Source organism: Pantoea sp. GL120224-02, assembly GCF_900215395.1.
GTDB lineage: Bacteria > Pseudomonadota > Gammaproteobacteria > Enterobacterales > Enterobacteriaceae > Pantoea > Pantoea communis.
In genome coordinates, this window is record NZ_OBEC01000001.1 from 402,177 (window position 1) to 458,004 (window position 55,828).

The window sequence follows — 55,828 nt, forward strand, 5'->3', positions numbered from 1 at the left end:
GCAGAAGGTACTGCCGAGCGGACGAAAGATTGGCAGCCGGTGGTTACCCCGCCACCGCAGGCGGCGATCCCAACACCTCAGGTAGCCACCCCGACACCGACTATCAGTTCACCGCCTGCGGACACCACGCCCTGGCAGCAATTCAGTCTGTTAGATGGCTGCCACTTCCGCACCTGGTGGCAGCAACCGGCTCAATTCAGCGCCATCTTTGTGCCGACAAAGCAGGGGCTGGTGTGTGGCAAGGATGGCTGGTTGAGCGGCAACAGCAATCTGACACAGATGGGTAACGGGGCCACAAAATCAGTCTCTGTGACTTATTTACAAGGTTTCCCGATTGCCGGGTTAAGCAGCGGGCAGTCGACCAGCGAACTGACCATCACCACCGTCAACCGTGAACGTATGGTGCTGGCTAATGAGAAATCCCCGGAAAGCTGGTTGGTGCTGCCGTTCAGTACCCAATTTAATGGCTGGCAGGCACCGCAGCAGGTGGTAGTGCAGATGCACGCCAGCGATGCAGCCGATGAAAGCGCACTGCGCGCCCGCTTGCAGGAAGTGCGCAAAGTCTGGTTGCCGTGGTTGAAAAGCGCCGCGCCGCTGAAAGTACAACTGGTGGAGCAACTGCATCCGGAATTGAAAGATCCGGCCGCAGCGGCTTACCGCACCCTTAACTAGCGCAAAAGGAGTTTGCATGGAGTCATTACAACAACGTCTGGCTGATGCATCACTGGCAGAGAATCTGGCCCGTACCACGGCGCAGATTCAGGCCAATCCTGCCGATGCCAACCTGCGAGCCACCTTTGTCCAACTGCTGTGTATGGCCGGTAACTGGACGCGTGCACAGACACAACTGCAATCCTGGCTGGCGCTTACCCCACAGGCACAACCCACCATCACTCTGTTGCAACAGGCGATTGCCGGGGAATTACAACGTGCGGCGGTGTTACGCGGTGAGTCGCAGCCCCAACTGCCAGGCAGTGCCTGGGCATGGAGTGAAACCCTGCTGGCGGCGTTGCAAGCCGAGGTCAAGGGGGATGAGGCACGCGGCGCAGATCTACGCCAGCAGGCGCTGGAGCAAGCCGACGCCAATCCCGGTACCTTAGAGCAGCAGGACCAGTCAGTGGCGTTCCCGTGGTTGATGGATGGCGACAGCCGTTTTGGTCCAGTATGTGAAGCCATCGTCAATGGTCGTTATTACTGGGTGCCGTTTGCCGCTATCCGGGAAATGCAGTTCCAGGCACCGGCCAGCGTAACGGATTTGGTGTGGCGTCATACGCTGATCCAACTGGTGGATGGCAGTGAACAGGTGTGCCAGATTCCGGTGCGCTATCCCTTACCGGCGCAAGCGGAGGAATCCTGGCTGCGCGCCAGCGTCACCGAATGGCAGCCGCTGGGCAACGTTGACAGCCAGTTTATCGGTCTGGGACAGAAAGTCTGGCTAAGCGACAGCGCGGAATTCTCACTGATGACACTTCAGCGCATCACTTTTAACGATATCGGGCCAGCTTATGAGTCGTGAAGACGGCTATGCACAGCTGCACGGCGGCTATCGTGCACGTAAAACCCGCGACACGCTGACCTCACGCGACAAGTTGCAGTCCTCGCTGCTCGATCGCCTGACAGATGATGCACCGGATAAACGGAGCGAGCCGAACAACAGCGTCCTGATTACCCATAACACGCTACGCCGCCATGTGCTGCGCGATTTACAGTGGCTGTTTAACACTATCAATAACGAAGCGCAGCAGGATCTCAGCCCGTTTGGTGAGGTACAGCGATCGGTATGGAATTTCGGTGTCGCGCCGCTGGCCGGACAAAACATGTCGGATATCGAATGGCCGGACATCCAGCGCAAAATGACCAATGCCATTTTGCATTTTGAACCACGCATATTGCCACAGGGTTTGCAGGTCCGTTGTGTCAGCGATCTGACGGCGCTAGACCTGCACAACGTGTTATCGATTGAGATCAAAGGTCGTCTATGGTGTGTGCCTTATCCGCTGGAATTTCTGTTTCGTACCCAGGTCGATCTTGAGAATGGCCATTTCGAACTACAGGATGCGGGGTAATCATGGACAGCAAACTGCTCGACTACTACAACCGTGAACTGGCCTATCTGCGTGAGATGGGCGCCGAGTTTGCCGAACGTTATCCCAAAGTGGCAGGTCGGCTGGGGATGGGCGGCATTGATATCGCCGATCCTTACGTAGAACGGTTAATGGAAGGCTTTGCATTTCTCACCTCACGTGTTCAGCTAAAAATGGATGCGGAATTTCCGCGCTTTTCTCAGCGAATGCTGGAGATGATTGCACCTGGCTATTTAGCGCCAACACCGTCAATGGCGATTGCCCAATTGACGCCGGATAGCCGCAAAGGGAATATCAGCAACGGTTTTCTGGTGCCGCGTGGCACCATGATGGAGAGCCAGAGCCTGAAGAAATCGGGCGTCACTTGTAGCTATACCACGGCGCATGACGTGATGTTGCATCCGTTACGCATCAGCGATGTGACGCTCGGCGGCGTACCCGGTGACATTCCGCTGGGTGAGCTGAAATTGAGCGGTCTGGGTGCAGCCAGCGCATTACGCATCAGAATTGAGTGTGAAGGCGTTTCCTCCCTAAGCCAACTGACAATCGATGAACTGATGCTTTACCTCAGCGGCCCGGATATTCAGGCGCTAAGGTTGCTGGAACTGTTGATGCAGCATCGTGTGGGCATCGTGCTGCAATCGGTGGAGCCACAGCCGCAGCGTCAGGTACTGGCCGATAACGCGCTGCAACAACAAGGTTTTGCGCCGGAGCAGGCATTGTTACCGGACGATTTGCGCAACTTCGATGGCTACCGTCTGTTGCAGGAATATTTTGCTTTTCCGGCAAGGTTTCAGTTTATCAGCCTGCATCAACTGGCGGCGCTATTGTGCCGTTGCGAACATGCCACAGCCTTCGACATCATTATTCTGCTGGATAAGGCCGATGCCGAACTCGAGAGTGTGGTGGATCGCAGCCATCTGGCGCTGCATTGTACGCCGGTGATTAACCTGTTCCCGAAAATGGCAGAGCGACTAAAAGTCAGCGATAGCCAACATGAATATCACCTGGTGGTGGATAATATACGCCCGCTGGATTACGAAGTGCATTCGGTGCAACGCTTGTTTGCCAGCGTACAAGGGCAGCGCGAGGAACAGGTATTCCGACCCTTCTGGAGCACCTTCAGCGCGGATAATGGTGACTACGGCGCCTATTTTTCCCTGCGTCGTGAACAGCGCACGCTGTCTGAGCATGCGCAACGCTATGGCACTCGCACCGGCTATATTGGCTCTGAAGTGTTTCTCTCGCTGGTGGATGAACACCACACACCGTGGCGCGATGATATGCGCCATCTCTCCGCTGAGGTCATGTGTACCAGCCGTGATTTACCGCTGATGCTGCTGCAACAGGAACACGGCCAGTTTGTGATGCCGGATTCAATCCCGGTGAGTCAGCTGACATTGTGCAAAGGGCCAACGCCACCGCGTCCGGCGCTGGCAGAAGGCTTATCCTCCTGGCGGCTGATAAGCCATCTGCAAATGAACTATCTGAGCCTGATGGACAGCGCTGACGGAGAAGGGGCAGCCGCCTTGCGCCAGTTGTTAAGTCTGTACGCCAATCTGGCGGAAGCGCCAGTGGCGCGCCAGATTGAGGGCATTCGCCATTGCCAACTGAGTGCGGTACATCGGCGAGTGCCGGAACCGGGGCCCGTCGTGTTTGCACGTGGGGTCAGTATTGCGCTGGAAGTGGATGAGCAGGTGTTCTCCGGAGCCAGTCCATGGCTGTTTGGCAGCGTGCTGGAACGGGTCTTCTCGCGATTGGTGGCGCTCAACAGTTTCACCGAACTGACGCTGAGCAGCCAGCAACGTGGCGAAGTGGGTTACTGGCCGCCGCGTATGGGCAAGAAGGCGCTGCTATGAGTGAGGTTGCACAGATTATCCATCTATCGCGCGCCAGCCGTCTGCCGGACGATTTCTGGCCAGCGGTGATGGCGACTCCCTGGCGCTATGACCTGTTCCAACTGTTGCGTCGGTTAAATGCGCAAAGTGGCCAGCGTTATGCGCTGGGGCGTGCACCCCTGCCAAAGTTCGAAAGCCTGCGCATCGGCCAGATGCCCTCCCTGACCTTCGCCCCGGCGACGCTCGCCTCGGTGCGCGAGCGCAAGGAAGAGGGGCGTCATGATGTCTCCATCTACAGCTTTGGCCTGTTTGGCCCTAACGGGCCGCTACCTACGCACTTGACTGAATATGTTCGCGAGCGTATCGACCATCATCAGGATCACAGTCTGGCGGCTTTTGCTGACCTGTTTCATCACCGGGCCACTTTACTGTTTTACCGCGCCTGGGCGGATGCGCAGCCGACCGCTTCTCTCGATCGCGGCGATGATAAACGTTTTCAGGATTATCTCGCCTGTCTGGCCGGGATTGGTTTTCCGGCTCAGCAACAGGCCAGCTCGCTCAGCCTGCATGCGCGCCTGATGTTGGTGGGGCATCTCAGTCGCCACGGACATGATGCGGAAGGTCTGGTGCGCATTTTGCGCCTTTATTTTGGTATCCCGGTGCGGCTTGAGCAAAACCAACCGCAGTGGCTGACGCTGGATAGCCGCGATCAGGCACGCCTGGCCGCCGGGCGGCACATGCCACGCCTCGGTGAGTCGGCTTTTCTCGGGGTGGCGGTGCGCGATGTGCAGCACCGTTTTCGCCTGCGTTTGGGACCACTCACCGCCGCGCAATATGCCCACTTCTTACCCGATGCGCCAGGGGCATGTGAAGTGCGCGACTGGGTGCAGCACTACATCGGTATTGAAATGCAGTGGTATCTTAGCCTGATCCTTGCCGCGAATGAGGTCGAGGGTACGGCCCTGGGCGGCAGCGCCCGACTCGGTTACACCAGTTGGCTGGGACAACCAGCACAGCCTGTCGATCGTGAAGATTTTGTTTTTGAAGTTGAGGCAGCCTCACGCTAGCCCATCGCCTTTTCCTGTCACATAGCCTGCTTCTTCTATTATAGAGATTCGATATGTCAGAAATCAGCCGCGCCGTGTTATTCGGCAAACTGGACACGCTGTTATTTACCTCGCTGGAAAGCGCCACCGCCTTTTGTAAGCTGCGTGGCAATCCCTATGTCGAGTTGGTGCACTGGTTGCATCAACTGATGCAGCAACAGGACGGGGACTTACAGCAGATAATCAGTCATTTTTCACTGGATGAAAACGCGCTGACGCGGGATATCGTGGCGGCGCTTGACCGTCTGCCACGTGGTGCGAGTGCCGTATCCGATCTTGCCGAGCACATCGACAGTGCCGTGGAGCGCGCCTGGGTCTATGCCTCGCTCAAATACGGAGCCAGCCGCATTCGTGGCGGTCATCTGTTGATCGGTCTGCTTAAAACCTACAGCCTCGCCAGTGTGCTGAAAGGTATTTCAGCGCAGTTTGCGCGTATTAACGTCGATGCTCTGCTGGATCAGTTCGATGCTTTACTGAGCCAGAGCAAAGAGGCGCAGCAGGCGCTGTCCCAACCGGATGTTGCTGCAGCCCCGGCAGCCGCCGGCAGCAGCACGCTGGCGCAGTACGCCCAGGATCTTACTGCGCGAGCACGTGAGGGCCGTATCGATCCGGTCTCCGGTCGCGATGAAGAGATTCGTCAGATGGTGGATATCCTGATGCGCCGTCGCCAGAACAACCCGCTGCTGACCGGCGAAGCCGGTGTCGGCAAGACGGCGGTGGTGGAAGGGCTGGCACTGCGCATTGCTGCGGGTGATGTGCCTGCGCCATTACGCGATGTACAACTCTGGCTGCTGGATATCGGCATGTTGCAGGCCGGTGCGGGGATGAAGGGGGAGTTTGAAGCGCGTCTGCAAGCGTTGATCAACGAAGTGCAGTCGAGCGCGACCCCGATTGTGCTGTTTGTGGATGAGATTCACACCCTGGTCGGCGCGGGTGGACAGCAAGGCACGGGTGATGCCGCTAATCTGCTTAAACCGGCACTGGCGCGCGGACAGCTGCGCACCATCGGCGCCACTACCTGGGCCGAATATAAAAAATATATCGAGAAGGACCCGGCACTGACGCGTCGCTTCCAGACCGTGCAGGTGCAGGAGCCGGATGAAGCCAAAGCCATCCAGATGCTACGCAGTACGGTTAGTGCGCTGGAGAAACATCATCAGGTGCTACTGCTGGATGAAGCGGTCAGTGCAGCGGTCAAGCTGTCGCACCGCTACATCCCGGCGCGGCAGTTACCGGATAAAGCAGTGGCGCTGCTGGATACTGCCTGCGCACGGGTCGCCGTCAGTCAGGGGGCACAGCCTCCGGAGCTGGAAGATTGTTTGCATCGTCTGGCGGCACTCGACATTGAAGCGGAAATCGCTGGGCGCGAGGCGAAAGTCGGGCTCGGTGCCCCTGAGCGCCAGCAGGAAATTGCCCGGCAGCAGGCATCACTCAGCGCTACGCGAGAGGCATTGACCGCGCGCTGGCAGCAGGAACGAACGCTAGTGGATCAACTTATTGCGTTGCGTGCACGTTGTGTCACTGAAGATGAAACTGCGCTGCGCAGTGAGCTGGATGCCACCCGGCAGCAGTTGCATGAATTGCAGGGTGAAGCACCGCTGCTGTTTGCCGCCGTGGATGCCAGCGTGGTGGCGGCCGTAGTGGCAGACTGGACCGGCATCCCCTTAGGACGCATGGTAAAAAACGAGATCGATGCGGTGCTGAACCTGGCGGAAACCCTGAACCAAAGAGTCATCGGCCAGCGCCATGGGCTGGATCTGATTGCGAAACGTGTGCGCACCTCACGCGCCCGTCTGGATAACCCCAACAAACCGGTCGGCGTGTTTATGTTGTGTGGCCCGTCTGGTGTGGGGAAAACCGAAACCGCGCTGGCGCTGGCCGAATCGCTGTATGGCGGCGAGCAGAACATCATCACCATCAATATGAGTGAATTCCAGGAAGCACACACCGTTTCCACCTTGAAAGGCGCGCCTCCGGGCTATGTCGGTTACGGCGAAGGGGGTGTGCTGACCGAGGCGGTTCGCCGTCGGCCTTATAGTGTGGTGCTGTTGGATGAAATCGAGAAAGCACATCCGGATGTGCATGAACTGTTCTTCCAGGTGTTCGACAAAGGCTGGATGGAAGATGGTGAAGGACGCCATATCGATTTTCGTAACACCATCATCATCCTGACCTCCAATGTGGGCACACAGCTGATTAGCGCATTGTGTGCCGATCCGGAACTGTTACCGGAACCTGACGCGCTCAGCAATGCACTGCGCAAGCCGCTGCTGGAGGTGTTCCCGCCCGCGCTGCTTGGACGCCTGCTGGTGGTGCCGTACTACCCGCTCAGCGATGCGATGCTGGCACAGATCGTCCGATTGCAACTGGCGCGCATTGTGCGCCGTCTGCAGGAGAACCACGGAATCTCAGCGGAAATTGAAGATAGCGTCGTCAGCCAGATCGTGCAGCGCTGCACCGAAGTGGAGTCCGGCGGACGGATGGTCGATGCCATTCTCACCAATACCCTGTTGCCGCAAATGAGCCAGATACTGCTCAGCGCCCACGCCCGCGATGAACGTTACCGTCGGGTGCTGGTGCGTTGTGAACAGGGTGAGTTTGTTTGCCAGTTTGATGTCTAAAGCCGTTCGTTATCAGAGAGTTTTCGTCTATGTCGGAACACGATAATCACCTCAATGTACCCAATGCCTTGCCGCTGGGTTATCGGTTTAATGAGTTTGAGATAAAAGAAGTCATCGGTGGTGGCGGCTTTGGCATCGTCTATCGCGCCTGGGATCATCAGCTGGAGCGCGATATCGCCATCAAAGAGTTTATGCCGGCCTCGTTGGCGGTGCGTAGCGATGGGTTGAATCTGGTGTTGCGCAGTGAGCGGTTCAGCAAAACCTTCCACGCCGGTCTGAACAGTTTTATCCAGGAAGCGCGCTTGTTGGCACGTTTTAATCATCCCAACCTGTTACACGTGCTGCGCTTCTGGGTACAGAATGACACCGCCTATATGGGGACGGCGTTTTACAGTGGTTCCACGTTGTCCAATCTGCGTGCGCGCAATCCACAGCAGATCGACGAAGCCTGGATTCGTCGTCTGTTGCCCCCCCTGCTCGGGGCGATAAAAACCATTCATGATGCTGGCTATCTGCACCGCGATATTTCGCTCGATAACATCCAGATCCTGAGCAATAGCGAACCCGTACTGCTCGATTTTGGTTCCGCACGTAAAACCATCGGTAACCTGTCTGATGAAAGCGAGACCATGTTGCGTCCTGGTTTTGCGCCGATCGAGCAGTATAGCGACAACGATGAAAGCGAGCAGGGTGCCTGGACTGATATCTATGCGCTAGGGGCAGTACTGCACATGTTAATCACCGGTGCGCCGCCGCCGGTTAGCGTGGTGCGCAGCATCGAAGATAATTACCAGCCACTGGTGCAAAGTCGCCCTGCTGGCTATTCCACGGCGCTGCTGAATGCGGTCGACCAGGCACTGGCGTTGAAAGCCGAGGATCGCCCACAAAACATCGATGCGTTTGCGGAACTGATGGCGCTGCCCGAGCACGAATCTGAACCCTTGCTCGCGGCGAAAATCAGTGGGCCTGGCACCATGCTGGTGCCGATCGAAGAGGTGGAAGCCGAGGCTCCGTTATCGCCAGCGAAACGTTTTCTGCAACACCGCTTTGCGCTGCCAGGTTTGGTGGCGGCGGGTGTGCTGGTCGGGCTGGGCGTGGGGGTATTGATGGCCGGAGGCGGTGATGACGTGCCCGTGCAGGCGCAAAACACCACGGTGGCTCAACCCGCTACACCGCCCCCGGTGGTGGCAGAGAAACCGGTGGCCAAGGCCGAAGTCCAGACCGCACAGGCTAAAGTGGAACCCGCGCCGCCCCCGGTACCAGTGGCACAGGTTTACATCCGTCTGCAACCGGGCGAACACGTGCAGGTCAACGGCAAGCAGCAGGCCGTGGTGCCTGCGGCGAATGGTTTTGGCGCGCTGCAACTGGCACCGGGCAACTACACCTTCTCTATCAGCAGCCATAACGGCGCTCGTGAACAGACACTCACCATCAGTGCGGAAGGTGTCTGGCTGCTCGATCCTCACAGTTAATTATTTTCCGGGATTTACTTATGTTCTCACGCATCACCGTCCAGCTACCCACGGAGGGCCTGCTGTTCTGGAAACTCAGCGGGCGTGAAGCCCTGTCGGAATCATTCACCCTCCAGGCGGAGTTGTTGGCGACCGATGCGCGCATCGATCGCCATGCTCTGCTGGGCAAGTCGGTGACTTTTACGCTGCCGACACAGAATCTACTCACGCCACGTTACTTCAACGGCAAAATCACCCGCGTGGCCGTGCGCAGTGAGGAGCTGAATGGATCGCGCTATGCAGTTCATGCCCTGACCGTTGAACCCGACGTGTGGCCAATGAAACGTGATCGTAACCTGCGTATTTTCCAGAGCCAGACCGTGCCGCAAATCGTGCAGACGTTGCTGAAAGAGTACAACGTCAACGTCGAATCAAAACTCGCCAGTAGCTACCGGGTATGGGAATACTGCGTGCAGTATCAGGAGAGCAGCTTCGATTTCATCAGCCGCCTGATGGAACTGGAGGGGATCTACTACTGGTTTCGCCACGAATCCGATAAGCATACGCTGGTTCTGTGCGATGCAGCCGACCAGCATCAGGCGTTCAGCGGCTATGCCACCATTCCCTACCACGTAGCCCCTTCCGGTGGCAGCATAACGGAAGAGGGGATCAGCCAGTGGTCACTGGCCGAGAGCGTGACGCCGGGAATGTACAGCACGGATGACTATGATTTCCGTAAACCCAATGCCTGGATGCTTCAGGCGCGGCAGAACCCGGTTGCGCCCACGCCGGGTTCGGTGGATGTCTATGACTGGCCGGGTCATTTTGTTGACCACAGCCACGGCGAGTTTTACACCCGCATCCGCCAGGAAGTGTGGGAAGTGGAGCATCACAGCGTCAGTGGCACAGGTACGGCGAGCGGCATTGCGCCTGGTTACACCTTTGGGCTGCTCGATGCACCGCATTTCAGCGATAACGGCACTTATCTCACCACCAGTGCCGAATATAAATTCGAAGAAAACAGCTATGCCAGCGGTGATATTACCTCCTCGCACAATATCACCTTTACCGTGCTGCCGACCGCGATCACTTTCCGTGCGCCGCCCCGCACGCCATGGCCAAAAACCCACGGTCCACAGACGGCGAAAGTAGTGGGCCCCAAGGGAGAGTCGATCTGGACCGACCGTTATGGCCGGGTCAAGGTGAAGTTTCACTGGGACCGGCTGGCAAAGGGCGATGATACCAGTTCGTGCTGGGTGCGTGTTTCCAGCGCCTGGGCGGGCCAGGGATTTGGCGGCGTGCAGATTCCGCGTGTCGGCGACGAAGTGGTGGTGGACTTTATCAATGGTGATCCGGACCGTCCGCTGATCATTGGTCGCGTGTACAACGAGGCAAGTATGCCACCCTGGGCGCTGCCTGCAGCGGCGACGCAGATGGGTTTTCTGAGCCGGTCGAAAGATGGCACGTCAGACACCGCCAATGCTCTGCGCTTCGAGGATAAGTCCGGGCAGGAGCAGTTGTGGATCCAGGCGCAGAAGAACATGGATACCAACGTTAAAAACGACGAAACCCACAGCGTGGGGGGGTCGCGTACCGTCAGTGTCACTCAGGACTACAACGGCACAGTGTCGGGCAGCCACACCGAGGCGACGCAACTGGCCCATTCCCAATTGGTGGGCGGTGGTTTTATTCAGCGTGTGCAGGGGGCGATTGTGCAGGCTTCCGACAGCGGCATTCGTCTGGTGGCGGGCCAGTCGGTGCTGGAATTAGGCGCTAACGGCCAGGTCACGTTGCAGTGCGTGAATTTTAATATCGATGCTTCCGGCACCGGGCAGATCAACACCGGCGGTACGCTGGATCTGAACCTGAAACAACCCGGAGCATTACCCGCAGTGGAACCAACTCCAGCGCAAATCCAGGACGCCGTTAAAGCGGCATTTGATCAAGGAAAAGATAAAGCATGAAAACCGTTCCTTTTGCCCTCTCAGAAGGCGTACTTAACCTGCCCGCCGCAGTCCAGGACCACAGCATCAATGTGCTGAAATTCGCCGATGCGACGTTGGTTATTACCCGTGCCTGGGATGTCCCGGCAGGAGATGAGGAGAAATACCTCAGCCAGCAACTGGGCAAAATTAAACGCAATATGAAAAAGGTGGTAATGGGTGAGATCGCCGACAGCGATATCGCCGGTATGCCTGCCCGCGAGGTGGCGCTGCGCTTCGAAAATCAACATGTGATGGTGTATGAAAAACTCGCCGTGGCACGGGTGGATGACCACTTGCTGGCGTTTACCCTTAGCCGCATGCAGCCGTTTGATGCAGATGGCGATGCCTTCTGGGCCGCGATCAAAGCGGGTTTGCAACCGGGAGGCTGAGGATGACAGATTATCTCGCGGCGCGCATTGGCGATCCGCTGGTACACAGTTCGGCGCTGGCGGATTTTGTCGGCGGCCTGGTGGAAGGAGCGATTGTCGCAGGCATCATGATCGCCGCCGGCACCGGCGTTGGGGCGCTGCTGGGTGGCGTGGCCATTGCTACGCTGGTGTTCAGTGGAGGGCTGGAGAAGATCGGCAACGCGGCGGCATCGCTGGTCGACAGCCTGATCGACCCCGGACCGCCGGATGCGTTTATTGTCAGCGGGTCCGGCAACGTCCATATCAAAGGGAAGCTGGCGGCGCGCGCGGCGGGCAGCGTGTCACGTGATTACCTCAACGCGCCCGCGGCGGCTGACAATGGCATCGACTGGGCGGCGGTTGGCATGCTGGCACTGACCGGTGTGGCGGCGGCGATGAAGACCGCGCTTAACCCTGGTGCCGCGCTGATGGCGGTAGCCGAGCGCGCCAGCCATCTCTCAGTAGATGATGTAAAGGAGTGGGGCAAGAACGTCTGGACCAGCCTGATGCAGCCGGTGGTGGAGAGCGCCAGTCCGTATGCAACGCCACTGCCGCTCGATACCGTGGCCTGTACTAAAGGTCATATGGTCACCAGCAGCAATTTTATTGCGCAGGGCTCGAAAAAGGTGCTGATCAACAATCAGCCTGCCGCACGTAACGGCCACAAAAGTACCTGTGAAGCGGAGATCAAACTGAGCGAAAACCCGCGCGTACGCATCGGTGGCGATACCATCACGGTGCGCGATATCCACAGCGGTAAAAACATCTGGGCATACATGGCCGGTAACCTGATTGGCGGGGCGCTGGTAGGTATTCTGCCGGAGCTCTACCGCTTCGGCTTCAGCCGCCTGATTTTACGCGGGCTGGCAAAAGATATCGTTTGCCCCATCGGCGGGAATATCGTGATGGAAGGCGCTGTCCAGACGCTACACCCGGTGAATATTGCCACCGGGGCGAAAATTCTGGCACGGGAAGAGGATCTCGATTTTGTGTTGCCGGACCGCATGCCGCTTTACTGGCAGCGCATCTACCACAGCCGCAATCTGGCGACCGGGATGCTCGGTACTGGCTGGATGCTGCCGTTCGAGGTGCGCCTCTGGCGCCTGCCGGACAATCAACTGATCTACCAGGACATGACTGGCCGTGAGCTGGGCATGGGGGAAGTGCATGCGGGCGATGTGATTGATTTCAAGGGCGAGGGGCTGAAGCTGTTTTGCAGCCCGAACGGCGCGATGGTGATGCAAACCAGTGAAGGTGAGCATCAGCTGTTTGAGCCGGATCCCACGCGACCGGGGGAATGGCGCATCCACCGTATTTATGACCGCCATGAAAACGTACAGCATTTCAGCTGGAACGATGAGGGCAGGCTGCTACGTATCTCCAGCGATAACGATGCGCTGGATGTGGAACTGGAATATGACACCCATTACGGGCGTCTGAGCGCGGTTTACCAGATAGCGGCAGGATCCCGGCATCTGCTGGTTACCTATGATTATAACGACCAGGGGCAACTCACGACGGTGACGGACGCCGACGCTGTCGTCACGCGTCGTTATGGCTGGGATCAGGCGAGCGATAAGCTGGCGTGGCACAGCTATTCCACTGGACTGAAGGTCCAGTATCAGTGGCGGCCCGCACTCAACTCACGGCACTGGCGTGTCGATGCTTATCAGGTCTGTGACGAACAGGGTGACGTGCTGGAGAGCTGGCGCATTGAAACGGATGAGCAGCAGCGGGTGGCGCGTGTCAGTAATGATGAAGGCGTCAGCAGCGAGCACCACTGGGATGCATTGAGCCGCATCACCGCCTGGACCGATGCACACGGCGGACACTGGACATATACCTGGAGCGGCGACAGCGAACAGTTGCTGGCGATGACGCAGCCGGGGGGCGCACGCTGGGAATACGCCTGGGATGAACGCGGCAATCAGACGATGGAGCGTGACCCGCTGGATCGCACCCGCATCACCACCTGGCATCCGCTGTACGCGTTGCCCCTCAAAGAGGTGCTGCCAGATGGCGCACAGTGGCAGTATGACTATAACCTGGCGGGTGATGTCGTCGCACTGACCGATCCCACGGGCGGCGTGACCCGTTTCGAATGGAATGAGCAGGGGGATCTGACGCGGCGTATCGATGCACTGGAAAACAGCCATCAATTCTGGTGGGACATGCGCGGACAGCTGATCCGTGAAGAGGACTGCTCCGGCTACCAAAGTCAGCGCCAGTACGACGCCTGCGGAAAACTGCTCAGCACCACTGATGCACTGGGTAACACCGACCGCTACCAGTGGAGTGCAGCGGGACGACTGCAGACCTGGGTGCGCGCCGACGGGCGGGAAACGCTGTTTAAGTACAACAAAGCCGGGTTGGTGTGCGGTCAGAACATCGACGGCATGCTGGAGCGCAGGGTGACGCTTAATGCACGCGGTCAGGTCACCGAGGCGATTGACCCTGCCGGACAGGTGACGCGCTATGACTTCAGCCGCGCCGGGCGGCTGGTGTCGCTCACCAACGGCAACCGGCAGCAGTGGCATTTTGCGTACACGCCAGCCGGGCTGCTGACGCAGCAGCAGGATTACGCCGGACGTCAAACCGAATACCAGTACAACGGCATGCAGCAGGTGGAGAGCGTGATCCGTCACCCGGTGCAGGACAGCCCGCTGGCACCGCAGGTGGTGAATTACGACTACGACGTGCTGGGCAGGATGACGGTGCGCGAAACGGCACAGCACCGGACCGAGTATCGCTACCACGCCATGAGTACGGAGATCCACCGCTTCCCCTACGCTGCATGGCGGCAGGCCATGATCAGCGAGTGTGAACCGGCAGAGGCGGAAGTGATCGTTTTTCAGCGTGATGAGCTGGGCAGGCTGGTCAGCGAGCAGAACCACTCGGGCACTTATCAGCATCAGTATGATGCGCTGGGCAACCTGAGTGCCTCCGTCTACCCTGACGGACGTGAAATGCAGTTCCTGCGCTACGGAACCGGCCATCTGCTGGAGATGCAGCTGACGCTCGGCGGGCGTACGCATGCGCTGGCGGGCTACCGGCGTGACCGTCTGCATCGCGAAACTCACCGTACGCAGGGCGAGCTGGAGCTGGAGACGCAGTACGACATTGCCGGGCGCATGACCCGGCGACGCAGCGTGGATAATTTGCGGCAGCGTCTGGTGTCTGAACGGCGCTACCAGTGGGACCGTGCCGATCAGATTATTCGCCAGATTGTCACAGATGGCGCCCCGTCCAGCCCGTCAGAAAAATACAGCCAGTCACTGTGGGGCTACGATGCGGCAGGCAGAATGACGCGCAGCATTCAGCCGGACGGCGAGGAACGTTTCTGGTATGACGCGGCGGATAACCGCACCGGCGAAGATCTGCACCCGGTGTGGAATAATCTGCTGAAGCGTCTCGAGGGTATCCGCTGGGAATACGACGGTTTTGGTCGTATGACGGAACGGCACGACACCCGGCGCGGTATTGTGCAGCGCTTTCATTACGACGATGAACACCGCATACGTGAGGTGCTTATAGAGGGTGATGCCGACTACACCCGCGCGCAGTATCAGTATGATGCGCTGGGGCGCCGCACCGGCAAGCAGGTCTGGCGGCGTCATGCTGTGAAGCCGGAATGCACGCACTACTCGTGGTCCGGCATGCAGATGGTGGGTGAGCACAGCGACAGCAAACCCGATGCCGCAGTGCAGTATGTCTATGCAGAAAACAGCTACGAACCGATAGCGCGCGTCGACAGCAGTCAGCAGCACGCGGAGGTGTACTGGTATCACTCGGAGATGAATGGCCTGCCGGACAGAGTGACGGACAAGCGGGGTGACACCGTCTGGCAGGGGGCGTTTACCGCCTGGGGCCGCACGAAGCGGGAAAGTAGTGGAGTTGACTGGAAAGTGCCGCAGAACCTGCGGTTTCAGGGACAGTACCTTGACCGTGAAACCGGTCTGCACTATAACACTTTCCGGTACTATGACCCGTGCGGTGGGCGGTATACGCAGCTGGATCCGATAGGGTTGATGGGTGGGTTGAACCTGTATGGGTATGTGCCGGATCCGCTGGGCTGGGTGGATCCGCTGGGGTTGAGTCCCTGCAAGCCAACAAAAGTATTGCCTGATGCAGAACAAGGAATTTATAACTATAGGGGGATTCATAAGGGGCACCCTGAATGGGACAATGCATTGAGAGGGAAAGTAGTTCCGGGCAATATAAACTCTAAGCTCTCTGCAGAAGAGCATAATCTTGGTGGTTTCTCTGCAAATAGCCCATACACCTCTTGGACAGATGATCCAAATGTTGCGAGAAGATTCGCAGGAGAAGATGGTGTTATCTTAAGAGTCAAAACAGGTGCACCTAAAGCTGGAGATACTTGGTCATGGGATATATCTGTTGACGATTATTTTGAAAGAGAAATATTACTCAAAGGTATTCGAAGCAATGATGTTGAGGTTTTCTTACCATGAAAAATTCTGATGATATAAATTTGTTAAGGAAATTCACTCCGAATAATATAAAGAGTGAGGTTTTTTCTTCGGAGATTATTTTTTTTAAGCATTATCAAAGGAATAAAGGTGAAGAGCTTCGTGAGCTAATAATTCACATTGAGAATGCTAATTATTCAGGTCTGTCAATTAATGGTGGTGATACTTCTGTTCGCATCTTGACAGAATTTAAAGGTGAAACTATTAGCATTCTGGCAGGAAAAAATAGTGTTTACTTTTTTAAGTTGTATATAAATGAAAATATGGAGGACCTCATTTCATTTATCTTAATTAAGAGAAATAAACGGACAAAAGAAGAATTACAATCGATGGCCAAAAAATTAGGAATCAAAGAGATACCATATTAACGCTAAAAAACCGGAATCGAACTCAGCGATCCTTCCGGCTTTTAAAGGTCAGCCACTGACCTGCGCCAGCAAGGTCTCGATCTGTTGTCGGGTCTGTCTGGCGTCCCGCTTCTGCTGCACATAGCGGGCCACTACATCATTCACACGGGCCGGGCTGAAATCTTCGGATAGCCGCCCATTACCTGCACGCGAATGCGCATACCCATACTCACCTCAAACACCGTCTGAGTCAGTCACTTCCCGGCAATGTTCACCTGCGGCGTGCTCCGGTCTCCCCGGTGCGAGCGGTATCACAGAACATACTGCCGTTCCCGCTTTGCAGCTTTATCTGCGGTAGTGCCGCGTTCCAGTCACGATAATTTCCTCGCTTAGTTACTATGGAGAGCAGTGATCAAGGTTGTCCACCCTTTATTGCCGCGTTAAAACCTGTTCCGATCAGCACGCGCCTTGCAATTATTTCTTCCAGGAAGGCCTAAGCGTTAAAGAAATAGCGGATAGAATATTGGATGATGAGCCCATCCATTTATAACAAAAAGACGTATGCGAACTCTACGATCCCTCGGCTTATTATATTTAGCGGTAATAAATCAGAGTGAGTTAGCCCTGTTCAACTTTCACCGTTACCTTCTGTCCGCCTCAAATTAATTCTAGTTCTGTAAAATGTTAACAAACTGATTAGTTGTAATGGTCCTAAGCATGAAAGCTCCTTTTAAGAAATGTCCTAGAATGAGTTAGTGTTGGTCCAAATAGTTGAAATAAAGATTGATTAAGATTATTTATTAATACCGTTAATCATTCTATATAAGCAAAGGAGCCTAATATGGCCGTAGATATGTATCTGAAAGTAGAGGGAGTCAATGGTGAATCTAACGACTCAAATCATAAAAACTGGATAGATATTCAGTCCTTTAACTGGGGAGCCAACCAACCAGGTAATATGTCAGTAGGTGGTGGCGGGGGCGCAGGCAAAGTTCAGTTCAGCGACTTTGCTGTGCAGGCTTTTATTGATAAAGGTACACCGGCCATTATGAAGTTTTGCGCATCTGGTAAGCACGTTAACAGCGTAGAACTGTCAGTATGTAAAGCCGGAGGCCAAAAAGTTGAATATGCCCGCATAGTACTCGAAGATGTCCTGGTCACTGGCTGTAAATTCACTGGCGTTGGAAGTACCGATAAAATCATGGTCAGTTATTATTTCCAGTCGGCAAAAGCCAATGTTCATTACTGGGAACAGACAGAACAGGGTACGAAAGGTGCAGAAACGCAAGCGGGATGGGATATTAAACAGAATAAAGAAATTTAATTACTGGGGGCTTCAAAATGGCTGGAATAGCATCCTCTATAACCAATGCTATCAATAATGGCGGTTCATTCAATAGTTCAGAGATGGAATTATTGGTTGATATTATCAATAATACTCATGACGATGATTTATATAGTTTTGCGAATGATGATGTTGAACAGGCTATGAAAACCTATACATCACTTCTTGCAAACAGCAGTGGTCGTGCTTCTGTAAGAGGTGATGATCTTGAAATGGGGTTATTAGCAAACAGAGCTAATTTAGTCCTGTCGACGCCAGACAATAAAGGTTTTTATAATAAATATAAATCTGGGAATTCCGAGTGGTGGAATCCCTTAAAGGTTAGAGATGTGTATAACAAGTCATCAAGAGACTATCTCTGGGAGATTTTAGCCCCAATTGGGACCTTTTTGACTTCTGGCAGCACAATTGCCGCAATAATGAGAGAAGTAAGTGTTAGGGTGGCGCTGTACTCTGCCGGTTCAACTTCAATATTTGTATCTTTATTATTAATCTTGAGATCTAGAAATAAAGACGATCAACTTAAAAATAATAAAGATCTGATGAACTCATTTAAGTCTCTTGCCAAAGCCAAAATTGAATTAAATAAATCTTATTTAAAGATGCTTTCAAAGCTAAGGAATGATTTAGGCCCCCATGTAAAGGATGATAAAAAGGAAGATACCATAGCTAATCTAAATAGTGATTTAGGTCTGTGGAATGCGAGTTCTAATATGAGGAGCTTTGTAAACGAAGGGTTTCTTAAAGTTTCGGGTGATGCTAACCCTCAGATTAAAATAGAAGGTAATGATTGGTTTATTAAATTTGATGACAGCATGACATTTAGCAAGAAAGATGTGGAAATTCTTGAGAGGCTGTCTTAATCACTTGCCATTATCGGTATTAGTTACGGCGCAGTTGCGCATGATATTGTGCGTAATTCGTAAATGCCTTTACAAGTCTCAAATTGTATTCTGCATGCTAAGCTATGGCCAAGAGCAACAGTTTTGGCCTTTTATCCCTCTGCATTTTAGCAGATATCCACAATTCAACACTATTATGTCCAGGACTTGCACCATACTCTAACCCGGGATCTTCAAACAGATTTTTATCGCCAGTGCTTCCCAGTTAAAATCGTCCAAGATATTAAAGGTATAGAATGGTACGCCACAGGTCACTTCTGATTTGGCGCATAACGTGTGGCTAGCGGTGCAGGGCTGAGCATCGACAAAATTGCTTACACTTGCAAAGGGAATTCGGTTTCAGCTTGCAGTAGATGCGGTGAGCAAGTTTATTACCTAATCGATCAATATTCGCATGTGATGTGTCTTTGTCTATGTCTATCTGACACCAGATTTGACCACCAATTTTCCCCGATGCGGAGGGTAAAATGAAAGTACATCGGGTAGAGTTTTCACGCTCACCTGTTGAATCAAAATAATGCAGAAATTCGCAAGGATGCATGAGAACTGGAAATTGGCTCCTCTGACTGGACTCGAACCAGTGACATACGGATTAACAGTCCGCCGTTCTACCGACTGAACTACAGAGGAATCGTGTGAACGAGGCGCATATTAATGGCACCTCATTAATGTGTCAACAGCTAAAAATACACTTGTATTCAACTGGCTAGCAATAGTACAAAGCGATCGCGATTTAAGCAGAACCTGCTGCAAGACGCGCCATCGGGTCCTGACGATAAAACTGCTGTAAGTGGCGATACATCGCAGGAAAGCGATTCGCCAGCAAATCAGGGGCAGTGAAAAAGTATTCCGACAGCACGGCAAAGCATTCGGCGGGATCGCTGGCGGCGTAGGGATCGATGGTTGCCGCCTGTTCGCCGACCAATTCAACCTCTGCTTCGATCTCTTCCATCGCCTGTAGCAGGTCTTTCTCCCATTGGGCGACATCTCGTAAGGGAATGACGGGAATACCGCTGGTGTAGCCACTGCCGCGTGCATCGAGTTTATGCGCAATTTCATGGATGACGAGGTTGTAGCCGGAAAGATCGAAAGAATCCTGTATATCCAACGCGTTTAAGACTACCGGGCCTTGTGTCCAGCTTTGACCGGCATGCACCGCTGGCGCCTGGTGGACTAAGCCGCTGCTGTCTTCCCAACGGTCATCGACATTGAACGGTTCGGGATAAATTAACACTTCATGAAAGCCATCCAGCCACTCCAGACCCAGTTTCAGCACGGGCAGGCAAAACAGCAAGGCAAGACGAGCCAATTGTCGTTCGTCGAGTGGCAATCCATTCAGCAGCGAGATTTTCTTTTGGTGTAGGAAGCGTTGGGCAAGCGCGGTCAGGGCACTTTGCTCATCAGGTGTGAGCAGCGAAAAGATCGGTTGCGCCATTGCCTGTTGCCAGGGAAGCGCTGTGACGGTGGCATCTACCTGCGCATTCCATGGCCATTTGAACATCGCGCGACTCACTCTGCAGGGCTGAAAGGGTTATCCTGACGCGGCAAGATGAAAAATACCAGCGCGGAATCAAAGCCGTGTATTCAATCAGTTACTACAGGGTTTTTCTGTGATTAAGATGGCAAAGCAGGAAAATCACCCTCGCCCGAGCGGGAGAGGGCGGAAGACAGTTAACTCTCGCGTTCAACGCGCTGGAATTCGATCACCCAAACCCACGGGTTCACTTCCCAGCTGGTGGCGCCATACTGCTTTTGCCACGCTTTACGATAGGCTTCTTTGGGGGATTCAGCGTTCATGTTCATCGTGAAGAAGTTATTCAGGAAGTGCGTATCCGTTTGTACGCCCTCAGCCATAATGTCATCTTCGCTAATGTCCTGAATTTTTTCAGCGCGTACCGAGGTAATGGCCAAATCAATACGGCTGGCCCAACGCGGCATATGAATCGCCGTTTGCCAGCCAAACTGCTCGGCATGCTCTACATCCTCATCCAGTTGACCCAGTTCATTGCTGTCAGAACGATATTGACAGAACGCAGGGCTACGGAACGGCAGAGGATCGCGTTCATATTCGGCGAGTTGCTCTTCCGGTACGATGGGGCCGCGCCAGGTTTCACGCACCCACAATCGATCGCCCGCCTGTCCAAAGGGACAGTGAGAGCTGACATCTGCCATCGACATCAATTTATAGCCATGCAGATGGTTGGCGCTAACGTCAAACGCATGGACGCCTTCGTGATGATCCTGACCCGGACCAAAGGCCTGAGTTTTCATGATGCGCCGGGTTTGCGTTTGCTGGCCAACCAACAGGGCGCGGACCCGCTGTTCGGAAAAAAGAATCGGCCGTTCTTTCATTACGTACCTCATGTAGTTTTACTCACCCGGAGAACTCCGACAATCACCTGCAACCGCAGATGAGAGAATTAGCATAATGGGTTTGAATCAATTTGCTTAATAATTTGTCGCCTTACTATCAGGCAATTACTGCGTATTCCGGTTTTAAAAATGGCTCTTAAGCAAAATCCATGCTGTAAGTACCTTTGCAGGTGAGAGAGAGCCAGAAATATTCCCTATACAGTACGTTATAACGGCCTGGATGGGAAACTTTTCAGATTTATCCATGGGCGTTTATCGCTTTTACCCTGAGTTATTAAGCATGTTTAACTGGAATAATTCAAAAGCGTGAATATTGTTGATGGATGAAATAGATTACGCCTGTTTAACAGAGTTATTTAACTTAAATTACGCTAAGGAAATGCCTAAAACGTGATCTCCGCTGGGAAATCGGCATTAACAGCGTTATAACAAGATCGGGATCGCATTTTTACGCTTTGCACATCCAGGAGGGATGTAAAAAAAGTGTCACGATCAGGCCGCTATGATGTCCCCAGGAGCAGCACCCTGAATTGGCGGTGCTTTTATAACAGCAATAAGGAGAAGCACGATGTCACTCACCCGCTGGCAACAACGCTACGAGAACTGGCTGCAGCAGAACTGGCTGCACGACGATAAAGCCCATGATATCGCGCACCTGCGCCGTGTCTGGATGAGCGCCACGCGCATCATGCAGCACAGTGCAGCCGATCCGATGGTGGTCCTCACCGCCTGTTACTTCCATGACGTGGTTAACCTGCCAAAAAACCACCCAGAGCGCCATCTGGCCTCCACCTATGCCGCTGAAGAGACACGTCGAATTCTGCAGCAGGATTTTCCCGACTTCCCACCGGAACTGCTGGATGGCGTCGCCCATGCCGTTCAGGCGCACAGCTTTAGCGCACGTATCACGCCACTGACGCTGGAAGCAAAAATTGTTCAGGATGCCGATCGCCTCGAGTCTTTAGGTGCTATCGGCCTCGCACGTGTTTTCTATACGGCCGGAGCGCTGGGCCGTCCGCTGTTTGATAGCGAAGATCCATTAGGAAAAGAACGCGAATTAGACGATGTGAAATGGACGCTGGACCACTTCCAGAAAAAACTTTTACGCTTGCCAGAAACCATGCAAACCGAAGCGGGGCGCATGTTGGCAGAGCATAATGCCGATTTCCTGGTGCACTATATGGGCAAGCTGTGCGCGGAATTACAGGGCAACCTGACCAGTATTGATGAATCCGTATTAAGGGATTTCAGCCCCATACACTCGTAATATTAAATTTTTATGACAGTCTGTTAACTTTCATCTTCTTCCGCTACGTTGTTGTAAATCAAGAGGGAGTGTGAAGATGACCGAGACCGTTAACTTAACCATTAAAATTGACCCGGCCCTGAAAGAGCACATCAAACAGTTAGCCGCCGATAACCAAATCTCCATGAGTCAGGAGATCGTTAACCGCCTGCAGGCCAGTTTACATGCTGTTGAGCAACCGGCGGTTGATAGTCTGAATACGGAAGAGGCGGTGACCGAGCAGCTCACTGCGTCTGAACTGAAGCAGGTGCGTACGCTGCTGAAGAAAGGCAAAAAGAAGAAATAAGCGATATTTAAAAACCCGTCAACTTGACGGGTTTTTTATTTCTGCATTTAAGCGGCGTTGACGCGGAATTGCTGTGCCCGCTGGGCGAGCCGGTCGGAGAGTTCGCGCAGCTGTGTCGCAGAATTGACCTGGTGGGCGTTGAGCGCTTCGTTTTGCTGTAGCTGATTACTCATCTCCACCACTTCGTGCGCAATTTTGCTGACGCGGTGGCTTTGTGCAGTGCTATTTTGCTGCAACTCATCGAGCTGCGTTACGACCCCCGAAACCGCACCGCTGATTTGTGTAAACAACACTTCCAGCGCTTTCACTTTGTCAAAACCATCATTCACATGCTGCTGAGTGTGCTGAATTAAACCATCAATCTGACGCGTTGATTCACCACTCTTTTGCGAGAGCAGCCCCATCTCTTTGGCGACAACGGAGAAACTGCGACCGTACGATCCGGCGTGGGCGGATTCAATCGCGGCATTCAACGACAGCAAACGGGTTTGCATCGACAGGCTATCCAGCATGCCGACAATTCCGGCGATATCACTCGAAGCTGTAACGATCTGCTGCATTTTGAGTTCCATATTGTCGACTTCCGTGGCGCAGTTGCGCATCAGAGCATCGGCTGACTGCGCCTCCTGCGTGGCCTGCTGCGAGAATTGCGCACCAATTTCGACTTCTTCAGACACGCGATGTAAACGCTGTGACAGATGGTGGAAGCTGGCATTCTGCGCCTGGTGTTGCTGCATCACCTGTTCATTATGCTGCTGCATATCTTCTGCACCCGCCGCCACGCTCACAGCAACGGTATTAATGTCGCTGACAATCTGCTGCAGACCGAAACGCATTGATTCGATCGACTGAAACAGCTGGCGCGTCTCTAAGCACTGGCGGCGTGGCGTATCATGACTCGGGACTAAATCACCGGTGGCAATCTGCTCCAACTGCCGGTTGGCACGACGCAGCGGCAATAGCACGCCGCGCATCAACAGACTGGAGGCCAGCACCAGCAGCGCCATCAAAATGGCACTGACGATCAGCGACATGTTGCGACTCTGCTTTAGCGTACTGAGGGTATTTTGATTGACGCTGCTCAACTGATGGTTGGCTTGTTCAATCTCGCTGAACCAGGCATCGTTAAACTGCTGCTGGAATGCCTGCATCGGCACCATAAAGAAGGCATTGATGTCATTGGCCGCTAACCCTTTCAACTGCTCTTGCAAACCTTCCGCTAACATCCCAAAGCCCTGAGCCAGCGGACTGTGTGCTTTAGCATGGTAGGCGGTGAACAGTGCCTGCGCTTTTTTTAACGAATCATCAGAAGCGGCCGCCAGACTTTTCCAGCTATCGACTGATCCACTTTGCTGATCCTGCATTAAATAGATACCAGCACGGTGGCTGTTATCACTGGCGGTGAGCAATTCGATACGTGCTTTATCCAGCAGGGCCAATCTTTCCCGCAGTTGGTTGGCTTGCTGGAGTGACGTTTGTGTCTGGTTAACGTGATTGCTGAGCAGCAGTACGCCCGCGAACTGCAGGAGACAGAACAGCACGATAAACAGCAAAAATTGGTTACGAAGACTGGTGAGCCAAAGCGGCAAACGCCATGTAAGACGTGTACGTAAACGCAGCGGTAACGAGATTACAGAAAGGAGTGACATCTAACGCCCCCAAAAATAAAAAGGAGTATTGAGAGCGGGCGTGACAGTTTGGTGACAATAGACGCGTTTCAGCGCAAAACAGCATAATACGCGTCCCTAAAGGAAATTGTGGACCTGTGGCGCTAAGTGTTTTGGCTAAGATATTGTTCGATAAGCGGCGAAAGTAACTGTGCCACAGCAGCAAAAACCGGGACCACCACTGAATTACCAAACTGCTTATAGGCCTGGGTATCCGAGACCGGAATACGGAACTGGCTTTGTCCCGGTGCCTCAAATCCCATCAGTCGGGCGCATTCGCGCGGTGTTAACCGACGCGGACGCAGAGCCATATTGCTGGCGAGCTGGAAATCCGCTTCCCCCTGCGCCTGATCCCAGCCGCGGTCGATCAGAATTTCTGAGCCGTCTTTATAGTAGCGCGCTGATAAAGTGCGGACACATACGTTGGGATTACGGGGATCGTTAAGGCCAAAGCCGAAGCCATTACCTTTAGCCTTGTGCTTTTTGGCGTATTGATAGAGATAGTTCCACAGTGTCGGCGACAGGATGTATTTCGCATCTGGCGTCGGCTCCAGCAAGCTTTGCAGCGTGGGCACCTGCTGCGGATAGAGTTGAGAAAGCGCGCGCAGTGAAAAACCGTCGCTCAATCCGGTGTCGCGGCGAATGCCGACCAGCACAATGCGTTCGCGATGCTGCGGCAGGAAATGGCGCGCATCCACCACTTTCGCATCGGGTGTTGCGCTGTCGGCCGCATCGGCAACGTCGTAGCCAAGTTCATCCAGCGTCGCCATAATGATGGCGAAGGTGCGTCCTTTGTCATGACTCTTGAGGTTTTTCACGTTTTCCAGCACGAAGAACGGCGGCTTTTTGGCAGCGAGAATGCGGGCAACATCGAAAAACAACGTGCCCTGCGCTTCACACTCAAAACCGTGCGCACGACCTAACGCATTTTTTTTACTGACGCCGGCCAGTGAAAATGGCTGGCAGGGAAAACCCGCCAGCAGCACCTGATGATCGGGGATGGTTTGGTCGATGTGCTGATAAATCGCCTGTTCGTCAGTGAGTCCTGCGGGCTGCGTCACCAAACGAATATCGCTATTGAACTGATGCCGTTGCGGATCGCTGTAGTGATTGGCTTTATAAGTACGAACCGCTTCTTTATTCCATTCACTGGTGAACACGCACTGGCCGCCAATTTGCTCGAAACCACGACGAATCCCGCCGATGCCGGCAAACAGATCGACAAATTGAAATTTAGGCGCAGCGTAATGAGCAGGGCGCGAAGGCAATAACGCTTGCAGGCTGCTGACTTCATCGCTGGAAAGGGCAGGAACGGCGCTTTTACCCTGACGAATGCGATTTAGACGCGGCACGCTCCAGTCGCATCCGCCCGCCTCGGTTAAAGTTTGCACCACATCGCGTGCGGCATAGATATCGAGGACCTGCATTAACAGCGATGTGGCGTCATCCGAAGGGGAAGAAAATGAGGAGGGTGAAACCGTCGCGGCGGGATCGATAGCAAGCATGCGTTTTTCCTTAACAGTGAAGCCGCTATGCTATCACTCCTCGCGTCTTCACACACTTGTTGCGCGTGCCTTTCGCTTTCACGCCAAACCGCTAAAGTTGTAGAAGCCCCAATAAAAAGGAGACGCCATGGTCGACGTCCATTCGCAAGCTATTCGCAGCAAAAATATGCGTGCCATTCGCAATCATGACACAGCGATTGAGCAGCGTATCGCGTTGATTTTGAAAGATCGTGGCTTTAACTATCGTGTACAAGATAAAGCGTTGCCGGGTCGGCCAGACTTTGTTTTGCCACACGAGCGGGCGATTATCTTTGTCCATGGCTGCTTCTGGCATCGTCATCACTGCTATTTATTCAAGATGCCCGCCACGCGCACTGAGTTCTGGAACGGCAAAATTAACAGCAACGTTGAACGCGACCGCCGTTATATCGGGCAGTTACAACAAAGCGGCTGGAAGGTACTGATTGTCTGGGAGTGCGCGCTGCGTGGAAAATTGCGCCTTGAAGATGAGGCGTTGATTGAACGACTGGAAGAGTGGCTGCTGGCCGCCATGCACAGTGGCGAAATCGATCATCAAGGCTTGCATCACTATCGTGTTGAATAGCGTGCGATTGTTGCTTTTAGCCGCCATAACGGTTTAGATCTTCTCTTTCTCTGGGACGCGGAATCGAGCCATGAGCAGCATCAAACTGACGGTCAAACGCCTGTATCAACTCCGTGATGAGCGGATGGTGAACACCCATGCAACGGCACGCATTTATTTAGGCGAGCAACTGGTGGCCACCGAGGAGATCAGCGGAATGACGGAAAGTCCGGTCAGCAAATATGTGCACGCTGGCGATCTTGCCGGGCAAACACTTCGCGTCGAATGGGACTGTGCGGGCATCGCTGATATGTCAGTGACGGCGGTTGAGCGATGCCCCTGTTGTCAGGATCACGAACCGGAATAAGGATAACTATTTTGGCAGGAACCAGTTTACTCACGCTTCTGGATGACATTGCGACGCTGCTTGATGATATTTCAGTGATGGGCAAGGTCGCGGCAAAGAAGACCGCTGGCGTATTGGGTGATGATCTCTCACTCAATGCGCAGCAGGTCACCGGCGTAAAAGCCAACCGTGAATTACCCGTGGTCTGGAGCGTCGCAAAAGGCTCATTTCTTAATAAATTAATTCTGGTGCCGCTGGCGCTGATTATCTCGGCGTTTGCGCCCTGGCTAATCACACCGCTGTTGATGCTGGGCGGCGCTTACCTTTGCTATGAAGGCGTGGAAAAGGTGCTGCACAGCCTGAATCACGATAAGGCAGAAAGCAGCCCGGAGGCACGTCAACAGCGTCTGGATAAGCTGGCGCAGCAGGATCCGCGCCAGTTCGAAAAAGATAAAGTTAAAGGCGCTATACGCACAGATTTCATTCTTTCTGCGGAAATTGTGGCAATCACCTTAGGGATTGTCTCTGAAGCGCCGCTGTTGAATCAGGTGCTGATTCTGGCGGGGATTGCGATTCTGGTGACGATTGGTGTTTACGGCATCGTGGCGATGATCGTGAAAATCGACGACCTCGGATACTGGCTGCGGGAAAAGTCCTCCACGCTGGCTCAGGCGACTGGCGGTGCGTTATTGGCGCTGGCACCCTGGTTGATGAAGGTGTTAACGGTGGTGGGCACGGTGGCAATGTTCCTGGTCGGTGGCGGCATTATTGTGCACGGTATCGCGCCGTTGCATCACGCGATCGAGGAGTACAGCAGCGGCTTCCATGGCGTTATTTCTGCCTTACTGAGCAACGGTGCCAATCTGGTACTCGGCTTTATCATTGGGTCGATCGTGCTGTTGGCGGTTAATCTGGTTGCGAAAGTACGCGGTAAATCGGTATAAAGCGCAGGAATTTATCAATCACGGGTCAGGAGAACGATGATGAACGACGATATGTTTGAATTTGATATCGATGCGCAGCTGGAACAGGCTGAAGCGAAAGCGGCTGAAAAAGCCAATGAAGTCCCGGCTGATATCAGCGACGAAGCGGACTGCGAAGGTTGCAAAATCTGATTTCCCACCCGGGAAAGTGTTTCAAAGCCGATAATAATTTTTATCGGCTTTTTTTATAAACAACATTTTACACTGCTTATTCCGATTTCGTCACAGTAATAACATTATCCTATAGGCGTAAATGGGGTGCAGCTGCTATAACTTTATCCGTTCATTCAACGGAAAAAGGGAGGGCGCGGTATGACCTTTGCGATCAGTGATGAAGTTCAGCACAAAGAGGGCGGACCCACGATGGTGGTGACCGGCTATGCCAGCGGAATGGTAGAGTGTCGTTGGTATGATGGCTACAGCGTGCGACGCGAGGCGTTCCGTAGTGACGAACTGAGTCACTTATCCGGAGCGCGACAGCTGGCCAGCTAAGCGTGTGCGGGACGGTCAATCCGTCCCGTTGCGTTTTTACCTATCTGATTTTCCTTTGATCCCTGCCTGTACGACTTTTCTCCTGCTGACTACACTTTTCGCATCCGCCCTTTATTGAATAACTGTTGCCCATGCCCACTTCGCCTTTGACGCCACGCACAGGTAATCCTTTTTTGCCGGTGCATCTCTGCTTTCTGGCGGTCTTTTTGTTCTCTGCATTTCTTACTGTGCATGAAGCGATTGAGCTAAAAAATAACTATGAGGAGCGTCAGCGCGCACAACTGGCTGAAATCCAGAAAAACCTCGATAGCCGGTTTCAGGAAAGCATCGATGAATTGACGTATTACGAGAGAATGCTCAACTATGCGTTGATGCATCCGCTGGATTCGAGTCAAACGCGCGAAGCCATTACCCGCTTTCAACAATTGCGCCAGCAAACGACCTGGCAGTTAAAGTTGGCCAGCCTGCGCAGTATGCCGTTGAATGGCGTGAGTGACAGTTGGTTAATGCGCGATCCCCTGCTGCTGCGCAACAGCGATCACATCAATGCGGAATTGCGAGCCGCCATGGAATTCAGCTTTATCATGCAGTTCAGCGACCCGGGACAGGATTTTCACTCACGCTTTTGGTATATCTCGCGCGCCGGTTTTTTTATCAGTTCAAGGCCTCCGCAAAGTCCGCAAGAGCTGATAGAAAGCTATACCACCATGACGGAGCGCCCCTATTTTCGCGATCAGGCACCGGATAATCCGCAGCGCGGTCGATTGCGCTGGAGTGAAGCCTATCAGGGTGAATTTAACGAAGGGTTAATGATGACAGTGAGCACGCCGATCGTCAGTCATGGTTACTGGTACGGTGTACTGTCGATGGATTTCACCCAGGCGCGGATACATGGGCTGATGGCCGAAGCACGACACAGCTTGCTACAAGGCAAGTTGCTCATGGTGGACCGCTCGTTAAATGAAATCACTCGCTTGCATGCACCCAACGATGAGCCCTTGACGCCAGAACAGCAGGAGCGTCTGGAGAGCCAAATCCGGCAACTGCCTGGAGGTGTGATGCGCCTTGGCACCCAGTTTGCCAGCTGGAGCAAATTAAAGAATGTGGACGCGTATATCGTGAATATTCAGAGCCTGAGGCAGGGGATGTCACAGGAACTTGGCCGCGTATCGCTGTTCTTGCTCGGCATGTGGTTGCTGTTTGTACTGCTACTGCTGGTCGTGCATCAGGTCATTATTCGTCTGGTGCGCCGTATGGACGATCTCTCCGCCAAACTCACCTGGCGTGCCAATTACGACGGTATGACGCGGTTGCTCAATCGCAATGCGTTCTTTGAACAGTTTGTGGCGATCTCTGCCCGCAGCCAGCAGCAGCAAACGCCCCTCGCGGTGATTCAGCTGGATGTCGATCACTTCAAGAAAGTGAACGATACCTGGGGACATGCGGCAGGCGATCAGGCATTGATTCGGGTGGCGGGCGTGATTAGCCATACGCTGCGTAAATATGATGTGGCGGGCCGTATCGGCGGAGAGGAGTTTTGTATTGTACTGCCGGAAACTACGTTGGCGGATGCCAGTGCAATTGCGGAACGTATCCGTGCGCGTTTAGCGGCAAAAACGATTCTGGTGAATGCCAGCACCACGTTCAGCGTCACACTTTCGGCAGGCGTGACCGGCAGCGAAGAGCAGGGCGATTATCATGCCGAAAGCCTGCAAGCCACCGCCGATCGCCGCCTGTATCTGGCGAAAACCGGCGGCCGCAACCGCGTGGTGGCAGAAGATTAAACCTTGCCTTCGTTATCCTCCTCCACCGCCTGATATATGCGCTGCAGAATATCAGGAAACGCCGATTGCACGCGGCTCCAGCTGGGAATGAAAGGTTTCTCATTGGGCCGCTCAATAAAGGATTGCCCGGCATCGAGTATCGCCTGGGTGAACATCTCGACCGCCGCTTCCTCAATATGCTGATCAAACTTCAGGCCATTCATTGTCGCTTCGTGATTGTAGATTTCCATCATATCCAGCGCATTGCGATAATAAGTGGCTTTGAGCACGCGGAATGAGTCACTGGTGAGTGGCACGCCCATGGTCGCCAGCTTGCGCAGCAGCGACTGGACAATATCATTGCTCATGCGTTTCAGGCCGCCGGTGCCATCTTCTTCTGCCAATGGTTGATGTTTATGATCGTAGTTATCGGCAATTTCCACCTGACAGGTTTGTCGCGTGGTGTAGTTGCGATAAATCTCCGACAGCACGCCGATTTCCAGCCCCCAGTCGCCGGGAATTTTGATGCCGTTCAGCACATGGGTGCGCATGGCGAATTCGCCGGAAAGTGGGTAGCGGAAGCTGGTGAGGTAATCCAGATATTCAGAATGGCCATACACTTTTTGTAGCGAACGCAGCAGCGGGCCGACCAGCAAGCGGCCTACGCGGCCATTAAGCTTGCCGTCCGCAACGCGCGCGTAGAACCCTTTGCAGAACTCATACTGGAAAGCTGGATTGGCAAGCGGATAGAGCAAGCGCGCCAGCATGCTGCGCTCATAGGTGACGATATCGCAGTCATGCAGCGCCACGCACTGGGTGCGATCCGAGGCCAGCGTATACCCGGTGCAGAACCACACGTTGCGTCCTTTACCCGGCTGGCTAGGCGACAACCCTTCTTTATCCAGTTCAGCATCCAGCGCTTTCAATCGCGGTCCATCATTCCACAGGATGCGATGGCGTTGTGGCAAACGAGAAAAGAACTCACGAGCAAACAGAAACTGGTCGCGGTCAGCACGATCGAGACCGATGACGATCTCATCCAGATAAGGCACTTTGGCCAGCTCATTGACGATGTTATCCAGCGCCGGACCTTCCAGTTCTGAGAACAGGGAAGGCAGGATTAGCCCCATTTTGCGTTTACGCGCGAAACGTACCATCTCTTTTTCCAGCGATTCAACGCTGCGTTGGGTGAGATTATGAAAGTTAGTAATGACACCATTTTGGTAAAAATCACTCATTTTCTCATCCTTAGGTCAGAGAGTTATTCGGGTTGCGCGAGAAAATAGTCCAGCCCTTCACGCCAGCCCAGCGGGCCAGCATGCGCGGTGTGATAGACATTTTGTTGATCGCGGCGCGTGAGGATCACCGGGGTTTTACTGAATCCTTTAATCACTACGGCATAATCGACCTGCTCCAGCATCGGCACATCATTGGGGCCATCACCGAGGCCGAGGGTGGTCCGCTTCTCTCCACTGCGCTGTTCGAGATGCTGCTGCAGCTGCTGCAGTGCGATGCCTTTACCGCAGCCCGCGGGCATCACATGCCAGAATCGTCCCCCCTGGGTGAGCGCCAGGTTGTGTTCCGCCAGCGCCATACGAAAATCCTCCAGCTTTTCACTATCATCGCGCCAGAGTATGACTTCTGAAGCATTGCGCAGTCGGCTCTGGCTGGCTTCGGCCAGGGTTAATCCGGTGAAGCGGGCCACTTCCGCATCGCTAAAGTCGTGAAAACCGCTGAAGCGGAAAGTGGATTGCAGGGTTTTCAACCAGCGGCACAGCGCAAGATAGTGTTCACCCGGTTCCTCCGCTGCAATCTGCTCGCCATCAAAAGCGATAAACGCCCCGTTTTCAGCGATGAAAGGGGTACCGGAAAGACCCAGGCGTTTCTGTAAGGGGATCATTTCAGCGGCCGTTTTACTGGAACAGAACACCACGGGAATCGCCTGCTGTTTGAGGCGCTGCAACCATTCACTGGCGGCATCCCAGTTGTAGTCATGATGATCCAATAGCGAGCCATCGAGATCGGTCACAATCATCAGCGACGAGTTAAGTCTGAGCATCTACACACTCCTTACGCCAGGCGCGTCCGTAAAGCAGAGAGTAATCAGTATAATAGCGTTATGAAGATCACACTTTTTTGCGAGTCTGCTGCGTCAATTTCCAGGATAAATCTTAAATCCACAGGGTAACGATTAGGGACGTGCACACATTGCGCATAAAAGAAACACAGTAGGCACACGGTGTTTTCGGTAACAAATGGGGAAGGTCATGCTTTTTTGTTCGTTTTACATGCAAGATTGGGACTTGTCTTGTGTTGACTAAAGCGTAGTCTGACTCAGGTGTTAAGAATTTCCTGGTGTAACGAATTCACTGATTTATTTTACCCGGCCATCCCGCCGGGTATTTTTTGAAATCGATTTCAACGGTTAACTTCAGTGATCGAGAAGTCACGGATATCGAGTTCAAACGCCTCAGCCAGCTCGATATAAGAGTCATAGGCTTCACCATTCACTTTCACCCGGTGAGCGTGTTCCGCTTCCATGAACTCTTTAACCTCGCCTGAGGTTTTCTTCTGAATCGCTTCCAGCAACGCTTCAACGTCAATGTTCACTTCGCGCTGCACATTGTCACTGTACTCTTTTGCGGTTGTCATGGTCGGCCTCCCAGAGGCGATGAGATTCTATATCAGTATAGACAACGGGAAGAATGGGCAGGAAAGGGCAGATTTCAGGCAAAAAAAAAGCCCGCGCTGCGCGGGCAAAAATCCTTGTTACTTTTAGGTTGACTGCGCCTTTGGGGTTGGTGCAGTACGAAGAAGTGTACGGGCTACCCGCGTCAGAAGTCTCTCTGCGTACTGTTAAGAAAGTGAAAATCCGCGGTTTGACAGAACTTTACCCGTCTGTCATCTCATCAATCGAATCAGCGGCTATGCTTAAAGCTTGACGATAAAGAAGTGATATCAGGGAGTTAGTATGGATTTTATTCGAATTGTGATTGCGATTTTACTGCCACCGCTGGGTGTATTTCTGCAGGTGGGCTTTGGCGGTGCCTTCTGGCTGAATATCCTGCTCACACTGTGCGGTTATATCCCGGGCATTGTGCATGCCGTGTGGGTCATCGCCCGACGCTGATCCGGATCAGGCGGCCGCCATTTTCTTCCGTTACACTGTATTCAGGACAATATCTGGAGAGTAATCAATGCAGGTGAATGACCGCGTAACGGTAAAAACCGATGGCGGCCCACGTCGCGTGGGTACGGTACTGGCAGTTGAAGGTTTTAATGAAGGGACCATGTACTTGGTGGCGCTGGAGGATTATCCGCTGGGGATTTGGTTCTTTAATGAAAGCGACCATGCGGAAGGGGTGTTTGTTGAGCCCTACGAGGAAGCTTAAGACTGCATAAAAAAATCAGGTGCACATAAGGTGCACCTGATGCATATCAACCGCTGCCATCAATGACGGCGAGAAGGTTTAGAACGTTTCCCAGTTGTCATTACTGTTCGCCGCTGCCAATGCTGGACGCGGTGTCAGCGTAGGGGCCTTCAGGGTGCCTGATGAAGGTGCCATCACTCGCGATGCGGGTGAATCGTTAAGTTTAAATGCCGCAACGGCCTGTGTCAGACGACCCGCCTGATCTTCCAGCGAGGCTGCCGCTGAAGAGGCTTCTTCCACCAGCGAGGCGTTCTGCTGCGTCACGTTGTCCATCTCGGTAACCGCCAGACTCACCTGCTGAATGCCACGGCTCTGCTCATCGGAGGCGGCGGCAATTTCCGACATAATATCGGTGACGCGACGCACCGCCTCGACGATCTCACCCATGGTTGAGCCGGCTTCACCCACCTGATGTGAACCGTTATTAATCAGATCAACCGACTCAGCAATCAGCGTTTCAATCTCTTTCGCGGCCTGGGCACTGCGCTGGGCCAGATTGCGTACTTCGCTCGCTACGACGGCGAAACCACGTCCTTGCTCACCAGCACGCGCTGCTTCTACCGCCGCGTTCAGCGCCAGGATGTTGGTCTGGAAGGCGATACTGTTAATGACGTTGGTGATCTCAGCAATTTTCTTCGAGCTGCCAGAGATATTGTTCATGGTTTTCACCACGCCATGCACCAACTCACCACCGCTACGGGCTTTGCCGGAAGCATCCGCAGCCAGTTGACTGGCATGATGGGCGTTCTCCGCATTTTGCTTCACGGTCGCGGTAAGCTGTTCCATGCTGGCAGCGGTTTGCTCCAGCGCGGAGGCCTGCTCCTCAGTGCGTGAAGACAAATCGGTGTTACCGGCTGAGATCTCGCTGGAACCCTGATAGATGGCAACGGCGCCTTCGCGGACGGTGCCTACGGTACGCACCAGTGCGGCCTGCATCAGTTGCAGATTATGCAACAGGCTACCGATCTCGCTACGGCCATACGCTTGTTCCGGTGCGGTCAGATCGCCCTGCGCAATACGCTCAATACGCTCAACCGACTGACGCAGCGGGCTGATCACCACACGGCGGAGGAAGACGAAGGTGAGGAGCACCAATACCAGTGCAGCAGCAAAGGCCACAGCCATGGCAATAAAGCCGACGCGGGACTGGTGCGCAGCTTCCGCATTGATCGCTTCGGCACGGTCAGTACGAATTTTTATCGCTTTCAGTAATACCGCGTTATACGCATCATCCAACTTGCGTGTCACGTCGGTTTCCTGCGCCACGATCCCTTCGAAGCTGCCTTGCTTAGCCGACTCAATCATCGGCTTCAATCCCTTGTCGATATAGTCATTGAATGCCGCGGTGAGTGGCGCATCCAGCGCGATATCCTCCGGCGTTTTCGCCTTGCGGTCCATGTAAGTTTTAAAACCGTCACGCGCTTGCTTGATGCGGGTCTCCGTGCGCGCCAGATCGGCACGATAGCCGTCCATTTCACCGATGCGGGCAGCGGCGCCGGATTGCAGCACGTTCAGACGAGCGGTACGCAAATGGTTTGAGCTATTAGAGATGCCCATACGGATTTGAATTTCATCCGTCGCATCGTTGAGGGAATTATTACTCTGGATTAAAAAATAGCTGGCGAGGCCGATACACAGGGCAAAAAGCAGCAGAATGCCACCAAAGATCATGCTGAAAAGAGGCATCAGGCGCAGGTTCTGCCAGATGCTGAGCTTATATTGCTCATCAATCGATGCTGTTTTCATATCCTTGCTCTCATTTTGGGTAGGTGTTCTGAGAACAAGCATCGGCAGTTCAGGCTAAAGGATTAGGGGGCGAAGTGAGACCTGGCTCGCAGATCCAGGCAAAACGACAAAGGGCCAATCTGCGGATTGGCCCTTTGTCGGCTACGGCTATTTACTCAAACTGTTTACATGCAGAACTATCGCACGTTGACATAAATACCGGAGGTCACATTATCGGTCAGTCGCACCACATGATAAATAACCTGTTTATTATGTGTCTTAATTTTGCGTTTTATATTACCTTTGTGTGACGATACCGTTTTGGCTTTAATTTGCATCTTGTCTGAAATTTGAATGGTGTCATGTCCTGACATCCACATTTTCAGCATATTTGATTCAGTCTGACTTAATGTCAGTGGGTGAACATCCAGGCCTGCTGAAATACGCGGGGTAGCGCTGAGTTTCTTTTGCAGGTAAGTGCCGAGCAGTGAATCCAGAGTCGAGGTTTTTACCGATTTTGACGTAATAATCAGGTTCTTACGAACGTAGAGGTATTCCTCAAAATGGATATTCGAGATCGCCATAAAGATAAAAAATAGCGTATCTGGATGCTGCATGATAATAGCACGAATACGATCGCTGGAATCGGATTCATGAATGAAGCATTCTTCATTAATAAAAACGACACCAGGCTTTAACTGTTCACATCTTTGTTGCAGTTGTTCAATATCAGAGACCGGAGTAATATTTTTCTTTTTAACTCCTTTGGCCGACATATAGTCTGATAATCCCAGGCGTGTGTAGTTACATGAATCCATAATAATCGTTGGCATTATAGCGACCCTCACCAATTTGTTATCCGTTTAAATCAACGATGAATACGCGTTTGCGGTACGAGAGAGATTTCCAAAGACACTTTTTTATTCTGCTCGGCAGACTGGCGAATGATATCCGTGCGCCATCATGACTCTATCCCTGAACCCTTCTGCGAAGTTTTTTGTGTTACTTCCACGTCACTCTTGTCCCCGCGATAGTGGGAATCGCCGGGAGTTTGCATTAAGTGTGTAATTCGCTCTGTTTTTGAGAGCCCTGTCACTATCGCGCAAGTCACAGACAAATCTGATAGGACAATTCTTAAAAACATTTGAATCGCGAAAGTGTGACGTTTCAGCGAGTGTTGACAATGCCGGAAAAAAGGGATTTAGACAAGAAAAATCGCTGCAATATTTTTTTTGTTTAAAAACAGCCCTTTGAGCATTTATTCAACCAATTCTCAAGGTTTATCACCTTAGGAATCGTCTGACTAAAATACGCGAAGCGCCGTTTAATAAGAATAATTTTCCCCAGAAATGCGCATTTATCAGAATAACCTCAGTTGATTTCTGAGAAATATGGTTCGAAAAATGCACAGATTGATTTTGAATACTTAACTATCGCATAAGAACTTCTACAGAAACGTTAATTAGCGTGCGCGGGAGAGTTCTGAGACAAACTGGGCGAGTAAATCAAAGAATTCGCCGAAGAGATGTTCGCAGAAGGGGGCGAGTAGCGGCATCATCATACCCAGACTGAGGATCCCCACCGTTAAGGTAATCGGAAAGCCGATCGCGAAAACCGAGAGTTGTGGTGAAACACGGTTTAACAAACCTAGTGCCATGTTTAGCGTGAGCAATAAAACAATTAACGGTAGCGCTAACATCATGCCATTAAGGAAAATTAACCCGGCGGACTTCACCAGCGCCATAAAAGCATTGGCGTTGAGGGGTTGATCGTTAATCGGCAGAGTATGAAAACTGTCCACCAGCAGCGAAATCAGCCACAAGTGTCCGTTGAAGGTCAGAAACAGCAGCATGGCCAGCATATCGAGAAAACGCGCCAGCACGGGCATGTTAAGGCGGCTGCCAGGATCAAAGAAGGTGGCAAAGGATAAGCCCATCTGTAATCCCACGACTTCACCGGCCATACGCACCGCGGCAAACGCCAGTTGCATCGTCAGGCCAATCCCCACACCAATCAGTAATTGCTGTAACAGGATCCAGAAACCCGCTGGGGTAAATAACGTGACTTCCACCGGAGGCAACACGGGAATGACGATCCAGGTCGTCAATACCGCGAGGCCCACTTTCACGCGCTTGGGAATGGATTTCTCACTCAGCACCGGCGCACTGGCAAAGAGTGCCAGCAAACGTACCATCGGCCAGAAAAATTGCGCGACCCAATGGACCAGCTGGCTGCTATCGAGGTTAATCATCAGCCGATGATATAAGGTAAGTTGGTCAACAGATTACGCATGTAATCCAGTATCAGGTTCAGCATCCACGGGCCGGCAATCACCGCGGTGGCGGCAACGGCAAGGATCTTAGGAATAAAGGAGAGTGTCTGTTCGTTGACCTGCGTGGCCGCCTGTAACAGGCTGATGATCAGACCGCTGACCAGTGCCGCCAGCAACAGCGGGGCGGCGAGCATCAGGGCAATTCGCATTGCTTCCTGGCCGATGACCATAACCGATTCGGGTGTCATGCTGCGCTCCTGGCGTTATATGTTGCGGCCTTCAAGCCGACCGGATTGAGAGTTGCCATCGACTTCCAGGTGTGCCGCTAGGAGTAGAAACTTTGTGCCAGTGAACCCACCAGCAGCTGCCAGCCATCCACCAACACAAACAACATCAGCTTGAATGGCAGAGAAATGGTCGCCGGCGGCACCATCATCATCCCCAGCGCCATCAACACGCTGGCAACCACCAGGTCGATGATCAGGAACGGGATGAACACAGTAAAACCAATCTGGAAAGCGGTTTTCAGTTCACTGGTGACGTAAGCCGGCAGCAAAATGCGCATCGGTACGGCTTCCGGACCTTGAATCGGCGCGGTGTTGGCAAGACGAGCAAACAGCGCTAAATCGGCTTCACGCGTCTGACGCAGCATAAACTCACGCAGCGGTTGAGCGCCTTTGTCGATCGCTACGTCCATGCTGATTTTGTCCTGACTGAAAGGCAAATAGGCGTCGCTATAAATCTTGTCGAAGGTCGGCGCCATAATAAAGAAGGTTAAAAACAGCGCAAGGCCAAGCAAAACCTGATTGGGGGGTGCAGAAGGCGTGCCTAAGGCGTTACGCAGCAAGCCAAAAACAATAATGATGCGGGTGAAGCTGGTCATCATCAGCAAGATGGCCGGAATAAACGTCAGCGAGGTGATAAACACCAGCGTCTGCACCGGCAGTGACCAGCTCTGGCCGCCATTCGCCAATGGCTGACTGACCAGACCAGGCAATTGCGCATGGGCAACCGGTGCCAGCAACAGCAGCGGCAAGAGGGGAAGCAATCGACGCATCATTGGGGTTTTCCGGGACGTTTAACCAGATTCTGGAACAGCTGACGAAAATCCTGCGGCGCCACGGTTTTGTTCACCAGCTCTTCAGGTGGCAGCGGCGGCAGCGAATGCAGATGGGTAATTTGCTGGGCGGTGACGCCCAGCACTAAACGCGCATCGGCGGTGTCAACAATCACCACCCGCTCCTGACGACCCACCTGCACGCTGGCGCTAATTTTCAGCGCCTGGGTGTTGACGGTTTTGGGCGCAAAGCCAAGGCGTTTTGCCAGCCAGCCACAGGCCAGAATCAGCAGAACAATCACTGCCAGCACGCTGCTGACTTGCCCAATCACCGAACCGGTAGAAACCACCGGCTGGCTATGAACAGGCTGGCCAATTTGCGCGTTTTTTAACATGCTTAACGGCTCAGACGACGCATACGTTCAGATGGCGTAATAATGTCGGTGATACGCACGCCATATTTGTCGTTCACGACGACGACTTCGCCCTGCGCAATCAGGTAACCATTGATCAAGATATCCAGTGGTTCACCGGCCAGGCCATCCAGAGCCACCACGGAACCCTGCGTCAGGCGCAGCAGCTCTTTGATGGTCATCTTGGTGCGACCCAGTTCCACGGTGAGTTTGACCGGGATATCCATAATCAGATCGATGTCTTGCAGCGAGCCACTGGCACCGTTGCTTTCAAACGATTTGAAAACGTTCTCGGTTGGATCAGGCGTGCTGGTGGTTGCCTGCTCGTTCATTGCCTCAGCCCACAGGTCGTCCGCAGAAATATCATCGGACGGTTTTTTGCTGTCACTCATCGGGCTGTTCCTCGTTCAGCGAATTCAAAATCGGGTTAATCAGGTGTTCAACACGCAGCGCGTACTGGCCATTCATGGTGCCATATTGGCTGGTCAGCACGGGTACGCCATCGACGTGAGCAATGATGCGGTCCGGCTTCTCAATGGGCAGGACGTCACCAGGTTTCAGTTGCAAAATACGTGACAGGCGCATGGATGTTTCCGCGAAGTGGGCAATCAGCTCCAGCTCCGAGTGCTGCACCTGTTTCACCAGATTGTCGCGCCAGTGCGTATCTTCCTGACGGGAGTTTTCCAGTGGTGGATTGACCAGCAGCTCGCGCAGCGGCTCAATCATTGAAAACGGAATACAGATATTAAATTCACCCACCAGGTTACCAATCTCGACCTGGAACGGGGTGTTGACCACGATATCGTTCGGCGAAGTGGTGATGTTGGTAAATTTCACCTGCATTTCCGAACGGACGTACTCAACATCCAGCGGGTAAATCGCTTTCCAGGCATCGCTGTAACCATCCAGTGCCAGCTTCAGCATGCGACGGATGACGCGTTGCTCGGTATGGGTAAATTCTCGGCCTTCCACTTTGGTCGGGAAACGGCCATCACCACCAAACAGGTTATCTACGGCGATAAACACCAGACTCGGTGAAAATACCACCAGCGCAGTACCGCGCAGTGGTTTCAGGTGGATCAGGTTCAGGTTGGTTGGCACCGGTAAATTGCGGGCAAACTCATGGTAAGGCTGAATCTTGATCGTACCGACACTGATATCCGGGCTACGGCGCAGCAGGTTAAACAGCGCCATACGAAAATGACGGGCAAAACGCTCGTTAATGATCTCCAGCGCCTGCAGACGCTCGCGCACCACGCGACGCTGGGTATTGGGATCATAGGGACGGATATCGCCATCGGTCCCTTTGGAACTGTTCTCTACTTCCGTGGTATCACTGTCGCCATTCAGTAGCGCGTCAATTTCAGCCTGGGAGAGAATGCTATCGCCCATTAAATCACCTCAAAATGAAGGCGGTAAACAGCACGTCACTGACAACCTGAGGTGGTTGATTTTTTACCAGCGGTGGTGCCAGCGCTTGTTTAATCTGATCAATCAAAGCCTGTTTGCCTTGTTCAGTTGCAAGCTGTGTAGCACTTTGGCGTGAGAGTAGCAGCAGCAAACGGCTGCGCACCTCAGGCAGGTAATCATTCAACCGACGACGGGTCTCCTCATCCGGCAGACGCAGGGTAAAGCCTACGTACAACACACGGTCGGGATCGTTGTCAGTATTGACCAGGTTAACCGTAAACGTATCCATTGCAAAAAATACAGGGGCGGCCGGTGGCTCAACTTTCGCCGCTTCCGGTTTGTCATCCCCGTGTTTATTCATCATTCGCCAGACTGCATAGCCTGCCACGCTGCAAGCGGCCAGCGTTACAATCAGTAACACCGGTATTAGTAGTGAACGTTTGCGGCCTTTAGCTTTCGCGTTATCAGACATGTTTGCAGTTACTTCCTGTGAATTATGGGCAAACCTCTCGGCTCGCCTGGACAGATTATCCCGCGTCTTAAGTCAAACAATGGGAAGAAAAGACGCGGGTTTTACGCTTACCTTCAGCGTTTAGCCGCTGTCAGGCAAAGATATCGACAGCGCCGTTACCTGTCGCGCGCGCCTGAAGGGCTGCCGGGACGGCAATAGGCGTTATCTCGTTTTCACTGTCCTGGGAGAGGGTAAAGCTGCCGTGCTGGCCATCACGACGTCCTTCCTGCTGGCCCTGATAATTCTGGCTTTGTGCGAAGGCGTCGCTGCTGACATTACTCTGTCCCAGGTTGATACCGCTCTCCGCCAGCGCTGTACGCAGCTGAGGGAGAGCCGCTTCCAGCACGGCCCTCACTTGGCTGTGGCTGGAAACCATACTTAACTGCGCCTGATCCTTGTCGAGGGTCAGGTTGATCTGGATAGCACCCAAATCTTCGGGATGTAATCGCAATTCGGCATTTTGCTGACCGTTGCGACTAAACATCACGATTTGCTGGCTTAACGCCTGCTGCCACTCATTGCTGCCGAGTTGGGCATTCAGCATCGGCGTCGACGGAGTGGTGCTGGTCGTCGCCGTGCTGTTGGTCAGTGTGCTACTGCTGCTGACCGGGGCGCTGGTTAATGCTGTTACCGTGTCGCTTTGCGTATCACGACGTTCTTCCGGTTTGCTGAGCGTACTCAGCACCTGCTTAAAGCTCTCATCCAGTGACAGTGCGCCATTGCTGGTGCTGGCCGTGGTGCTGGCGGCAGCGGCACTGCTACTGGCTGTCGTTGTACTGACATCACGGCTGACAGCGCTCAGCACATCGCTGGATTTCTTATGAGGCGCACTGTCGGACTGTGCCTCTTGTTCCTCTTTCACGGCGTTCTGCAGCGTTCGGCTTAACAATGATCCGTTTAGCGTAGTCTCTGCATCGGCAGAGGTTTTATCCGTGCTGGCGCTGACGGCGCTCTGACTGTTTCGCGCTTCAACCGCAACCGGTAACATCGCGAACAGTGCCTGCACATTCTGTAAGTCGCTGGCACTTAACGAACTTGCTACAGACTTGTCTTTATCATCGGCTGATTTCAGCGTGGCTTTAGTGTTTTCCGGTTGTAAAAGTGCGTTTAACGCCTCTGGTTTGTCCAGTGCTTGCATTAACGCGCTTAATGACGCTTTTGTGACGCCTTTTTCATCGACTTCTGCTGTCAGATCAGTCGATTGCGTGTTAACACCTTGTTGCTGAGCCAGCGTCAGTAAGCGGTTACCCAGTTCAGTGATAAATCCCTGTGGCAGCGCATCTGTACCCAGTAAATTGTCCGATGCAACAGCACTGTCTGCATCGCTGACTTTAGAGGTTTGCGTAACCATAGTTGGCAGCGTAATCATTCGCCTCTCCTCATAGCGGCCCGTTGGGCAAATTCATCCATCCGTTTCTGATCGAGACGGTTTTCTTGTCGTAATGCGTTTTCGGCAGCGCGAGTGATCAGTGTTTGATACGCATTCAATCGCTTATGCTTTTCTTGCCAGCTGCTCAGCGCCTGATCCAGACGTTGATTCCACTGATTCAGCTGTTGCCGATGCTGTTCAATGGCTTTCTCCAGCGTCTGAATAAACTGGTGGTAATTGGTCCAGCGCAGGCTGGAAATACCGCCTGACATATCGGTGTTGAGCTTATTGCGGTACTCATCCTGATAGTCGAGCAGCATGGTGAGCTGCTCATCCGCCTGCTTTACGCCACGGCGCATGTCACCTAAATGAATCACGGCCTGTTCCAAATCCTGCTCCGCCATATCGCGCAGCTTATCGATTGCACTGGCAGTTTTCATGGCTTACCTCGCTTGGGCTCGCGCTAGCCGAAAATGGCCTGCAGGTGCAGACTGGCGTCGTCATAGTCGCTGCGTTCGAAAATACCCTGTTGCAGGAAGGCTTCCATCTCCGGGTAAAGCTTGATGGCTTTATCGAGCATCGGATCGCTTCCAGCGGCATACGCGCCTACACTCACCAGATCGCGGTTGCGCTGGAAACTGGAGAGCAGTTGTTTGAACTGACGCACACGCGCGTAGTGGGTGTCATCAATTAACGCGGTCATCGCACGGCTGATTGAGGCTTCAATATCAATCGCCGGATAGTGACCGGCTTCGGCCAGACGGCGCGACAATACAATGTGACCATCAAGAATGGCGCGCGCCGAGTCGGCAATCGGGTCTTGCTGATCGTCACCTTCGGTAAGCACGGTATAGAAAGCCGTAATCGAACCGCCGCCGTGGGTGCCGTTACCGGCGCGTTCCACCAGGGCGGGGAGCTTCGCGAACACGGAAGGCGGATAACCTTTGGTGGCCGGTGGCTCGCCAATCGCCAGGGCGATTTCACGCTGCGCCATGGCGTAGCGGGTGAGGGAGTCCATGATCAGCAGCACGTGCTGGCCGCGATCGCGAAAATCTTCCGCGATGCGTGTCGCATACGCGGCACCCTGCATACGCAGCAGCGGCGAAACGTCAGCCGGTGCGGCGATCACCACCGAGCGTGCACGGCCTTCTGCGCCGAGGATGTTCTCAATGAATTCTTTGACTTCACGGCCACGTTCACCGATCAGGCCAACCACAATCACATCGGCTTTGGTATAACGCGCCATCATGCCAAGCAACACCGACTTACCGACGCCGGAACCCGCAAACAGGCCCATACGCTGACCCCGTCCGACAGTCAGCAGGGCGTTGATCGCCCGTACGCCGGTATCCAGTACATCGTGGATTGGCGTACGTTGCAGTGGGTTAAACGGGGCGGTGATCAATGGCGCACGATAGCCGGTGTCCGGGGCAGGTAAACCATCCAGCGGTTTGCCTGCGCCATCCAGCACGCGGCCGAGCAGTTCTGGCCCAAGCAACAGCTGTTTACCGCCTTGTGCGTTGTCACCGCTAAAACGGGCATAAACGCGCGCACCCGGCAAAATGCCGTCCACTTCTTCCAGCGGCATCATCAACAGTTTCTGACCGTTGAAACCCACCACTTCACTTTCCACTTCAGTGATGTTGTTGCCGTCGTGACGTTCGATGATGCAGGTCGCACCGAGCGGCAGTTGCAGCCCGGTGGCCTCCAGTACTAAACCGGTAGCACGGGTCAGACGGCCATAGCGGCGCACGGTTTGCACCTGCGAAATACGATCCTCGAAGGCATCGAGTGCGCCAAGCCAGCGGGAAAGACGCGACGAGGTCATTACAAGGTCCCCGGTGCGGCCAGACGGCACAGTTCCTGCCAGCGGGTTGCCACGCTGGCATCGAGATCACCATCTTCGGCGCTGAGTTTACAGCCGCCGGGATGCAGTGAATTATCGGCCAGCAGTTTCCAGCCGTGCAGATCCAGCGTCGGGCCCAGTGTCTGCTCAATGCGCTGTAAATCATCAGGATGCACGCGCAGCTGCGGTTTGCCGCTGAACATGGGTTCTTGTTGAATCAGCTGCTGAATCTGGCGCAGCAGGGCGGTGCCATCCACTTGTGTGGCCTGGCCAATCACCGTGCGCGCCGCTTCCAAGGCCAGCTGCATCAGACGTGAGGCGATGACGCTATCCAGCGCTTCCAGCGTGTGATGGAACTCGGTGACTAACTGCTGCATGCGCGCCTGTAAGGGCGCCTGCTGCTGTTGGGCATCGGCGAGTCCCTGCTGGAAACCGGCGTCGTAACCGTTCTGCTGTGACTCGGCAAAACCCTTTTGATAGCCCTCGCTGTAACCTTGCGTCTGTGCATCTTTGCGCATCTGCTGTTGCATGCGCTCCAGCATCTGCTGTTGCTCAGCTTCGGCACTCATTTCGACATCCACAGCCGGCTCTTCCTGCGGCAGTTCTTCCGCCACTTTGAAGGTGCTGCCTAAATCATCAGGCTGCCAGCGCTGCCACGCACGGGCGGAAAAGGCATCAGACATAAGTTTCCTCGCCACCACCAATTACCATTTCGCCGGATTCTGCCAGGCGACGGACCACCAGCAGGATCGCTTTCTGTTCGTTCTCCACGGCCGACATACGCACCGGACCACGGTTGGCCAGATCGTCGCGCAGGATATCGGCTGCACGCGCTGACATGTTCTTGAGGAACTTCTCGCGCAGCGGCTGTTCGGCACCTTTCAGGGCGATCAGCAACTGTTCGGACTCCACTTCCTGCAGCAGGCGCTGGATGCTGCGATCGTCCACTTCCACCAGGTTTTCGAACAGGAACATCTCGTCGATGATCTTCTGTGCCAGCTCGCCGTCGAAGTCGCGTACCGCTTCGATAACCGCTTCTTCCTGCTGCGTTTTCATCAGGTTGATAATTTCGGCTGCGGTTCTCACGCCACCCATCTTCGCACGCTTGAGGTTGGTACCATCCAGCAGACCGTTCAGGACTTCGGTCAGTTCTGCCAGCGCCGCTGGCTGTACACCGCCGAAGGTGGCAATACGCAGCATCACGTCGTGACGCAGGCGTTCGTCGAACAGCGCCAGAATATCTGCGGCCTGGCCACGTTTGAGGTGCACCAGGATGGTGGCGATAATCTGCGGATGCTCGTCGCGGATAAGGTCGGCCGCTGCCTGAGGTTCCATAAAGTTGAGTGTTTCCATGCCGCTGGTGGTCTCGTTTTTCTCGAGAATATCTTCCAGCAGGCTGGAGGCGCGCTCCTCGCCCAAAGCTTTCACCAGCACCGAACGCAGGTAGTCATTGGAGTTGAGGCTCAGCGCAGCAAACTGCTCGGCATCCGCCTCAAACTCGCGCAGCACTTCGGTTAGCTGCTTGTGCGACACCTGACGCATTCCCGCCATCGCGGCGCTCAGGTGCTGCACTTCACGCTGGTTGAGGTGTTTGAATACCTCGGCCGCACGTTCTTCGCCAATGGTCATCATCAGAATGGCGCTTTTTTCAGTACCGGTCAGACTCATAGTTCTTTACTCATCCATTCGCGGATAACCAGCGCTACAACGCGCGGATCGTTTTCAGACATATCGCGGATGCGTTGGCTCATCACCTCGGCGCTCATGCGGTTATTTGATTTACGCTCTTGATCCAGCTCATCTTTGCTGAGCTGCACGCTGTAAGCTTCTTCAGATTCCAGCGCTTCCGCACGCGCTGCCGCTGCTTCTGCTGCCGCTTGCTCCTGCGCTTTCTTACGCATCAGCTGTGGACGCACCAGCTTGCGATACAGGATGAAGGCAACCAGCGCCACCAGCAGCCAGCGACCGCCGCTCATCAACATGTCGAAGAAGGCTTGCGACTGCCAGAACGGCAGGTCACCGCCAGTCGGCTCAGTGATGTTGAACTGCGAGTTCACCACGTTGACGCTGTCGCCACGATTCTGCGAGTAGCCCATCGCTTCACGGGTCAGGTCTTCAATCTGTTTGATCTGCTGATCGTTCAGTGCAACGGCTTTGCCTTTGCCGTCATCACGGTAGTTCACCACCACGGCCACCGACAGACGCTGCACATCGCCCACATTGACCTTGGTGTGGCGAATGGTGCGGTCCAGTTCGTAGTTCACGGTGTCGTTACGGCTTGAGCTGCTCGGGCCGCTGCTTTGCTGCGTGCTGGTTGTGGTGCCGTTATTGTTTGCCGCGTTGTTCTGGCCATTCGCATTCTGGCCGTTGGCATTTTGCTGCTGCGGATTGTTAACCGGTGCAGTATTCGCAGGGGCAGGTTGATTCGACAACGCACCCGGCACGCCACCTGGGTACGGGCTGCCATTCTGCTGGTTGGTATTAGTCTGACGCGAGCGAATCGCCGTGCTGTTCGGATCGGCGTTCGGTTTGTACTTCTCGTCGGTTTGTTCGCTGCGGTCAAAGTTGATCTGCGCTGTCACCTGCGCATGCACATTGCCCTGGCCAACGATCGGATTCAGGATGGCTTCGATACGCTGCTGATAACGCGCTTCCACTTCAGACGCGTACTTCAGCTGTGCATCATTCAGGTCACGACCTTCGCTGTCAGAACGGGTCAGCAAACGACCGGCCTGATCCACCACGGTCACGTTGCCAGGCGGCAGACCGGCGACGCTGCTCGACACCATATGCTGAATGGCCTGAATCTGGCCTTCATCGAGTGCGCGACCCGGTTGCAGGTTCAATGTCACGGAGGCCGAAGGCGCTTTCTGCTCACGCACGAACAGCGTAGGTTTTGGCATCGCCAGATGCACGCGCGCGCTCTTGACCGGGCCGAGCGTTTCAATGGTGCGAGCCAGCTCACCTTCCAGCGCACGCTGGTAGTTGATCTGCTCGCTGAACTGGCTGATGCCGAACTTCTCTTTGTCCATCAGCTCAAAGCCAACAGAGCCACCTTTCGGCAGCCCCTGTTGCGCCAGGCGCAGACGCAGTTCATGTACCTTATCGGCAGGCACCATCAAGGCACCGCCGTTTTCGGCGAACTGGTAAGGAATGTTCATTTGCGTTAGCTGGGTAACAATCGCGCCGCCATCTTCATCGGAGAGGTTGTTATAAAGCACGCGATAGTCAGGGGCTTTAGCCCACAGCACCAAGGCAAAAACCACTGCGATAGCGGCAGCGGCAGCAACAATGATTGGAATTCGCGGATTGGCGCGCAGGCGAGCCAGAAGGTCATTGAAACCTTTCTTTGCGGTATCTTGTGTGGCGGCTGCACTCGCATTCATGACCGATTCCTGCCTGACATAATTGACCGGGTTAGTTGTGGTGACAAAACAGACTCCCTGAAGCAACGTCTTAAATGAAATTCCAATCTTATGGCTGGCATTATTGATGAATCGGGTCACTTCGATGGCTGGATAAGCTGGGTTTTTTACGTTTATTTAGCGCCTTTGTCCTATTGACAGTGTGTTAACTTTTGCAGCGTGAAAATTTAAACCCTTCTTTAATGAGGTACAGGCAATGTCGATTCAGGCAATTGATGGTGTGTTGCAGCAGCTGCAGTTAACGTCGTTACAGGCCAGCGGCAAGCAGGCCGAGTCAACCAATCAGGTAGATTTTGGTGCCACCATGAAAGCAGCACTGGATAAGATCAGCGACACGCAAACCGCCGCGCGCACCCAGGCACAGGATTTTGAAATGGGCAAACCGGGCATCCAGTTAAACGATGTGATGGTCGATCTGCAGAAATCCTCCATTTCCATGCAAATGGGGATTCAGGTGCGTAACAAACTGGTATCGGCGTACACTGATATCATGAATATGCAGGTGTAGTGGCTGCAAAGATTGTTGCGGTGTCAGGCGGGAAAGCATTTATCTTTTTCAGTAACAGCGGCATGATGCTGGCCTGACACACAGCGTATATCGAGAAGAGGATTCTCACGTGAAGCCCACCCTGCTGCTGCTGATGGCAACGATCATGCTATCCGGCTGTGATAATAAAAATGCGGACTTTGCACCGCAGATGAAAAATTACGCTTACCTCTATCAGTTCGAAGCTATTCCCGGCAAAGTCAAAAGCACGCATCAGCGCCTGTTTAGCGCCGACGACACGCCAATCTTTGATGTCGATATCGCCTTCGATGGGCAAGGCTGCATTGCCCATGTGAAATCCATCGACAAAGCCGGGCAGATCACCGAAGTGACGCGCGAAGGCGATCAACTGACGGGCAGCGAAAACGGTCAGGATGTGGTCGTCACGCTGAATAAGCAGTGCGCGGTAATAAAAAAAGTCACTCCTAGCATGACGGTGGATATTGGCTATAACGATCAGGGTTGGGTTGATCAAATCTCCTCTCCCGCCTCCGATGTTAAATTCCATCTGACCTACAATAACGTCGGTGATATGACGCTGTTGAGTATTAAGAAGGGCGATGAGGAAGTGTCACGCGCCAGTGCCAAACATGATACGGACGCAAAAAAGATATCCGATGTGGTGACGACGGTGCAAAGAAACGAGCAAAGCAAGACGGTTACCACGCAATGCCAGTATAAGAATGATGTTCCTTTCCGTTGCGATACCGTAACCACTGATGCCGAAGGGCAAGTCACGGACAGGCAGTACGGCACCATTGATGTCACCTATTATTGATGCCTGAGTAAGCCGCGAATGCGGCTTTTTTTTATGCCGTTAATATCGGTGTCGATAAGCGAAGCGCTAAATAAAACAATCACTTACTGATCAATTGCGCGCTCGATATGCTAAAGTGTGGGCCTTAGGTAAGCATTCGTCAGAGCAGGGAACTCGGTGTGCAACATGCGCATCACGCGAGGCGTTGAGGAGTGTTGAGTAAGTGCTGCAGCGACAAGAAGCGTGTAAGAATGAAAGAAGGTTATTACTGGGTTAGAGATAAAGATAACCCACCAGAAGTCTGGCGATATATAAAGCAATTTGGCTGGTACCGTCCCTGCGTTGCCGTGCCCATCACCTTAAGTTCTTTTAAGTTGATGAACTACCAGGTCATCAGCGATCGATTATTACCACCGGGTTACTTCCCGCTTTAAATGCAAAAACCGCCGGTTAAAGGCGGTTTTTTTATTCTCTCTAACCGTTCGCTATTTGATTTCCGGCCAGGCGATAGCCGGGAAACCATTTAACTGCGGACGCGCGAACAGATACCCCTGGAACTGGCTAATGCCTGCCGCTTCCAGCCACATCCACTCCTCGGCTTTCTCCACGCCCTCTGCAATCACCGCAATCTCCAGCGAGTTACAGCACTTAATGATGGCATGCAAAATGGCCTGTTTAGGACCGCTTTTATGCACATCGCTAATCAGCTCACGATCAATCTTAATTTTGTCCGGCTGGAATCTTGATAACAGTGACAGGCCAGCAAAGCCCGCACCAAAATCATCCAGGGCCAGACTGATACCCGCCGATTTTAGTTTGCGCACCTGTGCCGCAAACTCATCGGTGCGCGAGATGATCTCATTTTCTGTGACTTCAACAATCACCTGCTCGGGGACCAAACCATTGGCTTCAATCTGCGTCAGCAGAAAATCCACCGCATCAGGAACCGTGACCAGGGACATTGGCAGCAAGTTGATGGAGATACTGTGTTCGCCAATACCTAACTTTTTCGCCAGTTCGAACGCCAGTTTTTTAGACTGAATATCCGCATGATAAACAGCCTCGCCACCGAAGGCAGAAAAGTATTCGCCTGGCGAACCGCCATTCGGGGTACGGATTAACGCCTCATACGATGCCACGCGGCGTGCGAACGGATCGATAATCGGCTGAAAGGCGAAGTGGCACTCTTTCAGTGAGTCAATGACTTCATCCTGAAGGGTACGAGATGGCTCATCCGCAATAAATTCCCAGGTGCTGGCTGCGGGGATTTCAAAATAGTTCTCTTTATCACGGGCGATAACAAAGGTGCGCAGGAACTGCAACGCGCGATCATCGTAGGTCAGTTGATAGCGAGAGGTGCCTTTGTCTAACACGGCTTGCAGCACCATGGATTTATCATGCTCGCGTAAATCAAACAGCTCCATACCCACTTTGCCAAAGCGGCGAGCGGGAGCAAAGTCATGCATCAACTCCACCAGATTGTGGTGGCGGGCGTCCAGGCAAATGCGATCATAAATACCCTGCACAGCGTCACGGGGCCCTTCAAGTAACTGGAAGAAGTGCAGTCCATCAAATAGCAGAATGCCTGTGACATCGTGCGAGCTGTTTTTGTTATTCGCTTTCGCCACCATGTCTTCAAGGGTTTTGATAGGAACATGATCATGGAGGTGACTGCGATAAATGATGGTGGTGAGCATAGCGATTGTCCGAACAACTTTTTTATTGTGGCGTCTACATTAGCAGGCCTGGGGCGGGGGCTGTCCACCAATACAGACTCGAATCGTAAAGTATTTTCCAATTAATGAGTTAACCGAAACGGCTAGCGAAACGGCGTCAAATCGAATTGTTAATTAATTGCTCCGGGGGAGTATTTACGATAAATAATTTCGATTGAATGGATAAATAAAAAGCGTATCTTGACCCTCGTTAACCAGAGGTGAGCATAATGTTACGCGACTATTTAAAGATTGATGATAGCGACCGTTTAGTTGAACAGAGCGTATTAAGACTCAACAACCGCGGTCAGGAAGATGTCACTGAATGGCATATTGTAAGCGTAGACGGCAAGCAAAAAGGCAGCGTGACGCTGTTCGATAAGCTCTGCAACCGCCGCTCATATTGTGTTAACTATCGCATTACGCAGAAGGATGTGCACGGGAGGGTTGTCGTCGATCATTTGACCGACGTTTTGTAATAATTGCCGTAGTTTTGCTGGTTTTGACCCGCTCATAGGCGGGTTTTTTGCATTCTCTTATCTGGCGCGATAGCGGCGCATTTCCATCATAGTTCCAATTAATTCAATCCTTTTCTCCGACGATGCATGCACAGGAAAATCGTCATTCAACGGCCGCAACGAGAAAATTTGCTCGTCATGCTGTTCGGCCATCAGGCGATAAATACGTATCAGAACCTCGCCATTGATGTGTGCCAGCACCACATCACCCGGTTGTGGATTAACGGCAGGATCGAATATCAGCGTATCGCCGGGTCGGTAGTCAGGTTGCATGGCGGTATCCTCCAGGGTGATCGCCAACGCCGATTCACTCAGTCTACTATCGCTGTAGAGAAAGCGGGTCGTCTGCTGCTGAATCAATAAGCGTTGCTCCTGCATCCACGCAGCCGCTTGCGCCAGAGTGATCAACGGCAGAGCACTGACACCACTGACGTTAAGCGGGGCGGCAAACACCTCGCCCTCGCCATCAATTATCCATGCTGCCGTACATTGCAGCAGTTCTGCCAGCCGCAACAGGTTCTCGCCGCGCGGGACCGTCTCATCTTTTTCCCATTGTGAAACAGCGACATGTGACACGCCAATGCCACTTGCCACCACTAACTGCGTGAGCTTCAGCGCTTTACGACGGCTGCGAATGCGTTCACCTGCAGATTCTTTTTTCATCATCTTGACAACTCTGTTGGGTTTTACTTAAGTATACTTAAATAAATTAATTAAAGTAAACTTAAATTCTGGTGTTGGCCGCGCAACTGGCAAGGGCGGACAACATGTTCTTCAGGCGGCTCCCTTGCCAGTGAAGAGAGGTGAGGCATGGAAAGTAGTTTGGTGAGCAGCGTCGGTGCGCTGCTTCTCGGTGGCGGTGCGGCAGCTGTGTTCTGGAAACCCTTAATGGCCGGCATCGCGGCCATCGTCACCAGCAATCGCGCCGGCGGCGAGATCATCACCAGCTACAAAGAGCAGGTGATGCTTCTCAAAGAGAGCCACGCGCTGATGCGCCAGGAGAACGATGACCTGCGTATTCGCCACGACAAGAATCTGCGGCGCATCTCTTCGCTGGAGACCGATCTACGGCTGATTAAGAACGCGCTGGGCATTCTGTTAGCCACCACGGAATCTGATCACAGCGATAAATTCCGCAGTCAGATCAATCAACTGATCACCACCTTAGAGGAGAGTCGCGATGGTGCAGATAAACAGTGAATTTTCAGTACGCGGCCATCGGCGTCAGCTGCTGCTTGGCGGTCTGCTGCTGATGCTGTCGCTACTGTGTGCGGCAATGACCATTATGTTCGTTTTCGTGAATAACAGCGCCAACCGGCGGGTGGAGGATATCCGACAGCAGTATCGTGCGATCTCTGATCGCCGGGAAGCGCGGGTGGCGGAATTGACCAGCCAACTGGTGACATTGCAGAAAAAACTCGATGGCTTGCCGGACCGCACCGCGAACAAAACGGCGGACAAAGTGAAGCAGGTTGTGGGGGAAGACGCGCCACCCGAATCGACGCATTAAGGAGGCCAGGATGAGTATTACCGAGCGGATTGCAGCCAGCTTCGGCCGACTGTGGTCTTTATTAAGCAAGAAGGAGAAAATTATGAGCGACCAAACTGTAATCGAAAATAGTGCAGCAACGGCAACACCGGATGCCAGCACGCTGTCACCGTTAGAGAGTTTTGCGAATGAGGTGGCGGTGCCGGTGGCAAGCAGTGCGCCCGCTGCGGATGCCTCAACGGCAGCCTTTAGCAGCGCGGCAGGGCAGGAAGCCACAACGCCAGCGATAAGCAGTGCGCCAGCACCTGACGTCTCAGTGCCCGCCGAGAGCAATGCGCCAGCTCCGAACGTTTCATTGTCTACAGCAAGCAGCGTGCCCGCGCCGGACACCTCAACGCCAGCCGCGAACGCTGGCAGCGGGGCTCAAGCTGCGGCGGCTACGGATGCGACGGATCTTAGCCAGCAGTTGGCCACGCCTGATCCCCTGGCAAACGGTTCTGCCAGCGCCGGGCCGTCATCGGCTTCTACCCTCGGGGATCTCGCTGGGCAGCCTGTCGTGGGAGTGAGTACGGATGCTGTCAGTCAGGACATCAACGCCAGCGTGAAGGACTTCACTCAGGCATTTAACTTTGTCGAAAGTGGGGTTGAGAAGTTAGGTGTGGCGGCAAAGGATGAGCTGATCGCCCTGGCGCGCAAGTATCTGTAGTCCTCAGGCGGCCTTCGGGTCGCCTTTTCATCTTCCGATTATTCTTAATGCGGTCTCGCTATTTTCTACTAACTTTAATCATTCAAACGTTATTTAAACGGGTTTAATTAGCGAAAAGGAAGATAGCATGAGTGATACAGAGGCAATCAAAACCAAAACTGACTACCTGCGTGATGTCACCTCCCAGTTAAAAGAGATGCGTCACTATGCGCAGACCAATACTGAGACGCTATCCAGCCACTGGTTGGCATTTGATGCAGGCGAGTACAAAGACAAAGAGTATGCGGGACGTTTTGACACGCTGCTCAACAAGCAGGGACAGCTGTTAGATGATATTGAGTTGGCGATTCAGGATTTAGAGATCGCCATCAATCACAGCGAGCAAGAAAGCTAAGTTCCCCCGCGCTGGTGGCTTAATCGGCCACCAGCCACATGTCTGATTCATCGAACATCTCTTCGACAATACGTGCCACCGTCGCTTTATCATTCTTACTCAGATCGGTATCAATGGCGTTTCGCTCCATTGGCTTGACGCGTACCTCGATCTCAGGAAACACGCGTTGCACGCGTTTCTCAAGCTCCTGCAATATCATCTCACGTGCGCCTGGTAAACCGGCAACGTTGCGTTTATCGTAAATCAACTCCACAAACATCAGGGCAGTCCATTCTTCAAAGAGGGTGCGTCATATTACTGTAAATAAAAACAGTGGCAAGGCTCTAAGCCCTATAGGTAAGAATATTTTTCTATCTGAGATACAGTTAGCGGGATTTGCACTGATACTCAACAGCGTTACAAAGCGAATTGGCTTTTTTAGGGGGTAAACATGCGTCAATTGGTGATCGATATTTTGTTGAAAATGGCAAAAATGGATACGGAAGCAAAAGAGTTGGTGGCGCAGGTTGAGGCACAGTCATTACTGATTGCGGCCTTATTGATTCAGGCGAAGCAGGATAATAACTTAACGATCAGCGACACCGTTCAGGATGCCATTTTGACCGCATCGCGTGCCGGGCAGCAATTTTTACAGTCAGATGTGGATCTGCTGCTGACGCACATCAATCGTCTATTGGCGGTGGCAAGTTATGTGGAAGTGAAAGGGATTGAGCGCGAGGGGTAAGCAAAAAAATACTACCTCTGGAAGGGAAATCCAGCAACTCCTCCAGAGGCGGCGCAATAGCACCTTCGTTCAAGGACAATCTACGACCGAAGCCGTCAGATACAAGTTATACAACTCCGGCTGACTTGTACAACTTTTTCCTTGCCGATTTGTGTGGTTGGAGGTATGTTTGAGATATATTTTTAGGGCCGCTGCGCTTAAAGTTCGTTCTTGATGCAAAACTCTTCCCACGTCATGCCGAGCGCTTCCGCATGAGATTTCAGGTAAGTTTCAATCGCTTCAGCAGCAACCGCTTTATCAGGCTCTGCCAGTTGGATGGAAAACAGCATGCCATCCAGCTTTTTCTGGCGTAAGAATGCGGCATAAATGCGCTCAGCGTGCCACTCACGCAGTTGGCGCAGTGACAAGTTGGCCGCGCGCGCGTCGCTCTCGGTTAGTTCATCCAGCGCGGCTTGAAAATCGGCGTGCGCGGCAAAAAACATCGTGCGTGCCTGGGCGTAATACTCTTCTGGGGTTTTCATGCGAATTTCCTGCTTATCGACTTGCGCGCTAGTGTAACGTGCGCGAAGTGTCTTGTCAGGCTCAGCCGGGTTTTCGCCGAGATTCCTTGCGTAACTTACGCGAAAAATTATAACGTAGCCGCCATTGAGGCGAGTGTAGGGACCAGGAATGAAAAAGTGGATGGTATTGGCCGCGCTGGGCTTGAGCGGATGTGCGCAAATCAGCAATTACGATGAAGCGGTAAAAACCCCGGCACCAGTGGAATTGCAAGGTAACTGGCAGACTGTCGGACCGCAGAGCAAGTTGATCAGTGGCCAGGCGATGGGCAGCCTGATCATCGGTGCAGAAGGCGACACGCTGGACTGCCGCCAGTGGCAGCGCGTAATTGCCAAGCCAGGCAAGTTAACCCGCCTGAGCGATGAGTGGGTCAACGTGACGCGTCAGGTGCGCGTGATGCCGCTGACGCTGGAGAACGGTGAACTGCGTTATGACGGCTTGCGCATGCGTAAGGTCGACCAACCCACTGTTGAGTGCCAGCAGGCGCTGAAAGAAGTGGCGAAGCGTCCGAAGGATGCGGTGATTCAGGATATTCAGCCGCAGATTATGGAGCCGGTGTCGGTCCCTGCGCAGAAGTGATTTTGTGAGCACAGTTCCAAATAAAAACGGGTGAGCATCAGCTCACCCGTTTTTCATTCAGCCCGCCGCGAATTAATTCTGTGGCAGATAGACATTGCCTTGCTTGCCGTACGCGCTCATCACCGACTTTTGCATCGATGACTGGCCGACCAGACGTCTCAATTCGTCCATACGCATTTGCAGCAGACGTTTAACTTCGCTTTCATTATCCAGGATGTGACGTAAAACCGGACGTAACTGATCCTGCATCTGATTCGATGGCGGTGTAGATTCAGTTGTTTGTGCCAGCCTTTGCACCGCACTGACGTAGTCCATTTCTTTTATGATTAAATCATCCCATTCGCCATCTGCTGCCAGTCGCAGCATTCCCTGGCTGAGATCGAGTAACTGTTGGTAAATGGTCATCAGTTGCGGTGTCATTGTCATAGTAAACAGCATCCCAAATTATTGAGGTTGTACAACTTCTTTCCAGGCATCAGCAATGTTGCGCAGTAAATTTTCT

At 53.4% G+C, this 55,828-nt stretch carries 61 protein-coding genes and 1 tRNA gene (2 of these 62 only partly in view); 33 read left to right on the plus strand and 29 right to left on the minus strand.

Annotated elements, in window-relative coordinates; all coding sequences use genetic code 11:
* The 13 genes from CRO33_RS01795 to CRO33_RS01855 all read left to right on the plus strand — a co-directional run.
* On the plus strand, positions 1-672 hold the 3' portion of the coding sequence (locus CRO33_RS01795) for a hypothetical protein (RefSeq protein WP_176505713.1). Its footprint begins 300 nt before the window's first position; the window shows 672 of its 972 coding nt (coding positions 301-972); its start codon lies off the left edge, out of view; it ends in the stop codon at positions 670-672.
* A 16-nt stretch (positions 673-688) separates the two neighbouring features.
* A complete protein-coding gene (locus CRO33_RS01800) occupies positions 689-1,516 on the plus strand; it encodes a type VI secretion system accessory protein TagJ (RefSeq protein ID WP_097116749.1) in 828 nt (275 codons plus the stop codon).
* On the plus strand, positions 1,506-2,066 hold the full coding sequence (gene tssE / locus CRO33_RS01805; RefSeq protein ID WP_097116750.1) for a type VI secretion system baseplate subunit TssE: 561 nt from the start codon (positions 1,506-1,508) through the stop codon (positions 2,064-2,066). The genes CRO33_RS01800 and tssE overlap by 11 nt, the downstream gene beginning before the upstream one ends.
* Before the next feature lie 2 nt (positions 2,067-2,068).
* A complete protein-coding gene (tssF, locus tag CRO33_RS01810; protein WP_097116751.1) occupies positions 2,069-3,943 on the plus strand; it encodes a type VI secretion system baseplate subunit TssF in 1,875 nt (624 codons plus the stop codon).
* Positions 3,940-4,989 (plus strand): type VI secretion system baseplate subunit TssG, encoded by a 1,050-nt coding sequence (tssG, locus tag CRO33_RS01815; RefSeq protein WP_097116752.1) that lies wholly within the window; start codon positions 3,940-3,942, stop codon positions 4,987-4,989. The genes tssF and tssG overlap by 4 nt, the downstream gene beginning before the upstream one ends.
* Positions 4,990-5,042: 53 nt before the next feature.
* On the plus strand, positions 5,043-7,649 hold the full coding sequence (gene tssH / locus CRO33_RS01820) for a type VI secretion system ATPase TssH (RefSeq protein ID WP_097116753.1): 2,607 nt from the start codon (positions 5,043-5,045) through the stop codon (positions 7,647-7,649).
* Between the two features lie 29 nt (positions 7,650-7,678).
* On the plus strand, positions 7,679-9,121 hold the full coding sequence (locus tag CRO33_RS01825; RefSeq protein WP_097116754.1) for a serine/threonine protein kinase: 1,443 nt from the start codon (positions 7,679-7,681) through the stop codon (positions 9,119-9,121).
* Between the two features lie 20 nt (positions 9,122-9,141).
* Positions 9,142-11,064 carry a type VI secretion system Vgr family protein gene (locus tag CRO33_RS01830; RefSeq protein WP_097116755.1) on the plus strand — a complete coding sequence of 641 codons (1,923 nt, stop codon included), beginning with the start codon at positions 9,142-9,144 and terminating at the stop codon, positions 11,062-11,064.
* On the plus strand, positions 11,061-11,474 hold the full coding sequence (locus CRO33_RS01835) for a DcrB-related protein (RefSeq protein WP_097116758.1): 414 nt from the start codon (positions 11,061-11,063) through the stop codon (positions 11,472-11,474). Before CRO33_RS01830 ends, CRO33_RS01835 begins: the two co-directional genes overlap by 4 nt.
* Positions 11,475-11,476: 2 nt before the next feature.
* Entirely contained in the window at positions 11,477-15,964 is a 4,488-nt protein-coding gene (locus CRO33_RS01840; protein ID WP_176505714.1) for an RHS repeat-associated core domain-containing protein, read from the plus strand.
* Entirely contained in the window at positions 15,961-16,350 is a 390-nt protein-coding gene (locus CRO33_RS01845; RefSeq protein WP_097116760.1) for a hypothetical protein, read from the plus strand. The genes CRO33_RS01840 and CRO33_RS01845 overlap by 4 nt, the downstream gene beginning before the upstream one ends.
* Before the next feature lie 820 nt (positions 16,351-17,170).
* Positions 17,171-17,653, plus strand: coding sequence for an Hcp family type VI secretion system effector (locus tag CRO33_RS01850; RefSeq protein WP_097116761.1), 483 nt, complete (start codon positions 17,171-17,173; stop codon positions 17,651-17,653).
* Between the two features lie 17 nt (positions 17,654-17,670).
* Positions 17,671-18,537 (plus strand): hypothetical protein, encoded by an 867-nt coding sequence (locus CRO33_RS01855; RefSeq protein WP_045813563.1) that lies wholly within the window; start codon positions 17,671-17,673, stop codon positions 18,535-18,537.
* A gap of 593 nt (positions 18,538-19,130) precedes the next feature.
* Here the strand turns inward: CRO33_RS01855 and CRO33_RS01860 are convergent.
* From CRO33_RS01860 to CRO33_RS01870, 3 genes are all read right to left on the minus strand, one after another.
* Positions 19,131-19,206, minus strand: a tRNA-Asn gene (locus CRO33_RS01860).
* A gap of 103 nt (positions 19,207-19,309) precedes the next feature.
* Positions 19,310-20,077, minus strand: a complete 768-nt coding sequence (gene mtfA, locus CRO33_RS01865; RefSeq protein ID WP_097116762.1) for a DgsA anti-repressor MtfA — start codon at positions 20,075-20,077, stop codon at positions 19,310-19,312.
* A gap of 170 nt (positions 20,078-20,247) precedes the next feature.
* Positions 20,248-20,928 (minus strand): hypothetical protein, encoded by a 681-nt coding sequence (locus tag CRO33_RS01870; protein WP_034824525.1) that lies wholly within the window; start codon positions 20,926-20,928, stop codon positions 20,248-20,250.
* 589 nt (positions 20,929-21,517) lie between these two features.
* On the opposite strand from CRO33_RS01870, the gene CRO33_RS01875 reads away from it, so the two are divergent.
* Together CRO33_RS01875 and CRO33_RS01880 are read left to right on the plus strand one after the other, a co-directional pair.
* On the plus strand, positions 21,518-22,216 hold the full coding sequence (locus CRO33_RS01875; RefSeq protein WP_097116763.1) for a phosphohydrolase: 699 nt from the start codon (positions 21,518-21,520) through the stop codon (positions 22,214-22,216).
* A gap of 76 nt (positions 22,217-22,292) precedes the next feature.
* On the plus strand, positions 22,293-22,541 hold the full coding sequence (locus CRO33_RS01880; RefSeq protein ID WP_097116764.1) for a hypothetical protein: 249 nt from the start codon (positions 22,293-22,295) through the stop codon (positions 22,539-22,541).
* Between the two features lie 47 nt (positions 22,542-22,588).
* Here the strand turns inward: CRO33_RS01880 and CRO33_RS01885 are convergent, their stop codons facing one another.
* Positions 22,589-24,190, minus strand: coding sequence for a methyl-accepting chemotaxis protein (locus CRO33_RS01885; RefSeq protein WP_097116765.1), 1,602 nt, complete (start codon positions 24,188-24,190; stop codon positions 22,589-22,591).
* A gap of 122 nt (positions 24,191-24,312) precedes the next feature.
* A complete protein-coding gene (gene dcm, locus CRO33_RS01890) occupies positions 24,313-25,713 on the minus strand; it encodes a DNA (cytosine-5-)-methyltransferase (RefSeq protein ID WP_097116766.1) in 1,401 nt (466 codons plus the stop codon).
* 127 nt (positions 25,714-25,840) lie between these two features.
* Between dcm and CRO33_RS01895 the strand changes: the two genes are divergently transcribed.
* The 6 genes from CRO33_RS01895 (at position 25,841) to dgcQ (ending at position 29,901) form a co-directional block, all read left to right on the plus strand.
* A complete protein-coding gene (locus CRO33_RS01895; RefSeq protein WP_097116783.1) occupies positions 25,841-26,317 on the plus strand; it encodes a very short patch repair endonuclease in 477 nt (158 codons plus the stop codon).
* 70 nt (positions 26,318-26,387) lie between these two features.
* Positions 26,388-26,663, plus strand: coding sequence for a hypothetical protein (locus tag CRO33_RS25015; RefSeq protein WP_034824504.1), 276 nt, complete (start codon positions 26,388-26,390; stop codon positions 26,661-26,663).
* Positions 26,664-26,674: 11 nt separating this feature from the next.
* On the plus strand, positions 26,675-27,586 hold the full coding sequence (locus CRO33_RS01905) for a DUF808 domain-containing protein (protein ID WP_097116784.1): 912 nt from the start codon (positions 26,675-26,677) through the stop codon (positions 27,584-27,586).
* 36 nt (positions 27,587-27,622) lie between these two features.
* Complete coding sequence (locus tag CRO33_RS24705; protein WP_255253243.1) at positions 27,623-27,757, plus strand: hypothetical protein; 135 nt, start codon at positions 27,623-27,625, stop codon at positions 27,755-27,757.
* A gap of 180 nt (positions 27,758-27,937) precedes the next feature.
* Positions 27,938-28,117, plus strand: a complete 180-nt coding sequence (locus tag CRO33_RS01910) for a YodC family protein (protein WP_034824498.1) — start codon at positions 27,938-27,940, stop codon at positions 28,115-28,117.
* A gap of 131 nt (positions 28,118-28,248) precedes the next feature.
* A complete protein-coding gene (dgcQ, locus tag CRO33_RS01915) occupies positions 28,249-29,901 on the plus strand; it encodes a cellulose biosynthesis regulator diguanylate cyclase DgcQ (RefSeq protein WP_097116785.1) in 1,653 nt (550 codons plus the stop codon).
* On the opposite strand, the gene CRO33_RS01920 is transcribed toward dgcQ, so the two are convergent.
* From CRO33_RS01920 to yodD, 3 genes are all read right to left on the minus strand, one after another.
* On the minus strand, positions 29,898-31,118 hold the full coding sequence (locus tag CRO33_RS01920) for a glycosyl transferase (RefSeq protein WP_034824481.1): 1,221 nt from the start codon (positions 31,116-31,118) through the stop codon (positions 29,898-29,900). The genes dgcQ and CRO33_RS01920 overlap by 4 nt on opposite strands.
* A gap of 23 nt (positions 31,119-31,141) precedes the next feature.
* Positions 31,142-31,939, minus strand: coding sequence for a mannosyl-3-phosphoglycerate phosphatase-related protein (locus CRO33_RS01925; protein ID WP_097116786.1), 798 nt, complete (start codon positions 31,937-31,939; stop codon positions 31,142-31,144).
* A 359-nt stretch (positions 31,940-32,298) separates the two neighbouring features.
* Positions 32,299-32,532 (minus strand): YodD family peroxide/acid resistance protein, encoded by a 234-nt coding sequence (gene yodD, locus CRO33_RS01930; RefSeq protein WP_038646324.1) that lies wholly within the window; start codon positions 32,530-32,532, stop codon positions 32,299-32,301.
* Between the two features lie 319 nt (positions 32,533-32,851).
* Between yodD and CRO33_RS01940 the strand changes: the two genes are divergently transcribed.
* Positions 32,852-33,010, plus strand: coding sequence for a YqaE/Pmp3 family membrane protein (locus CRO33_RS01940; RefSeq protein ID WP_034824466.1), 159 nt, complete (start codon positions 32,852-32,854; stop codon positions 33,008-33,010).
* Between the two features lie 67 nt (positions 33,011-33,077).
* Positions 33,078-33,272: a protein DsrB gene (gene dsrB / locus CRO33_RS01945; protein ID WP_034824463.1), complete on the plus strand. Its 195-nt coding sequence runs from the start codon at positions 33,078-33,080 to the stop codon at positions 33,270-33,272.
* 78 nt (positions 33,273-33,350) lie between these two features.
* Here dsrB and CRO33_RS01950 read toward each other — a convergent pair whose 3' ends face one another.
* From CRO33_RS01950 to fliF, 15 genes are all read right to left on the minus strand, one after another.
* Positions 33,351-35,057, minus strand: a complete 1,707-nt coding sequence (locus tag CRO33_RS01950; protein ID WP_097116788.1) for a methyl-accepting chemotaxis protein — start codon at positions 35,055-35,057, stop codon at positions 33,351-33,353.
* A gap of 176 nt (positions 35,058-35,233) precedes the next feature.
* A complete protein-coding gene (gene rcsA, locus CRO33_RS01955) occupies positions 35,234-35,869 on the minus strand; it encodes a transcriptional regulator RcsA (protein ID WP_097116789.1) in 636 nt (211 codons plus the stop codon).
* A gap of 629 nt (positions 35,870-36,498) precedes the next feature.
* Positions 36,499-37,287, minus strand: a complete 789-nt coding sequence (gene fliR / locus CRO33_RS01960; RefSeq protein WP_097116790.1) for a flagellar biosynthetic protein FliR — start codon at positions 37,285-37,287, stop codon at positions 36,499-36,501.
* Positions 37,287-37,556, minus strand: a complete 270-nt coding sequence (fliQ, locus tag CRO33_RS01965) for a flagellar biosynthesis protein FliQ (protein ID WP_034824451.1) — start codon at positions 37,554-37,556, stop codon at positions 37,287-37,289. Before fliQ ends, fliR begins: the two co-directional genes overlap by 1 nt.
* Before the next feature lie 77 nt (positions 37,557-37,633).
* Positions 37,634-38,365, minus strand: a complete 732-nt coding sequence (gene fliP / locus CRO33_RS01970; RefSeq protein WP_034825234.1) for a flagellar type III secretion system pore protein FliP — start codon at positions 38,363-38,365, stop codon at positions 37,634-37,636.
* Positions 38,365-38,760 (minus strand): flagellar biosynthetic protein FliO, encoded by a 396-nt coding sequence (fliO, locus tag CRO33_RS01975; protein WP_034824448.1) that lies wholly within the window; start codon positions 38,758-38,760, stop codon positions 38,365-38,367. Before fliO ends, fliP begins: the two co-directional genes overlap by 1 nt.
* Positions 38,761-38,762: 2 nt before the next feature.
* Entirely contained in the window at positions 38,763-39,170 is a 408-nt protein-coding gene (gene fliN / locus CRO33_RS01980; protein ID WP_034824445.1) for a flagellar motor switch protein FliN, read from the minus strand.
* A complete protein-coding gene (gene fliM, locus CRO33_RS01985) occupies positions 39,163-40,170 on the minus strand; it encodes a flagellar motor switch protein FliM (protein ID WP_097116791.1) in 1,008 nt (335 codons plus the stop codon). Before fliM ends, fliN begins: the two co-directional genes overlap by 8 nt.
* Before the next feature lie 4 nt (positions 40,171-40,174).
* Entirely contained in the window at positions 40,175-40,660 is a 486-nt protein-coding gene (gene fliL / locus CRO33_RS01990) for a flagellar basal body-associated protein FliL (protein WP_097116792.1), read from the minus strand.
* A gap of 130 nt (positions 40,661-40,790) precedes the next feature.
* Positions 40,791-42,068, minus strand: a complete 1,278-nt coding sequence (locus CRO33_RS01995) for a flagellar hook-length control protein FliK (protein WP_097116793.1) — start codon at positions 42,066-42,068, stop codon at positions 40,791-40,793.
* Entirely contained in the window at positions 42,065-42,508 is a 444-nt protein-coding gene (gene fliJ / locus CRO33_RS02000; protein WP_038646338.1) for a flagellar export protein FliJ, read from the minus strand. Before fliJ ends, CRO33_RS01995 begins: the two co-directional genes overlap by 4 nt.
* 23 nt (positions 42,509-42,531) lie before the next feature.
* Positions 42,532-43,896: a flagellar protein export ATPase FliI gene (gene fliI / locus CRO33_RS02005; RefSeq protein ID WP_097116794.1), complete on the minus strand. Its 1,365-nt coding sequence runs from the start codon at positions 43,894-43,896 to the stop codon at positions 42,532-42,534.
* Positions 43,896-44,597, minus strand: coding sequence for a flagellar assembly protein FliH (gene fliH / locus CRO33_RS02010; RefSeq protein ID WP_034824427.1), 702 nt, complete (start codon positions 44,595-44,597; stop codon positions 43,896-43,898). Before fliH ends, fliI begins: the two co-directional genes overlap by 1 nt.
* Positions 44,590-45,582: a flagellar motor switch protein FliG gene (gene fliG, locus CRO33_RS02015; RefSeq protein WP_034824425.1), complete on the minus strand. Its 993-nt coding sequence runs from the start codon at positions 45,580-45,582 to the stop codon at positions 44,590-44,592. Before fliG ends, fliH begins: the two co-directional genes overlap by 8 nt.
* Positions 45,579-47,300, minus strand: a complete 1,722-nt coding sequence (gene fliF / locus CRO33_RS02020; RefSeq protein WP_097116795.1) for a flagellar basal-body MS-ring/collar protein FliF — start codon at positions 47,298-47,300, stop codon at positions 45,579-45,581. The genes fliG and fliF overlap by 4 nt, the downstream gene beginning before the upstream one ends.
* 235 nt (positions 47,301-47,535) lie before the next feature.
* Between fliF and fliE the strand changes: the two genes are divergently transcribed.
* The 3 genes from fliE to CRO33_RS24355 all read left to right on the plus strand — a co-directional run bounded on the left by fliE (position 47,536) and on the right by CRO33_RS24355 (position 49,077).
* Positions 47,536-47,847 carry a flagellar hook-basal body complex protein FliE gene (fliE, locus tag CRO33_RS02025; protein WP_034824419.1) on the plus strand — a complete coding sequence of 104 codons (312 nt, stop codon included), beginning with the start codon at positions 47,536-47,538 and terminating at the stop codon, positions 47,845-47,847.
* 109 nt (positions 47,848-47,956) lie between these two features.
* Entirely contained in the window at positions 47,957-48,664 is a 708-nt protein-coding gene (locus CRO33_RS02030; protein ID WP_097116796.1) for a YnfC family lipoprotein, read from the plus strand.
* Between the two features lie 230 nt (positions 48,665-48,894).
* The gene (locus tag CRO33_RS24355; RefSeq protein WP_045815127.1) at positions 48,895-49,077 is read left to right on the plus strand and encodes a hypothetical protein; all 183 of its coding nucleotides are present in this window, start codon (positions 48,895-48,897) and stop codon (positions 49,075-49,077) included.
* A 51-nt stretch (positions 49,078-49,128) separates the two neighbouring features.
* On the opposite strand, the gene CRO33_RS02035 is transcribed toward CRO33_RS24355, so the two are convergent.
* Positions 49,129-50,340, minus strand: coding sequence for a diguanylate phosphodiesterase (locus CRO33_RS02035; protein WP_097116797.1), 1,212 nt, complete (start codon positions 50,338-50,340; stop codon positions 49,129-49,131).
* A gap of 248 nt (positions 50,341-50,588) precedes the next feature.
* On the opposite strand from CRO33_RS02035, the gene CRO33_RS02040 reads away from it, so the two are divergent.
* A complete protein-coding gene (locus tag CRO33_RS02040; protein ID WP_038646357.1) occupies positions 50,589-50,837 on the plus strand; it encodes a hypothetical protein in 249 nt (82 codons plus the stop codon).
* Positions 50,838-50,894: 57 nt separating this feature from the next.
* Here the strand turns inward: CRO33_RS02040 and CRO33_RS02045 are convergent, their stop codons facing one another.
* Complete coding sequence (locus tag CRO33_RS02045; RefSeq protein WP_097116798.1) at positions 50,895-51,542, minus strand: helix-turn-helix domain-containing protein; 648 nt, start codon at positions 51,540-51,542, stop codon at positions 50,895-50,897.
* 144 nt (positions 51,543-51,686) lie between these two features.
* Here CRO33_RS02045 and CRO33_RS02050 point away from each other — a divergent pair, with 144 nt between their 5' ends.
* From CRO33_RS02050 to CRO33_RS02065, 4 genes are all read left to right on the plus strand, one after another.
* Entirely contained in the window at positions 51,687-52,076 is a 390-nt protein-coding gene (locus CRO33_RS02050) for a hypothetical protein (RefSeq protein WP_097116799.1), read from the plus strand.
* Complete coding sequence (locus CRO33_RS02055; RefSeq protein WP_097116800.1) at positions 52,057-52,386, plus strand: hypothetical protein; 330 nt, start codon at positions 52,057-52,059, stop codon at positions 52,384-52,386. The genes CRO33_RS02050 and CRO33_RS02055 overlap by 20 nt, the downstream gene beginning before the upstream one ends.
* A gap of 82 nt (positions 52,387-52,468) precedes the next feature.
* Complete coding sequence (locus tag CRO33_RS02060; protein WP_141398991.1) at positions 52,469-53,071, plus strand: hypothetical protein; 603 nt, start codon at positions 52,469-52,471, stop codon at positions 53,069-53,071.
* A 127-nt stretch (positions 53,072-53,198) separates the two neighbouring features.
* Positions 53,199-53,465: a hypothetical protein gene (locus CRO33_RS02065; protein ID WP_034824391.1), complete on the plus strand. Its 267-nt coding sequence runs from the start codon at positions 53,199-53,201 to the stop codon at positions 53,463-53,465.
* Between the two features lie 19 nt (positions 53,466-53,484).
* Here the strand turns inward: CRO33_RS02065 and CRO33_RS02070 are convergent, their stop codons facing one another.
* A complete protein-coding gene (locus CRO33_RS02070; protein WP_097116802.1) occupies positions 53,485-53,724 on the minus strand; it encodes a DinI-like family protein in 240 nt (79 codons plus the stop codon).
* Between the two features lie 171 nt (positions 53,725-53,895).
* On the opposite strand from CRO33_RS02070, the gene iraP reads away from it, so the two are divergent.
* On the plus strand, positions 53,896-54,189 hold the full coding sequence (gene iraP, locus CRO33_RS02075) for an anti-adapter protein IraP (protein WP_058959875.1): 294 nt from the start codon (positions 53,896-53,898) through the stop codon (positions 54,187-54,189).
* 197 nt (positions 54,190-54,386) lie between these two features.
* Here the strand turns inward: iraP and CRO33_RS02080 are convergent, their stop codons facing one another.
* A complete protein-coding gene (locus tag CRO33_RS02080; RefSeq protein ID WP_034824381.1) occupies positions 54,387-54,710 on the minus strand; it encodes a DUF6388 family protein in 324 nt (107 codons plus the stop codon).
* 148 nt (positions 54,711-54,858) lie between these two features.
* Between CRO33_RS02080 and yedD the strand changes: the two genes are divergently transcribed.
* Positions 54,859-55,326, plus strand: a complete 468-nt coding sequence (gene yedD / locus CRO33_RS02085) for a lipoprotein YedD (protein ID WP_058959874.1) — start codon at positions 54,859-54,861, stop codon at positions 55,324-55,326.
* Between the two features lie 72 nt (positions 55,327-55,398).
* Here the strand turns inward: yedD and fliT are convergent, their stop codons facing one another.
* Entirely contained in the window at positions 55,399-55,752 is a 354-nt protein-coding gene (fliT, locus tag CRO33_RS02090; RefSeq protein ID WP_097117245.1) for a flagella biosynthesis regulatory protein FliT, read from the minus strand.
* Positions 55,753-55,770: 18 nt separating this feature from the next.
* Positions 55,771-55,828, minus strand: partial view of a flagellar export chaperone FliS gene (gene fliS, locus CRO33_RS02095; protein WP_097116803.1) — the end only. 332 nt of this gene lie beyond the right edge of the window; the window shows 58 of its 390 coding nt (coding positions 333-390); the start codon falls outside the window, past its right edge — the gene reads right to left on this strand; it ends in the stop codon at positions 55,771-55,773.

Excerpts from the sequence above, each read along its gene's own strand:
- CRO33_RS01800 (WP_097116749.1), top strand. The coding sequence starts at position 689 with ATGGAGTCATTACAACAACGTCTGGCTGATGCATCACTGGCAGAGAAT.
- tssE (WP_097116750.1), top strand. The coding sequence starts at position 1,506 with ATGAGTCGTGAAGACGGCTATGCACAGCTGCACGGCGGCTATCGTGCA.
- tssF (WP_097116751.1), top strand. The coding sequence starts at position 2,069 with ATGGACAGCAAACTGCTCGACTACTACAACCGTGAACTGGCCTATCTG.
- tssG (WP_097116752.1), top strand. The coding sequence starts at position 3,940 with ATGAGTGAGGTTGCACAGATTATCCATCTATCGCGCGCCAGCCGTCTG.
- tssH (WP_097116753.1), top strand. The coding sequence starts at position 5,043 with ATGTCAGAAATCAGCCGCGCCGTGTTATTCGGCAAACTGGACACGCTG.
- CRO33_RS01825 (WP_097116754.1), top strand. The coding sequence starts at position 7,679 with ATGTCGGAACACGATAATCACCTCAATGTACCCAATGCCTTGCCGCTG.
- CRO33_RS01830 (WP_097116755.1), top strand. The coding sequence starts at position 9,142 with ATGTTCTCACGCATCACCGTCCAGCTACCCACGGAGGGCCTGCTGTTC.
- CRO33_RS01835 (WP_097116758.1), top strand. The coding sequence starts at position 11,061 with ATGAAAACCGTTCCTTTTGCCCTCTCAGAAGGCGTACTTAACCTGCCC.
- CRO33_RS01840 (WP_176505714.1), top strand. The coding sequence starts at position 11,477 with ATGACAGATTATCTCGCGGCGCGCATTGGCGATCCGCTGGTACACAGT.
- CRO33_RS01845 (WP_097116760.1), top strand. The coding sequence starts at position 15,961 with ATGAAAAATTCTGATGATATAAATTTGTTAAGGAAATTCACTCCGAAT.
- CRO33_RS01850 (WP_097116761.1), top strand. The coding sequence starts at position 17,171 with ATGGCCGTAGATATGTATCTGAAAGTAGAGGGAGTCAATGGTGAATCT.
- CRO33_RS01855 (WP_045813563.1), top strand. The coding sequence starts at position 17,671 with ATGGCTGGAATAGCATCCTCTATAACCAATGCTATCAATAATGGCGGT.
- mtfA (WP_097116762.1), bottom strand. The coding sequence starts at position 20,077 with ATGTTCAAATGGCCATGGAATGCGCAGGTAGATGCCACCGTCACAGCG.
- CRO33_RS01870 (WP_034824525.1), bottom strand. The coding sequence starts at position 20,928 with ATGAAAGAACGGCCGATTCTTTTTTCCGAACAGCGGGTCCGCGCCCTG.
- CRO33_RS01875 (WP_097116763.1), top strand. The coding sequence starts at position 21,518 with ATGTCACTCACCCGCTGGCAACAACGCTACGAGAACTGGCTGCAGCAG.
- CRO33_RS01880 (WP_097116764.1), top strand. The coding sequence starts at position 22,293 with ATGACCGAGACCGTTAACTTAACCATTAAAATTGACCCGGCCCTGAAA.
- CRO33_RS01885 (WP_097116765.1), bottom strand. The coding sequence starts at position 24,190 with ATGTCACTCCTTTCTGTAATCTCGTTACCGCTGCGTTTACGTACACGT.
- dcm (WP_097116766.1), bottom strand. The coding sequence starts at position 25,713 with ATGCTTGCTATCGATCCCGCCGCGACGGTTTCACCCTCCTCATTTTCT.
- CRO33_RS01895 (WP_097116783.1), top strand. The coding sequence starts at position 25,841 with ATGGTCGACGTCCATTCGCAAGCTATTCGCAGCAAAAATATGCGTGCC.
- CRO33_RS25015 (WP_034824504.1), top strand. The coding sequence starts at position 26,388 with ATGAGCAGCATCAAACTGACGGTCAAACGCCTGTATCAACTCCGTGAT.
- CRO33_RS24705 (WP_255253243.1), top strand. The coding sequence starts at position 27,623 with ATGATGAACGACGATATGTTTGAATTTGATATCGATGCGCAGCTGGAA.
- CRO33_RS01910 (WP_034824498.1), top strand. The coding sequence starts at position 27,938 with ATGACCTTTGCGATCAGTGATGAAGTTCAGCACAAAGAGGGCGGACCC.
- dgcQ (WP_097116785.1), top strand. The coding sequence starts at position 28,249 with ATGCCCACTTCGCCTTTGACGCCACGCACAGGTAATCCTTTTTTGCCG.
- CRO33_RS01920 (WP_034824481.1), bottom strand. The coding sequence starts at position 31,118 with ATGAGTGATTTTTACCAAAATGGTGTCATTACTAACTTTCATAATCTC.
- CRO33_RS01925 (WP_097116786.1), bottom strand. The coding sequence starts at position 31,939 with ATGCTCAGACTTAACTCGTCGCTGATGATTGTGACCGATCTCGATGGC.
- yodD (WP_038646324.1), bottom strand. The coding sequence starts at position 32,532 with ATGACAACCGCAAAAGAGTACAGTGACAATGTGCAGCGCGAAGTGAAC.
- CRO33_RS01940 (WP_034824466.1), top strand. The coding sequence starts at position 32,852 with ATGGATTTTATTCGAATTGTGATTGCGATTTTACTGCCACCGCTGGGT.
- dsrB (WP_034824463.1), top strand. The coding sequence starts at position 33,078 with ATGCAGGTGAATGACCGCGTAACGGTAAAAACCGATGGCGGCCCACGT.
- CRO33_RS01950 (WP_097116788.1), bottom strand. The coding sequence starts at position 35,057 with ATGAAAACAGCATCGATTGATGAGCAATATAAGCTCAGCATCTGGCAG.
- rcsA (WP_097116789.1), bottom strand. The coding sequence starts at position 35,869 with ATGCCAACGATTATTATGGATTCATGTAACTACACACGCCTGGGATTA.
- fliR (WP_097116790.1), bottom strand. The coding sequence starts at position 37,287 with ATGATTAACCTCGATAGCAGCCAGCTGGTCCATTGGGTCGCGCAATTT.
- fliQ (WP_034824451.1), bottom strand. The coding sequence starts at position 37,556 with ATGACACCCGAATCGGTTATGGTCATCGGCCAGGAAGCAATGCGAATT.
- fliP (WP_034825234.1), bottom strand. The coding sequence starts at position 38,365 with ATGCGTCGATTGCTTCCCCTCTTGCCGCTGCTGTTGCTGGCACCGGTT.
- fliO (WP_034824448.1), bottom strand. The coding sequence starts at position 38,760 with ATGTTAAAAAACGCGCAAATTGGCCAGCCTGTTCATAGCCAGCCGGTG.
- fliN (WP_034824445.1), bottom strand. The coding sequence starts at position 39,170 with ATGAGTGACAGCAAAAAACCGTCCGATGATATTTCTGCGGACGACCTG.
- fliM (WP_097116791.1), bottom strand. The coding sequence starts at position 40,170 with ATGGGCGATAGCATTCTCTCCCAGGCTGAAATTGACGCGCTACTGAAT.
- fliL (WP_097116792.1), bottom strand. The coding sequence starts at position 40,660 with ATGTCTGATAACGCGAAAGCTAAAGGCCGCAAACGTTCACTACTAATA.
- CRO33_RS01995 (WP_097116793.1), bottom strand. The coding sequence starts at position 42,068 with ATGATTACGCTGCCAACTATGGTTACGCAAACCTCTAAAGTCAGCGAT.
- fliJ (WP_038646338.1), bottom strand. The coding sequence starts at position 42,508 with ATGAAAACTGCCAGTGCAATCGATAAGCTGCGCGATATGGCGGAGCAG.
- fliI (WP_097116794.1), bottom strand. The coding sequence starts at position 43,896 with ATGACCTCGTCGCGTCTTTCCCGCTGGCTTGGCGCACTCGATGCCTTC.
- fliH (WP_034824427.1), bottom strand. The coding sequence starts at position 44,597 with ATGTCTGATGCCTTTTCCGCCCGTGCGTGGCAGCGCTGGCAGCCTGAT.
- fliG (WP_034824425.1), bottom strand. The coding sequence starts at position 45,582 with ATGAGTCTGACCGGTACTGAAAAAAGCGCCATTCTGATGATGACCATT.
- fliF (WP_097116795.1), bottom strand. The coding sequence starts at position 47,300 with ATGAATGCGAGTGCAGCCGCCACACAAGATACCGCAAAGAAAGGTTTC.
- fliE (WP_034824419.1), top strand. The coding sequence starts at position 47,536 with ATGTCGATTCAGGCAATTGATGGTGTGTTGCAGCAGCTGCAGTTAACG.
- CRO33_RS24355 (WP_045815127.1), top strand. The coding sequence starts at position 48,895 with ATGAAAGAAGGTTATTACTGGGTTAGAGATAAAGATAACCCACCAGAA.
- CRO33_RS02035 (WP_097116797.1), bottom strand. The coding sequence starts at position 50,340 with ATGCTCACCACCATCATTTATCGCAGTCACCTCCATGATCATGTTCCT.
- CRO33_RS02040 (WP_038646357.1), top strand. The coding sequence starts at position 50,589 with ATGTTACGCGACTATTTAAAGATTGATGATAGCGACCGTTTAGTTGAA.
- CRO33_RS02045 (WP_097116798.1), bottom strand. The coding sequence starts at position 51,542 with ATGATGAAAAAAGAATCTGCAGGTGAACGCATTCGCAGCCGTCGTAAA.
- CRO33_RS02050 (WP_097116799.1), top strand. The coding sequence starts at position 51,687 with ATGGAAAGTAGTTTGGTGAGCAGCGTCGGTGCGCTGCTTCTCGGTGGC.
- CRO33_RS02055 (WP_097116800.1), top strand. The coding sequence starts at position 52,057 with ATGGTGCAGATAAACAGTGAATTTTCAGTACGCGGCCATCGGCGTCAG.
- CRO33_RS02060 (WP_141398991.1), top strand. The coding sequence starts at position 52,469 with ATGAGCGACCAAACTGTAATCGAAAATAGTGCAGCAACGGCAACACCG.
- CRO33_RS02065 (WP_034824391.1), top strand. The coding sequence starts at position 53,199 with ATGAGTGATACAGAGGCAATCAAAACCAAAACTGACTACCTGCGTGAT.
- CRO33_RS02070 (WP_097116802.1), bottom strand. The coding sequence starts at position 53,724 with ATGTTTGTGGAGTTGATTTACGATAAACGCAACGTTGCCGGTTTACCA.
- iraP (WP_058959875.1), top strand. The coding sequence starts at position 53,896 with ATGCGTCAATTGGTGATCGATATTTTGTTGAAAATGGCAAAAATGGAT.
- CRO33_RS02080 (WP_034824381.1), bottom strand. The coding sequence starts at position 54,710 with ATGAAAACCCCAGAAGAGTATTACGCCCAGGCACGCACGATGTTTTTT.
- yedD (WP_058959874.1), top strand. The coding sequence starts at position 54,859 with ATGAAAAAGTGGATGGTATTGGCCGCGCTGGGCTTGAGCGGATGTGCG.
- fliT (WP_097117245.1), bottom strand. The coding sequence starts at position 55,752 with ATGACAATGACACCGCAACTGATGACCATTTACCAACAGTTACTCGAT.